The sequence below is a fragment of the Pantoea endophytica genome, assembly GCF_002858935.1.
GTDB lineage: Bacteria > Pseudomonadota > Gammaproteobacteria > Enterobacterales > Enterobacteriaceae > Pantoea > Pantoea leporis.
This window is the reverse complement of record NZ_PJRT01000010.1, coordinates 171,368-226,700: the sequence shown is the minus strand read 5'-3', so window position 1 is coordinate 226,700 and position 55,333 is coordinate 171,368. Positions and strand designations below refer to the sequence as shown.

Genomic DNA, 55,333 nt, shown 5'->3' with positions numbered 1-55,333 from the left:
CCGCCATCATTTCCATGCGATTGTTGGTGGTGAGGCGATAGCCTGTACTGAACTCTTTTTCATGCGCGCCATATCGTAAAATGGCGCCATAACCGCCGGGACCGGGATTGCCCAGGCAAGATCCATCGGTGAATATTTCTACCTGTTTACGCATCTCTGGTAGACTTCCTTCTGACAAAACGCCAAGTCTGACATAAAACGAGTCCTATGAGCACTGCAAATAACCGCCAGATCGTCCTCGATACTGAAACCACCGGCATGAACATGATCGGTGTGCATTATGAAGGACATCGCATCATTGAAATTGGTGCGGTTGAGGTGATCAACCGTCGCCTGACCGGCAACAACTTCCATATGTATCTGAAGCCCGATCGGCTGGTGGATCCGGAAGCGTTCGGCGTTCACGGTATCGCCGATGAATTCCTCGCTGATAAGCCGATATTTGCGGATATCGCCGACGAATTCCTTGATTACATCCGTGGCGCAGAGCTGGTGATCCATAACGCATCGTTCGATATCGGCTTTATGGATTATGAATTCGGCATGCTGAAGCGGGATATCGGCAAAACCGAAACCTTCTGCCAGATCACCGATAGCCTGGCGATGGCGCGTAAGATGTATCCCGGCAAGCGCAACAGCCTCGATGCATTGTGCAACCGTTATGAAATCGACAACAGCAAGCGTACGCTGCACGGCGCACTGCTCGATGCCGAGATTCTGGCCGAAGTATTCCTGATGATGACCGGCGGTCAAACCTCGCTGGCATTTTCTCTGGACGGCGAGCAGAACAATCAGGGCGGCGCGGAGAACATTCAGCGCATTGTGCGTCCGAGTTCAGGTCTGCGCGTGGTCAGCGCCAGCGATGAAGAGATTGCTGCGCACGAAGGTCGTCTGGATTTGGTGCAGAAGAAGGGTGGTAGCTGCTTGTGGCGCGTGTAAAACGGCTGATTTTGCGTGCAAAATCGACGTTAAGCTGAAAAAAACGTCAAACGAAACATTCCCACAGAAAAAGCGTTGACGGGTGTGAAAGCTGCTATTAATATGCGCCTCGTTCTCGACGGGGAACAAAGCGCGGAGCGGTAGTTCAGTTGGTTAGAATACCTGCCTGTCACGCAGGGGGTCGCGGGTTCGAGCCCCGTCCGTTCCGCCAATCTATTTAAAGAAGCCGATGCAGAAATGCATCGGCTTTTTGCTTTTTCTAAATGGTGTCGTTTCCCTCATCCCCCGCCTTCTCTCGCAAGCGGGCGAAGGATGGAATGAGGGCCAGCGCGCACGCAACTTAATCCTTCTGTACCGCCACCGTCGCGCGATACGCCGCCACCGACTCTTCGCGGTCAGCGCGCGCCAGCCAGCGATAGCAGCCCGCACCCAACGCCACGCCGATAAACCAGCTAAAGTTCGCCACCGCATGCAGTGAAGGAATAAAGCTGATCACCAGACAAATGCCCACCGACGGCAGCAGCGCGGCAATCGCTTTCGGGTTGAAGCCGCCGCGATACCAGTAACGTCCTTTCGGCGTGTCATCAAACAGGTCATCCACGTAGACTTTGCTGCGTTTAATCAGATAGAAATCGGCCACCAGGATGCCAAACAGCGGCCCAATAAACGAGCCCAGCACATCCAGCGTGTAGTGAATCAGTTCTGGCGACTGGAACAGGTTCCACGGCGTCAGTAACACTGAACCGACTGCGGCAATCATGCCACCGGTGCGGAAGCTGATTTTCTGCGGTGAGCAGTTCGAGAAGTCGAATGCCGGCGAAACAAAGTTCGCCACGATATTAATGCCGATGGTAGCGATAATCATGGTCAGCAGGCCAATCGCCACCGCCACGTCGTTACCCACCATGCTGACAGTTTCAATCGGATCGGTGATCATTCTGCCGAACAGCGATTGCGTACCGGAGACAATCACCACGGTGACAATCGAGAACAGCAGGAAGTTGAACGGTAAGCCCCAGCGGTTGCCGCGACGAATTTCGCCCATGCTTTTGCCGTAACGCGAGAAGTCACCAAAATTCAGCAGCGGACCGGAGAAGTAGGAGACCACCAGCGCGGTGGCGGTAATCATCTGCCAGGTTTGCTCGCCGGTGCTCAACTGCTTGCTGGCCAGCGTGAAGGAGATGCCGTCGAAACCGGTTTTGTATACAATCCAGCCCGCCAGCGCCACCATCACCACGTACACCGCCGGACCGGCGACATCAATAAAGCGTTTAATCGCGCTCATGCCGTGCCAGAACACCATCGCCTGCAGTAACCACATCACCCCGAAACAACACCAACCCAGCTGTGATAAGCCGAGCCAGCTGCTTTGCGTCATGCTGCTCAGGGTGGGGAAGAACTTCAGCAGCACCAGCATCAGCGCGTTAGCCGCCAGATAAGTCTGGATGCCGTACCACGCAAAAGCGATCAGCCCGCGAATAATCGCCGGGATGTTAGCGCCAAACACGCCAAACGCCTGACGCGAAATCACTGCGTACGGTACGCCCGCCATCAGGCTCGGTTTGGCCACCAGATTGGCGCACAGCTGCACAATGCAGATGCCCACTAACAAGCACAGCAGCACCTGCCAGCTCGCCAGCCCGAGGGTAAAGAAGCTGGCGGCCACCACGTAGCCGCCCATGCTGTGCACGTCCGACATCCAGAACGAAAAGATGTTGTACCACGACCAATTCTGATCGCGCGTTGGCGCCAGATCGTCATTACACAGACGTGGACTGTATTGTGCGTTGGCTTCAGAGGCCACCGCAGAGGTCACTTCAGTATGTTTTGGCATGAAACCTGCTCCTCTCTACATCATGGAAAAATAATCACAGCGTGAAACGGTATTGCAGGATCCAGGCCAGAAATGATTTCTTGTATACAAAAAAATAATTTCACGTATACGATGTGCAGCACACAGTCACTTACCGGAGCAGGTAATGAAGAGTGAAACAGGCCAGAAAACGGCTGCCGATCTGAACGATCGCGATGAACCTATCTATCAGGCGCTGCTTACCGCCATCGTTGAGCATCAACTGCCGCCGGGCAGTAAATTGCCGGAAGAAGCCTTATCGGATGTCTTCGGCGTGAGCCGCACCGGCATTCGTAAGGTGCTGCAACGCCTCGCCGCGGTGCAAATGATCACTTTGTCGCCCAGGCGTGGTGCACAGGTGGCGACGCCGGGCGTGGATGAAGCCCGCGACATCTTCGCCACCCGCAGTTTATTAGAGTGCGCCAATCTGCCGGCGGTGCTGAGCCACGTGCAGGCACCGCACTTAGCGGCACTCGGCGTGCTGATTGAAGAAGAGCAGCAGGCACATGATCAGCATGATGGTGCCGCGGCGATTCGTCTCTCCGCCGCGTTCCATATTCAGCTGCAGGCGATCTCCGGTAACGCAGTGCTCACCGATATGGTGACGCGCCTGACGCAGCGTTCGTCGCTGGTGATTGCCGCTTACGGTGCACCGTGGCAGCGCGGCTGCCGATGCGATCATCACGATCGGCTGGTGGATCTGCTGCGGCAAAAAGATCTGCCGGGGTTGACGGCGGCGCTGCAGCATCACTTCGAACACATTGTTGCCAGCCTGCACTTTGAGCGCAGCGGCGAAACCTTGCCTGATTTCACCCGGTTATTTGCCGGTAACAAAGGAGCGGCATCATGAGCCTGATTCAGGTCATCAATCCCAACACCAGCTTAGCGATGACGGAAACCATGGGTACTGCCGCGCGCGCCGTCGCCGCGCCGGGCACCGAGATTCTGGCGGTGTGCCCGACTCACGGCGTCGAGTCGATTGAAGGTCATTTTGATGAGGCCATCGCGGCGATTGGTGTGCTGGAGCAGGTGAAACGCGGCAAAGAGCAGGGCGTGAGCGGCCATATCATTGCCTGCTTCGGCGATCCGGGATTGCTGGCGGCGCGTGAACTGGCAAGCGGCCCGGTAATTGGCATTGCGGAAGCGGCCATGCACACCGCCACGCTGGTGGCGACGCGCTTTTCGATTGTCACCACCTTGCCGCGCACGCTGGTGATTGCGCGCCATCTGCTGCAGCAATATGGCTTCACACACCATTGTGCCGCGCTGCACGCCATCGATCTGCCGGTGCTGGCGCTGGAAGACGGCAGCGGCGTGGCGCAGGAGAAAGTGCGTCAGCGCTGCATGCAGGCCAAACGCGAAGATGGCAGCGGCGCGATTGTGCTGGGCTGTGGCGGTATGGCTACGCTGGCGCAGGATCTCACCAAAGAACTGGGCATGCCGGTAATCGACGGGGTCAGCGCTGCGGTAAAAATGGTGGAGTCGCTGGTGGCGCTAGGCTTTGGTACCAGCAAGCATGGCGATCTCGATTATCCACGCGAAAAACCGCTCAGCGGAGCCTTTCAGCACCTAAACTAACCACTGGTTGAGCGACAGGAACTTACAGAATGAATGATGTATCTGGAAAGAAAGAGTACAGCTTCAACAAAAACTATCCCCGCGATCTGATCGGCTACGCTGGCAACCCGCCGCATGCGCAGTGGCCGGGCAAAGCGCGCGTCGCGGTGCAGTTTGTCCTTAATTACGAAGAGGGCGCCGAGAACAACGTGTTGCATGGCGACGCCGGTTCCGAGCAGTTTCTTTCCGATATCATTGGCGCGGCCAGCTACGCCGATCGCCATATGTCGATGGATTCGCTGTATGAATACGGCTCGCGCGCCGGTTTCTGGCGCATCCACAATGAGTTTCAAAAGCGCGGTTTGCCGCTAACGGTGTTTGGCGTGGCGATGGCGCTGGCGCGTCATCCGGACATCGTTGTGGCGATCAAAGCGGCGGATTACGACGTAGTGAGCCACGGCTGGCGCTGGATTCACTATCAGGCGATGGATGCCAAAACCGAGCGCCAGCACATGCAGCAGGCGGTGGACGTGTTAACCGACCTGTTTGGCAAAGCGCCAACCGGCTGGTACACCGGCCGCGACAGCCCAAACACCCGACGCTTGGTGGTCGAGCAGGGCGGCTTTAGCTATGACAGCGACTATTACGGCGACGATTTACCGTTCTGGACGCAGGTCACCTGTCAGGACGGCACGGTTAAACCGCATCTGGTCATCCCTTACACGCTGGAGTGCAACGATATGCGCTTCGCCTCGCCGCAGGGCTTCAACACGGCGGAGCAGTTCTTTACCTATTTGCGCGACACCTTTGATGTGCTGTACGAAGAGGGCGAAACGGCACCGAAGATGATGTCGATTGGCATGCACTGTCGTTTATTGGGACGTCCGGGGAAATTCCGTGGCTTGCAGCGCTTCCTTGATCACATTCAGCAGCATGAGGATGTGTGGGTGTGTACGCGGCAGCAAATCGCCGATCACTGGATCGCGACGCATCCGGCACCGAGCGCTTAGCCCCTCATCCCAACCTTCTCCCGCCAGCGGGAGAAGGAGCCGCTCCGGCCCCGGTTTAACAAATCACTCCACCTAATTATTCCCTCGCCCGCATGCAATAGCCCAATCATTCCCACTCCCGCATGCGGTAGCCCAATCATTCCCTCTCCCGCGTGCGGGAGAGGGTTAGGGTGAGGGGAAAAACAACTCAACTCATCAAACTCACCTGCGCCGCGACAATCCGCCAGCCGCACGGTAATCGCACCCACGTCTGCTGCTGGCGTCCGATCTTCTCTACGCCTTCACGCGTAAACTCCGTACTGCACACCGCATAGTCATCGCCAAAAGTGGTGATCACCGTATTACGTAACTCGCGATCCAACCCTTTCGACGGACGCGCCGCGCGAAAAGCGCGGATCTCATCAATGCCATACAAATTCTCACCCGCGCCCAAACGCACGGTGCGTTTGTCGTGCCAGAACAGCTCATCCAACACCTCCACATCATTGCCGATCAGCGCTTGCTCATAGCGGTAAAAGGCGGCGGTGACTTCGGCGAGAATTGCCGGGCGATCGATATGTTCAGGTGTCATCTTCAGGCATCCATTAATGTGGTTTGTGGCAGCGTCAGCCCTTGCTGTTGCAGCGCCCAGGCGGCGCGCAGTGCCAGATGTTCTTTAAACGGCGCAGCGATCAGCTGCAAGCCTATCGGCAAGCCGCTGGCGGTTTGCAGCGGCACGGTACAGACCGGTAAGCCGAGGAACGAAATCGGCTGGGTTAGCATGCCCATGCTGGCGCGCGTCGGCAAATGCTGGCCGTTGATATGAATGGTTTCCTGGCCGATGGTGGTGGCGGTGCAGGGCGTGGCGGGCGCAATCAGCACGTCAAACTGCTCAAACAGCGGCAGCACCTGCTGCTGGAAGTGGCGGCGGAAACGCTGGGCCTGCACGTACCACGCCGAAGGCAGCATTGCACCGGCCAGCAGGCGCTCACGCGAGTTGGGCTCGAACTGCTCCGGCTGCGTGCGCAGCATCGGCAAGTAGTGATTGCCGCCTTCTGCGGCGGTCATGATAAAGGCCGCCGAGCGTGCGATCTCCGCATTCGGCAAGGTCACTTCGTCGATTGCCTGCAGCGCTTTAGCTGCCACCGCCACGGCGGCACGCGCTTCATCGCTGCACCAGGTTGAGAAGAACCCGCCGAGTACCGCGCTGCGCATGCCTTCTGCGCCCTTGCTGAGCCCTGCGCTAGCTGGCGAGACGGGCTGCGCGGCCTGGAAGGCATCGCTGGCATCGGCACCTTGCAAGGTGTCGTACACCAGGCTCAAATCTTCAACCGAACGGGCAAACGGGCCGATGTGATCGAGGCTGGCGACAAACGGATGGCTGCCGCTGCGCGACAGGCGGCCAAAGGTCGGCTTCAGGCCAAAGATACCGCACAGTGAAGCGGGCACGCGGATCGAGCCGTTAGTGTCGGTACCGAGCGAGAAGTGCACCAAACCCGCAGCCACCGCCGCCGCTGAACCGCCGGACGATCCGCCCGCCACGCGGGTTAAATCGCGCGGGTTGCGCGTTGCGCCGTAATGGGTGTTTTCCGTGGTAAAACCATAAGCATAGGCATCCATATTCAGCATGCCGGAGAGCAGCGCGCCAGACTGGCGCAGTTTGCTCACCGCCCACGCATCCTCGCGCGCCGCCGCGCGTGCGCTGAACAGGCTGGCACCGGCTAAGGTGCTGTGTCCGGCGACATCAAACAGGTTTTTCACCGCGTAAGGAATGCCGGCTAACGGCGGCAAGGCTTCACCGCGCTGGCGCTGCAGATCGATCTGATCGGCTTCGCGCAGCATGCGCTGGCTGGTGACTTCGGTCCAGGCGTTGATCGCCTTATGCTGTTCAATCGCCGCCAGCGTGTTTTGCGCGATATCGCGGGCGCTGATCTCGCCCTGACTCAGCGCCTGTTGCAGGGCGTTAATCGATAATGACGACAGTTTCATGGATGAAACACTCCCGCCACTTCCAGACGATCGTCGAGCGGCAGCGCCATCAGCGGCTCGGCCATGGCGGCGATGCGGTTGAACTGCGTCAGCAGCTCGGCGCGGCGCGCATCATCCAGCTCCAGCGCCAGAATCTGCTCCATTTGGGCAATATAGGTGGCCCAATCCGGTTGTGAACTCATCAATAATCTCCGTTAGAAACCGGCGGCGCTGCCGTTGCTGCGCGGATCGAACGCGCCTTCCAGCATGCCGTTGTTGTGTCTGACGATCGCGCCCGCATGGCCGACCACTTCACTGAAATCGGGTAGCAGTTCAACCTCATGGCCGAGCGCACGCAGCTGCTGCACCGTTTCCGGTGCGATGCGCGCTTCGAGCTTGAGCGAATCGGATGATTGTCCCCACGTACGACCCAGCAGCCAGCGCGGCGCGCTCACCGCCTGCTGTAGCGGATGTCCCTGAATCACGTGACGGGTGAAAATCGCCGCCTGGGTTTGCGGTTGGCCGTCGCCGCCCATCGAACCGTATACCATGGTGCGGCCATCTTTGAGACGCGCGGCGGCGGGATTGAGGGTGTGGAACGGCTGTTTGCCCGGCTGCAGCGCCAGCAGATGATCGGGTTGCAGGCTGAAGGCGGCACCCCGGTTTTGCCAGGTGATGCCGGTGCCGGGCAGCACCACGCCACTGCCGAATTCGTGATAAACGCTCTGGATAAACGAAACCGCCAATCCGCTGCTGTCCATCACGCCCATCCACACGGTATCGCCCGGCCCGCGCCCGGTGCCCCACGCAGCGGCTTGTTGATCGTCCACCTGCGCCGCCAGCGTGCTGAGGTGTTCCTCATCCAGCAGACGCTGCACATCAATGTCGATGTGGCGCGGATCGGTGATGTGCTTGTCACGCAGCGCAAAGGCTTTTTTAGTGGCTTCGACGATGCGGTGCACGGTTTGCGCTTCATCGGCGTCAGCCATATTCAGCCGATCGGTAATGCCGAGGATCGCCAGCGACACCAAACCCTGCGTTGGCGGCGTCATGTTCCAGATATCGCCTTCACTGTGTGCCAGGTGCAGCGGCGTGCAGCGCCGGGCTTGATGCGTCTGCAAATCCTCCAGCGTGATCGGCATCCCCAGCGCAGTCATTTCGCGCGCCAGATGGTGCGCCAGTTCACCGCGATAGAAACTTTCCAGACCGTGATCGCACAGCATGCTCAGCGTATTCGCCAGCGCCGGCTGGGTGAAGCGACTGCCGGCAAGCGGTACGCTGCCGTCCGGTAAAAAGGTGGCGGCAAAACCAGGTTGATGCTGCAACTCGTGCTGTTTGGCGGCGGTGGCGGCGGCTTGCGAGGCGGTGACCGGAATGCCGTCGGCGGCATAGCGAATTGCATCGCGCAGCAGGCGGGTTAACGGCAGCGGCGTCGCGCCAAGTTCCTGCGCCAGCGTTAACGCTTCCTGCCAGCCGCTGACGGTACCCGCCACGGTTAAGGCGGCTTTGGGGCCGCGATGCGGAATCTGCGTTTCGCCATGGTAGAAATCAAGATGTGCCAGCGAACCGGCTGCGCCGCTGGCGTCAATGGCGATGGGATCGCCGTTTGGCGTCACCACCAGCCAGAAGCCGTCGCCGCCCAAACCGTTCATGTGCGGGTAAACCACGGCGATGGTGGCAGCGGCGGCCACCATCGCTTCCAGCGCATTGCCGCCTTCGCGCAGCACCGCTAACGCGCTTTCGCTGGCGAGATGGTGCGGCGTAACGGCCATGCCTAACGGCGCCATGTTGCTCTGTATCATAAAGAACTCTTTTTCTGGGTACGTGGTTAATGGGAAGCAAGAGCTGTTCCAGTTTTGAACGGACATCAATCTGGATCGATTTATGCTAGCTTGTGATGAAACGAAAGTTACAGGACCGATGATGAAACAACTTGATGAACGCCTTCGTAGTCACTATCCGCAACTGTCGCCGCAGGAGCAGCGCATTGCCGACTTCGTGTTTGACCATTTTGATGACCTGATCAGCTATAACAGCGCCGAGCTGGCGCGGCTGAGCGGTGTGTCGAAGGCCACGGTCAGCCGTTTATTCAAGCGTCTCGGTTACGAGAAATATAAGGACATGCGCGACGAGCTGCGCATCCTGCGCCAGAGCGGCATGCCGCTCACCGACAACCGCGATGCGGTGCAGGGCAACACCTTGCTGTCGCGCCACTATAAGCAGGAGATGGCCAACCTGACGCAGTGGGTCAACAGCATCGATCCACAGCAGTTTGGCGAGGTGATTAGCGCGCTGGGCGCGGCAAAACGGGTATTTATCATCGGCATGCGTAACGCCTATCCGGTGGCGCTGCACCTGCGTCAGCAACTGATGCAGGCGCGTCCGCAGGTGCATGTGCTGCCGCAGCCGGGCCAGACGTTGGGCGAAGAGCTGGTGGATATCACGCCCGACGATATCGTGGTGGTGATGGCGTTTCGCCGCCGTCCACGCATCATTCGCCCGCTGATGCAGCAGCTGCAGCAGAGCAACATTCCGGTGCTGGCGCTGTGTGAGCCGCAGGCGCAGGGCATTATCACGCTGGCGCGCTGGCAGCTTTGCGCGCCGCTCGACAGCGTTTCCGCTTTTGATAGCTACGCCTCCGCCATGAGTCTGATTAACCTGCTGGCGAATGCGTTGCTGCATGAAATGTTGTCGCAGGGCCGTCAGCGCATCCATCAAATTGCCGATCTTTATCAGCATCTCGACGAGCTGGAACACCGTTAACGGGCGCCATTATGGTGCATTGCACTAATTTTGATCGTTAATTCCAACGGGCGCGATGCCCGTTTTTGCTGCCTTCAACGCGGTAAATCCCCGTTTTTTCCCCTTTCTTCTCCCGGCACTGCGGTTGGCACATTAGTTGCAGAATGATTCATCAAGAATCTTTTGTTTCACGTAAACTCACCGGGGTGCATAATGAAAAAAGTATTATTAGCGGTAGCGGGCGCGGCATTGCTGATGGCGCAGATCGGGAGTGCGATGGCCGATCAGCTGCAGGATATCCAAAAGCGCGGCGTGATCCGCGTAGCGGTTCCGCAGGACTTCCCGCCGTTCGGTTCTGTAGGTACAGACCTGCAACCGCAGGGCTACGATATCGACATGGCGAAGTATCTCGCCAAACAGATGAAACTGAAGTTGCAGCTGGTGCCCGTTTCCAGTGCCAACCGCGTGCCGTATCTGCAGACCGATAAAGTCGATCTGGTGATCTCCAGTATGGGTAAAAACGCCGAGCGTGAAAAAGTGATCGATTTCACCCGCGCTTACGCGCCGTTCTTCCTCGGCGTATTTGGTCCGAAAGGCGAAACGCTGAAAGATGCGGCAGCGCTGAGCGGCAAATCGATCGGCGTCACGCGCGGTGCAGTGGAAGATATGGTGTTAAGCGATATCGCCCCGAAAGAGGCGCAGGTGAAGCGTTATGAAGATAACAACACCACGCTGTCGGCCTACCTTTCCGGACAAGTGCAGTACGTTGCGACGGGCAACCTGGTAGTGGCGGCGATTGCGCGCCAGAACGCCGAAAAAGCGCCGGTTGCCCAGTTTATGCTGAAAGATTCACCGTGCTACATCGGCCTGAAAAAAGATGAGCCAGCGCTGAAAGAGAAAGTGAATGCGCTGATTGAGCAGGGAATCAAAGACGGCACGCTGAACAAGCTGTCGGAAGAGTGGCTGAAAGCGCCGCTGCCAGCGAACCTCGGCGCATAAAGTATGGCGCAACTTAACTTCGCCGATCTCTGGCCGCACTGGCCAGAGTTGCTGGCCGGACTGTGGGTCACGATTCAGATCACCGTGCTCGCCACCGTGGGCGGTGTCAGCCTCGGTATTCTCGGCGCGGCGCTGCGCAGCGGCAAACCGAGCTGGGCGAGCCGCATCTGGGGCCTGTACGTCGAGCTGATTCGTAATACGCCGTTTGTGGTCCAGCTGTTTTTCATCGTCTTTGGGTTGCCCAATCTGGGTCTGAAACTGACGGCGGGTGAAGCCGCGCTGCTGGCGATGTTGATTAACCTTGGCGCGTACAGCACCGAAATTATTCGCGCCGGCATTCAGGTGACGCCGCGCGGGCAGTGGGAAGCGGGGCGCGTGCTGGGATTGACCCGCACGCAAACTTTTATCCGCGTGGTGCTGCCGCCGTCACTGCAGCGTATTTATCCGGCGCTGGTCAGCCAATGCATCATTGTGATGCTCGGCTCGTCGGTGGTGTCGCAGGTGTCGTACGAAGAGTTGACCTTCGCCGCCAACCTGATTCAGTCGCGCACCTTTTTGAGTTTTGAAGTCTATTTCGTGACCACGCTGATCTATCTGGCGTTGTCGATTGCCATGCGCCAACTGCTGCTGGCGCTGGGACGTAAATGGTTGGGAGCGCAGCCGGCATGATGACGCAATTTACCGACTGGGACATCCTGCGCAACCTGCTGCTGGCAGCGCGCTGGACAATTTTACTTTCGCTGGTGGCGTTTTTTGGCGGCACGCTGGTGACCTTGCCGCTGCTGTTTATGCGCCTGCTGAAACGTAAATGGCCGATGCGCCTGGTGCGCGCCTACACCGAGCTGTTTCAGGGCACGCCGCTGCTGATGCAGCTGTTCCTCGCCTTCTTCGGCGTCGGCTTGTTCGGCATCGATGTCGCGCCCTGGACCGCCGCCTCGCTGGCCTTAACGCTCTACACCAGCGCGTTTCTGGTGGATATCTGGTACGGCAGTATTCGCGCCCTGCCAAAAGGGCAGTGGGAAGCGTCGCGCTGTCTCGGCCTGACCTTTGGTCAAACGCTGTTTCGCGTGGTCGCGCCGCAGGCGATTCGCATTGCCATCGCGCCTACGGTTGGGTTTGCCGTGCAGGTGATTAAAGGCACCGCGCTGGCCTCGATTATCGGTTTCGTCGAGCTGACCAAAGCCGGCACCATTTTGAATAACGTGACGTATGAGCCGTTCAAGGTGTTTGGCCTGGTAGCGCTCGGTTACTTCCTGATGTGTTATCCGCTGTCGCGTTACAGCCAGTACCTGGAGAAAAAATTCAATGCCGCTCATCACCATTAATCAGGTACAGAAGTACTACGGCGATAACCACGTCTTGAAAGGTGTCGATCTCGATGTCGATCACGGTGAAGTGATCTCGATTATCGGCCGCAGCGGATCGGGTAAAAGTACCCTGCTGCGCTGCATGAACGGGCTGGAAGGTTATCAGGAAGGCAGCATCAAACTCGGCGGTATGACAATTACCGACCGCGAATCGCAGGCGCGTGAAATTAGCCGTTCGGTCGGCATGGTGTTCCAGAACTTCAATCTGTTCCCGCACATGACGGCGCTGGAAAACGTGATGCTGGCGCCGCGCCGTGTGCTGAAGAAAAGTGAAGCCGAATGCCGTGCGCTGGCAACGCAGATGCTGGAGAAAGTCGGCCTCGGTGAGCGCATCAATTACTATCCGGCCAATTTGTCGGGCGGTCAGCAGCAGCGCGTGGCGATTGCCCGTGCGCTGGCGATGCAGCCCAAAGTTTTACTCTGTGATGAGATCACCTCCGCGCTCGATCCCGAGCTGGTGGGCGAAGTGCTGAAAGTGCTGGAGCAGCTGGCCGCCGAAGGCATGACGTTGATTCTTGTCACCCATGAAATGAACTTCGCCCGCGACGTGGGCGATCGCGTGGTCTTTATGCATCAGGGGCGCGTCTGGGAGCAGGGCGACAGCAAAACGCTGTTCGCCAATCCGCAAACCGCGGAGCTGAAGCAGTTTATCTCTACCGTGCGCCTCTAAGCTTTCTTTAAGGAATACAACATGGATATCAGCCAATTTTCGCAAATCAATCCGCCACAGCGTCTGTTGATGGGACCGGGCCCGATCAATGCCGATCCGCGCGTGCTGCGCGCCATGTCGAGCCAGCTGATCGGCCAGTACGATCCGGCGATGACGCACTACATGAACGAAGTGATGGCGCTGTACCGTGGCGTATTCCGCACTGAAAACCGCTGGACGATGCTGATCGACGGCACGTCACGCGCCGGTATCGAAGCGATCCTGCTGTCGGCGATCCGTCCGGGCGACAAAGTGCTGGTGCCGGTGTTTGGCCGTTTCGGTCATCTGCTGTGTGAAATTGCCCGCCGCTGCCGCGCGGAAGTGCACACCATTGAAGTGCCGTGGGGTGAAGTGTTTACGCCGGATCAGATCGAAGACGCGATCAAAAAAGTGCAGCCGCGCCTGCTGCTGACGGTGCAGGGCGATACGTCCACCACCATGCTGCAGCCGCTGGAAGCGCTGGGCGCGATTTGCCAGAAATATGGCGTGCTGTTCTACACCGATGCCACCGCGTCGCTCGGCGGTAACGCGCTGGAAACCGATGCGTGGGGCCTGGATGCGGTCTCAGCCGGGATGCAGAAGTGCCTTGGCGGTCCATCCGGTACGTCGCCAATCACGCTGAGCCCGCAGATGGAAGCGGTGATCCGCAAGCGCAAGTGCGTGGAAGAGGGCATCCGCACCGCCGATCATCAGGATGGCGACGACGAGATGATCTACTCCAACTATTTCGATCTCGGCATGATCATGGATTACTGGGGCCCGGAGCGCCTCAATCACCACACCGAAGCCACCACCGCGCTGTTTGGCGCGCGTGAATGTGCGCGTCTGATAATGGAAGAGGGGTTAGATAACGGCATCGCGCGCCACAAGCTGCACGGCGATGCGCTGCTGAATGGCATTCAGGGCATGGGCCTCGAAACCTTTGGCGATTTAAAACACAAAATGAATAACGTGCTCGGCGTGGTGATCCCGCAGGGCGTGAATGGCGATCAGGTGCGCAAGCTGGTGCTGGAAGATTTCGGTATCGAAATCGGCACTTCGTTTGGTCCGCTGCACGGCAAAGTGTGGCGCATCGGAACCATGGGCTACAACGCGCGTAAAGATTGCGTGATGCAAACCCTGAGCGCGCTGGAAGCGGTGCTGAATCATGTTGGCTTCCGCACCACGCAAGGCGCGGGGATGCAGGCGGCGTGGGATCTTTACGGGAGCCGCGCATGAATAAAAGCCTGATGACCGCCAGCGAGGCGCAGATCGCCGCCGCTCGCGTCATGGCGCGCTGTGATGCGCTGGCTGAGATCAGCGAAAGCGAAGATGGCCTGACGCGCGTTTATCTGTCGCCGGAGCAGCTGCGTGCCAACGCGCGCGTTGGCGAATGGATGCAGGCTGCGGGCATGACGACGTGGCAGGACGCGGTGGGCAACATTTGCGGTCGCTACGAAGCGGCGCAGGCGGGCGCGCAGGCGCTGCTGCTCGGTTCGCACCTGGATACGGTGCGCAATGCCGGTCGCTACGACGGCATGCTCGGCGTGTTAAGCGCCATTGAAACCGTGCAGTGGCTGCACGATCGGCAGCAGCGTTTGCCGCTGGCGATTGAGATTGTCGGCTTCGGCGACGAAGAGGGCACGCGCTTCGGCATTACGCTGCTCGGCAGCCGTGGTATTACCGGCAGCTGGCCGGAAAGCTGGGTGACGCACCCGGATGGCAACGGCATCACCGTGGCGGAAGCGATGCAGGATGTCGGTTTCGATGCGGCGAAGATTCACGACGCGGCGCGTCAGGTCAATGACATCGCCGCCTATCTGGAACTGCATATCGAGCAAGGTCCGTGTCTTGAGCAGGAAGATTTGGCGCTTGGCGTGGTCACGGCGATCAACGGCGCGCGTCGTCTGAACTGCAGTTTTATCGGTGAAGCGGGTCACGCGGGCACTGTGCCGATGACGCATCGCAAAGATGCGCTGGCCGCTGCCGCTGAATGGATGGTGTTTATTGAGCACACCACGCAAGAGCACGATCCGCAGCTGGTGGCGACCGTCGGCACGCTGAGCTGCTTGCCGGGCGCGGTCAACGTGATCCCCGGTGAAGTTCAGCTGTCGCTCGACGTGCGCGGTCCGCAGGATGAGCCGCTGGAGCGTTTACTCTCCACGCTGCTCACCCAGGCGCAGGCGATTGCGCTGCGTCGCGGCTTAACCTTCAGCGCCAACGAGTATTACCACATTGCCGCTACCGCCTGTGATGCGCGGTTGCAGCAGGCGCTGAGCCACGCGGTAGAAACCGTGCAAGGGCGCAGCCTGTCGCTGCCGAGCGGCGCGGGACATGATGCAATTGCTATCGCCGAGCGCTGGCCGGTGGGCATGCTGTTTGTGCGCAACCATCGCGGCATCAGCCATCATCCGGCGGAATCGGTACAAACCGCTGATGTGGCGCTGGGCGTGCAGGCGTATCTGCAAGCGGTTTGCGATATTGCGCGCGCTAAGGAATAAAGATGGATTTGGTCAACTTTAATCAGCTTTCACCTCAAGCTGCGCAGGCGGCGATTGCGCACTGCTTGGCGATTCCCGCCTGGCAGCAGGCGCTGGTGGCGGCGCGACCTTTTGCCGACGTTGCGGCTTTACAGGCCGAAGCCGATCGTTTGGCGCAGTTGTGGCAAGCCGCTGATCTTGAGCAGGCGCTGAGTGCCCATCCACGCATTGGCGACAACGTGGCGGGCGCGGACAAAGAGGCCACGCTGTCGCGCAGTGAGCAGTCGGCGATGCAGCAGGCGGACGGCGCGTTGCAATTGGCGATGCTGGCGGGCAATCAAACCTATGAGCAGCGCTTTGGCCGGGTGTTTCTGATTCGTGCCAAGGGGCGCAGCGGCGAAGAGATGCTGGCAGAATTGCAGCGTCGGCTTAACAATGATGCAGCGAGTGAACAGCGTGAAGCGCTGGCGCAGCTGCGTGAAATTACCCTGTTGCGGCTAAAGGAGAGCATCACATGAGCACCATTACGACGCATATTCTCGATACCGCGCTGGGCAAACCGGCGATTGGCGTGGCGGTTTCGCTCGAGCAAAATAGCCCGGAAGGCTGGCTGCCGCTGGTGGAAGGCAATACCGACAGCGACGGACGCATTAAAGACCTGACGCCCGAACCGCTGGCGCCAGGTCATTACCGTTTGACGGCGGAAATTGGCGACTACTTTGCTGCCGAAGGGCGCGATGCGCTCTACGTGAGTGCGCAGATTGATTTCGTGATTGGCGCCACAGGCAGCCATTATCATCTGCCGTTTCTCATCTCGCCGTGGTCGTGGTCGACTTATCGCGGCAGCTGATAATGTGCGCCACTTCACGCGCTGCGCTTGAAAGCCAGTAACTATCAAAACCTTCGGTTCATCCAAATATATTCCTGGCGAAAGTGCGGCTAATCTTAGTCGCATATTAGAAAGCAATATGAAGCCAATGGAGCCGATAAACATGAGCACGCACGACAATAACGATAATGCAGCAGCCGCAGGCAAGTGCCCCTTTCATCACGGGGCGTCTGAAGAGAAGAGTGTTCTGGCGCGCGGCGCCGGTGGCGGGACATCCAACCGCGACTGGTGGCCTAATATGTTACGCGTCGATCTGTTAAACCAGCACTCCAACCGTTCCAACCCGCTTAGTGACACCTTCAACTACCGCGACGAATTCAGCAAACTGGATTACTCCGCGTTAAAAGCCGATATCCGCGCACTTCTCACCGATTCGCAATCCTGGTGGCCAGCCGACTGGGGCAGCTATATTGGGCTGTTCATTCGCATGGCGTGGCACAGCGCGGGTACTTATCGCACCATCGATGGTCGTGGCGGTTCAGGTCGCGGTCAGCAGCGTTTTGCGCCGCTGAACTCATGGCCGGATAACGTCAGCCTCGATAAAGCGCGTCGCCTGTTGTGGCCGGTAAAACAGAAATATGGTCAAAAAATTTCCTGGGCCGATCTCTACATCCTGGCGGGTAACGTCTCGCTGGAAAACGCCGGCTTCCGCACCTTCGGCTTTGGTGCCGGTCGTGAAGACGTGTGGGAACCGGATATGGATGTGGATTGGGGCCACGAAACCGAATGGCTGGCGCATCGCCATCCAGAAACGCTGGCCAATGCACCGCTGGGCGCTACCGAAATGGGCCTGATCTACGTCAACCCGGAAGGCCCGGAAGCCAGCGGCGATCCAAAATCAGCGGCGCCGGCGATTCGTGCAACCTTCGGCAACATGGGCATGAACGATGAAGAGATCGTGGCGCTGATTGCTGGCGGTCATACTTTGGGTAAAACCCACGGCGCGGCAGAAGCCAGCCATGTTGGCGTTGATCCTGAAGAGTCACCGATTGAAGCGCAGGGCCTTGGCTGGACCAGCAGCTATGGCAGCGGCGTGGGTAAAGATGCCATTACTTCAGGTCTGGAAGTGGTGTGGACGCAAACTCCCACGCAGTGGAGCAACTACTTCTTCGAGAACCTGTTCAAATACGAATGGGTACAGACACGCAGCCCAGCGGGCGCCATCCAGTTTGAAGCGGTTGATGCCGAAGCAATTATCCCGGATCCGTTTGATCCGGAGAAAAAACGTAAACCGACCATGCTGGTAACCGATCTGACGCTGCGTTTCGATGAAGAGTTCGGCAAGATTTCGCGCCGCTTCCTCAACGATCCACAGGCGTTCAACGAAGCCTTTGCCCGCGCCTGGTTCAAACTGACGCATCGCGATATGGGACCAAAAGCGCGTTACATCGGTCCGGAAGTGCCGAAGGAAGATCTGCTGTGGCAGGATCCGTTACCGCAGGCGATTCATCAGCCAACGCCGGCTGATATCAGCGAGATTAAAGCGCGCATTGCGGCTTCAGGTCTGAGCGTCAGCCAGCTGGTTTCAGTGGCCTGGGCTTCAGCCTCCACCTTCCGTGGCGGTGACAAACGTGGCGGTGCCAACGGTGCGCGTCTGGCGTTAGCGCCGCAGAAAGATTGGGCGGTGAATGCCAGCGTAATCAATGATGTGCTGCCAATCCTGCAAAAGATTCAGCAGGAATCAGGCAAAGCATCGTTGGCCGATGTCATTGTACTGGCAGGTAGCGTAGGTATCGAACTGGCCGCTTCAGCCGCTGGCGTGGCAACGCAAGTGCCGTTTACGCCGGGCCGTGTGGATGCGCGTCAGGATCAAACCGACGTTGAGTCGTTCAACTTCCTGCAGCCGCTGGCCGATGGTTTCCGTAACTATCGCCGCAGCGCCAAAGGTTCTTCAACCGAAACGCTGCTGCTGGATAAAGCCCAACAGCTGACGCTGAGCGCGCCAGAATTGACGGTATTGCTCGGTGGCCTGCGCGTATTGGGCACCAACTTCGACGGCGGCCAGCACGGCGTATTTACCGATCGCGTTGGTGTGCTGAGCAATGATTTCTTTGTTAATCTGCTCGACATGCGTACCGCGTGGAAAGCCACCGATGAGAGCGAAGAGCTGTTTGAAGGTCGCGATCGTCTGAGCGGCGAAGTGAAGTTCACTGCGACACGTGCCGACTTAGTGTTTGGATCGAACGCTATCTTGCGCGCGCTGGCCGAGGTTTACGCCAGCAGCGATGCGAAGCAGAAGTTCGTGACCGACTTCGTTGCCGCATGGACAAAAGTGATGAATCTGGATCGCTTCGAGCTGTAAGCTTAAAAAGCCGCAGCGGATTTCTCTGCTGCGGCTTCCTCTTTTAATCTTCGCGAAACGCTTCGAAAGGCAGGTTAAAACGTTTAGCCAGCGCGGCTTTGTGTTTGTCTGTCAACGAACGTTCTCCTTTCAAAATTCGGTTTACATAAGAACGCTGACCAATTTCATTCACGAAGGATGACTGGTTGAGATTATGTTGATCCATCAACACCCGCATTAACGCGACACCGCCAGGTAATGCAGTGACACGCGCGTTGAACGCGGCAAACTCCGGCGCACTATCTTCATATTTCGCCACTTTATCGGTGAGCATTTCAATCAGCGGATGATCAGGTTGATGTTCAATCAGATACTCCACCAGTTCTAACGCCTGCTCATAATCAGCTTTCGCGTTACTTCCGCCCAGCAGCGGGACGGCTTTAATCAGATTGTTGCTGGCCTGGATGGCTTCGGCGATCATTCTTTGTTCTCCCGATAATGCTTTACCCATTTGTCATACTCGGCATGCGTTACAACGTGTTTAATGAAGATTCGTTGGGCTATAAAATCAGCAAAAAACATCACTCTGAGATTATTTCCACCCACGTTAATCACCCACCATTTCGCCCGGTATTTCATTCGGTCAAGACTTGGAAAAAAGGCTCTGAGCGCATCTGGATCGGCAAAATCGTTGCCATTTAAAGTTCGATAAGTTGCATCCAATGCTGCTGCATCATTTGGAAAACTCCGTGTCGCTTCTGTAAACACTTTCCTTGAGATAACGTGCATCATTCCCTCGACATGTTCCAACATGGAAACATGGTAGCGCAACAATGCCATGTTTCCAAGCAGGAAACAAAATTTTAGAGGGTTTTTAAGAGAGGGGAAAATGTGCCGCGCAGCGTCCACGCGGCAAAGAGGTTACTTCAGCGTATACCCATCCGCATCGCGCCAAGCCGGGAAGCGTTCGCGGTAGGCTTGCAGCTCCTCCAGCGAAAGCTCCGCATCAAGACGTGCGCGCGCAAAGGGCTCTCCACTCGCCAGAATCTCACCCAGCGGCGAAATAATCCGGCTGTCACCACTGTATTGATGCTGATTGCCATCGCTGCCGACGCGGTTACAACCGGCGATATAAGCCTGGTTTTCAATTGCACGGGCTAACAGCAGCGATTGCCAGTGCAGCGCACGCGGTGCCGGCCAGTTGGCGACATACAGCGCCAAATCGTAATCGTTGTGGTTACGCGAAAAAACCGGGAAGCGCAGGTCGTAGCAAATTTGCGGCAGAATCCGCCAGCCGCGCCACTCAAATACTTCACGTGTTTCACCCGCCACATAGTGCTGATGTTCATTGGCCATGCGGAACAAGTGACGTTTGTCGTACTGATGCAGCGTGCCGTCTGGCTCGACCAGCAAGAAGCGGTTCACCGCGCCTTTTTCCGTCTGGATTGCCGCGCTGCCGCCGACTAACGCATTGCTGGTTTGCGCGTGCGCGTGCAGCCACGCCACGACGTCATCCTGCGGCAGCGAACTTTCGGCAGCTTCCATAGCAAAACCGGTAGTGAACATTTCCGGCAGCAGAATGATGTCGCGGCCTGCAATGCCTTTCAGCACGCCATCGAAATGACGCAGGTTAGCCGCGCCATCCATCCAGCTCAGGGTTTCCTGCAGAACGGTAATTTTCAAAGCTGACATAAGCGCTCCGCAGCGGCGTCGAGCGTCGCTTCCTGTTTGGCAAAGCACAGGCGAATCAGCTTGTGCGGGAAAGGTTCGGCGCAGAACACCGACAGCGGAATCGCCGCCACGCCGACTTCTTTGGTCAGCAGCTGGCAGAAGCTCACGTCATCCAGATCGGAAATGGCGCTGTAATCGACCAGCAGGAAGTAAGTGCCTTCGCACGGCAGCAGCTTGAAACGGCTGGCGGAGAGCGCCTGGATAAAGCGATCGCGGCGCGCGCGGTAGAACTCCGGCAGTTCGCGATAGTGCTCAGGCGCCTGACGCAGCATGTCGGCAATCGCCAGTTGTGCCGGCGTATTCACCGAGAAGGTCAGATATTGATGCACCTTGCGGATTTCAGCGCTGATCGCCGCCGGGGCAATGCAATAACCCACTTTCCAGCCGGTCATGTGGAAGGTTTTACCAAAAGATGACACCGCGATGGATCGCTGACGTAGTTCAGCATGCGCTAACACGCTGGCGTGGCCCTCTTCAGTGAAACAGATGTGCTCATACACTTCGTCGCTCAGCACATAGATTTCCTGCTCCGCAATCGCCTGCCACAGCTCGGCATAATCGCTTTTGCGCCACACGGTGGCGGACGGATTATGCGGCGTGTTCAGGATCACTAAGCGGGTTTTGCTGCTCAACAGGCCGCGGAATTCGCGCCAGTCAACGCGGAAACCCGGCGGCTGCAGGGCGATGCGTTTTAACACGCCGCCCGCCAGTTGCACCGCAGGCGCGTAGCTGTCGTAGCTTGGGTCAAAGCAGATCACTTCATCACCTTGACGCACCAGCGCGGTGATCGCAGCGTACAACGCTTCTGTCGCGCCCGTCGTCACGGTGATATCGCTGTTGACGTCAGGCGTGTGGCCGTAAAGCGCGGCGGTTTTCTCAACAATCGCCTCACGCAGTGGCAGTACGCCGATCATCGGTGCATATTGGTTGGCGCCCTGACTCACGTGATGCGCCAGGCGCTCCTGCAAATAGCGCGGACCGTCAAAATCGGGGAAGCCTTGCGACAGGTTGATGGCGTTGTGCTGCTGAGCTAACGCACTCATTTGCGTAAAGATGGTAGTGCCGAGCGCCGGTAATTTGCTCTCGGGGATCAGGTTGTGCTGCGTCATTGTTTTGTGGCCTTAAGCGCGAATGTCGTTGCGGAGAAACCCTGCGTTGCTGCCACTATAAACAGGATGTTAATATTTGGCAATCGAGACGCTTAGACGTCTAAACTAACCTGCGGAGTCGGTATATCGCTATGACGGATTTTCTTCCACTGGAACATTTAGTGGCCGCCTGCCACTGGATTGGTGGCAAAGGCTGGGCACCTGCGACCGGCGGTAATATGTCGGTGCGGCAGGACGCGGAGTATTGTCTGCTGAGTGCGTCCGGCAAAGATAAAGGCAGCCTGACGCGCGATGATTTTATCCAGGTTGAAATCGCTACCAACGCCGTGCCATCGGGCCGCACGCCTTCGGCGGAAACCGGCCTGCATACCTTGATTTATCGCCTGTTTCCGCAGGCGGGTGCGGTGCTGCATACGCACACGGTCAACTCGACGGTGCTGTCGCGGGTGGAGAAGGGCGATGCGCTGCTGCTCAGTGGTTATGAGATGCAGAAAACGCTGGCCGGACAGCAGACGCATCTGAACACCATCGCCATTCCCTTGTTCGATAACGATCAGGACATGACGGCGCTGGCGCAGCGTATTGAAGCTTTTGCCGCCGCTACGCCGCTGCAATATGGTTTTCTGCTGCGCGGCCACGGTTTGACCTGCTGGGGCAAGGACGTGAACGAAGCGCGTCGCCATCTGGAAGGTCTGGAATTCCTTTTTGAATGTGAACTGCAACGTCGCCTGCTGGAGGCCAAATGATCCGCGCCATTGTTACCGATATTGAAGGCACCACCAGCGATATCCAGTTTGTGCATCAGGTATTGTTTCCTTATGCGCGTCAGCGTTTAGCGGCGTACGTGCGGGAAAATCATACCGATGAAAACGTCGCCGCCGCACTCAACGCGGTGCGTGCAGAGTCCGCTGCGCCTCAGGCCACGCTGGAGGAGCTGATTACCACACTCAAGAATTATATCGATGAGGATCGCAAATCACCGGGCCTCAAAGCCCTGCAGGGCATGATTTGGCGCGCCGGCTACGTTGAAGGCCAGTTCACCGGCCACCTCTATCCCGACGTGCTGCCGGCTTTTGCGCGCTGGCAGCAGCAGGGGATTGGTCTGTATGTTTATTCCTCGGGATCGGTGGCCGCGCAAAAACTGTTATTTGGCTACAGCGATGAAGGTGATTTAACCTCGCTGTTCAGCGGCTATTTTGATACCGGCGTCGGCGCGAAACGTGAAGCGCAATCGTATCGCAGTATCGCCGAAAAAATCGGCCTTGCGCCTGCGTCATTGCTGTTCCTGTCGGATATTCATCAGGAGCTGGATGCGGCAGCGGATGCGGGCTGGCATACCGTGCAGTTAATTCGTGGCGCGGCGGATAACGCCAGTCGTCATCACCAGGTCAACGATTTTTCCCAGATTAAACCGGAGTCGATTTAACATGAGTGCATTGACCATTTTTACCGATACCGAAGCCCAGCAACCGGTGTGGCACAGCACCGATGCCGAGGCGATTCGCGAGCGTCTTAACGCGAAAAACGTGCGCTTTGAACGCTGGGAAGCCGATCGCGATTTGGGTGCGGATCCTGATGCAGAGACGGTGATTAACGCCTATCAACATGCGATTGATCGTCTGGTGGCCGAGAAGGGCTATCAGAGCTGGGATGTGCTGAGCATGCGTGCGGATAATCCGCAGAAAGAGGTACTGCGCACCAAGTTCCTTAATGAACATACGCATAGCGAAGATGAAGTACGCTTCTTTGTTGAAGGTTCAGGGCTGTTCTGTCTGCATCTGGAGGGCGAGGTGTATCAGATTTTGTGTGAGAAGAATGATCTGATCTCAGTGCCCGCTGGCACGGCGCACTGGTTTGATATGGGTTCTGAGCCGCACTTTACCGCGATCCGCATTTTCGATAATCAGGAAGGCTGGGTCGCGAATTTCACCGGCGATAAGATTGCTGATGCGTATCCGCGTTTGGCGTGATTTTTTGCCCTCATCCCGGCCCTCTCCCGCAAGCGGGCGAGGGAGAAAACCAAGCGTGCAGATTTGCTCGATCGGTTCCCTCTCCCAGTTGTGGGAGAGGGTTAGGGTGAGGGGAAAATTGCGCCTATTTACGGCAAAAATATCCCTTCCTCTACCTGCGCAGGCGTCACCACACCGGTATCCAGCACCCAACCGCTAATCAACGCCGCTGGCGTCACATCAAAGGCCGGATTATAGACTGCCGCACTTTCCGGTGCCCACTGCACGCTACCAAAACTGCCTGCAACGCCGGTCACTTCGCTGGCGGCGCGCTGCTCGATAGGGATGGCGTCGCCGTTTGGACATTGACTATCCAGCGTGGTGTGCGGTGCGGCGACGTAGAACGGAATACCGTGATAGTGCGCCAGCACGGCCAAGCTATAGGTGCCAATCTTGTTAGCGACATCACCATTCGCTGCGATACGATCCGCGCCGACCCAAATAGCATCGACCACGCCGCGCGCCATTAGACTGGCGGCCATCGAGTCGGTAATCAGCTGATAAGGAATGTTTAGCTCACCCAGCTCCCACGCGGTTAAACGGCCACCTTGCAGCAGCGGTCGCGTCTCATCCACCCAGACATTTTTCACCAAACCTTGCTGGTGGGCATAAGCGATAACGCCGAGCGCCGTGCCGACGCCGGCCGTCGCCAGCCCACCGGTATTGCAGTGCGTCAGCAGCTGGCTGCCCGGTTTTACCAGCGTGCTGCCGGCGCGGGCGATGTGGTCACACAGTTGCTTATCTTCGGCCACCAGACGCAGTGCTTCGCGGCTCAGCGCCGTGACGAAATCACTTTCGGCCAACGCAGTTTTCATGCGATCAAGGTTATTCATCAGGTTCACCGCCGTTGGGCGCGCCGCGCGCAGCACCTCAAGCGCCGTCACTAATTCTGCGCGCGCTGCGCCTTGCTCACCCAGCAGCGCCAGCAGCAAACTGGCTGAGAGGCCAATCAGCGGCGCACCGCGCACGCGCAAGGCATGAATGTGCTCGACCAACTCTGTAACGCTGTGCGCGGGCAGCCAGTTCTGTTGTTGTGGCAGCGCCTGCTGGTCAAGGATCCACAGTTGATTATCGCGGACCTCAAGGCTGGTGGTACGAAGTGTTTGCATGGTGTGAAATCCCTGTTGCGTTAATGCTGGCTATTGTGCCAACATGCGTAACGGATGTATAGACGTCTGAACGGCTTATTACTATCGATAATCGAGGAACAGGCAATGTCGCAATACCGTACGTTCAATGCTGCCGATGCTGTGGAATATGCTCAACAATTTGGCGGCGTGGACGATCCGTCAGCGCTGGTGAGCGCCGAGGAGATCGGGGATGGCAATCTCAACCTGGTGTTTAAAATTTTCGATAATCAAGGCCGCAGCCGCGTGGTGGTAAAACAGGCGCTACCCTATGTGCGTTGTGTCGGTGAATCCTGGCCACTCACGCTGGATCGTGCGCGTCTCGAAGCGCAGACGTTGATTGAGCACTACAAACATTGCCCGCAGCACACCGTCAACGTCACTCATTACGATGCCGAATTGGCGGTGATGGTGATGGAGGATCTCTCCAGTCATCGTATCTGGCGGAGCGAATTGGTGAAGGGCGCGTATTATCCGCAGGCCGGTCGTCAGGTTGGCGAATATCTGGCGCAGACGCTGTTCCATACCTCCGATTTCTTCCTGCATCCGCATAAGAAAAAAGCCGAAGTGGCGCGTTTCATTAATCCGGAAATGTGCGAAATCACCGAAGACTTATTCTTCAACGATCCGTTTATTGACCATGAGCGCAACAAATATCCTGCGGCGCTGGAATCGCTGGTGGTCAGCCTGCGCAGCGACGATGCGCTAAAAATCGCCGTGGCCGGTCTCAAACACCGTTTCTTCGCCGATGCGGAAGCCTTGCTGCATGGCGATGTACACAGCGGTTCCATCTTTGTCGCCGATGGCAGCCTGAAAGTGATTGATGCGGAGTTTGGTTACTTTGGGCCGATAGGTTTTGATGTCGGCAGCGCGATAGGCAACTTGCTGATCAACTACTGCTGCCTGCCGGGCTTGCTGGCGCCGCGTGAGGCGGCAGAAGGGCGTGAACGTCGTCTGAGTGACGTGCAGGATATTTGTAATCAGTTTGCCAGCCGCTTCCTGGAATTGGCGAAAGAGAAAACCCGCGATGTGGCGCTGGCCTATCCCGGTTACGCCGAATCTTTCCTGCGCAAAGTGTGGCGCGATACCTTGGGTTATTGCGGTACCGAGTTGATCCGTCGCACGGTGGGGATGTCTCACGTTGCGGATTTCAAACAGATTGAAGATGAAACCATGCGCACCGAGTGCATTCGCAGCTGTATCACGTTGGGACGCACGCTGATTCTGGCTGCCGATCATGTTGCTGATGTGGATGCGCTGATTGCGCGGATTCGTCAGGCGGGTTAATGCTGGTGTCGGGAAATCAAGCAGGGGCTGCAGAATAACCGGCTGACGCTGCGCAGCAAAAAACCAGATAGTCAAACTGCGGGGCGACGGGAGCGGTCATTCCCGAGAGTGGAGAAAGAGAGGCCCTGGAAGTACCCGACAGCCAAAAGAAAAAATGCCAGTCAGGCTTAACTGACTGGCATTAGCCCCGTTTCCGGGGCTTTTTTTATTTCACGTTTAAGCTGGATTTTTTAGCTTCATAACGATGTGTTCAACACCCGGCTCATTCGGTAACAGCTGAAGGGACGATTCAATGACAGTAATTTTCCCTGCGTTGATGTCATCCAGGCGGCCACGCACAATCTTATCGGTGTGAACGTTTAAGTCGATGCTAAAAACATCAGCGCTTGCGATCATTTTGTCACGTTCAGACTGTGGCAAGGCATAAAATTCTTCGAAGTTCTTTGGAAAAGCTTTATTTGCTGAGTGAAAGTTAATTACTAACGGATTACGCAGAAGGACGTTCGTTCCATGCGTCCGTGTACTGGATATTACCATCCACAATACGCCAGGTGATTTTTTCATACTGCAGACTGACGCTTTCCGTGTGGTTCAGCTTGTCATTGCCCGACAGTTTTGTGTTGGCCACGCCGCAGTTAACGCCGGTGACTTTCACGTTTTCCATCAGCACGGTGTAATAGCACACCTCTTGGCCCGCATCGCTGATGTTGTAGAAACGAATTTCGGCGCTTTTCAGCGTCTGGCCGGTGGCCGCTGCTTTATAGAGATAAGGCGTTGAGCTATCCACCTCTTTCTCGATCATCATTGATGAATGCTGGCGCGTGCCGGTTATTTTGCCGTTAGCGGTGTCTACCGGCAGGTTAATACCGTGGCTCAGGCCGATAATTTCAATGCTGCCTTCACGTTCGTGAACATCGACAGAACCTCTAATATCCGCGCCACCATCGTCTTTAAGCCACATATACGGAGGAATTGGCATTTATTTGCTCCTTATTTTTTTGATTAACTTCATTGTTAAAATGTAAATAACAACCGTGATGGGAATCACTGTGCATACGGACATGTAGAAATAGATGTCGTAAAAACGATCCGCTCCAATCTCTTCATTCCCGTAGATCATTTGGCCGATTTTCAAGGCTAATTGTTCGTTAAACCATAACTCTGGCGGGCCCAGAGTACGGGCGACAACGAGCATCAGCGCGAGAAAAAAAGCGACTTTGGCCGCTTTACGGGCAAGTGTTTGAATAACCACCGGCAACCACCTCAATGTATCCGCGCGCCATTAAATTTTTCATGCAAGGAACCGGGATCGACGCTGTTCTCAGAAGGGCATTACGAATTAGCGCATAGTCTGAATTAAGGTGGAGAGTTATACATCCTTCAGATACGCGGCCGGGATGGAGGCGAAATAATCCGCGTTTGACGTCATTAATCCACGTTTCATCATCAATGCTCAGATCGTCACGATATAAAGCAAACCATTCGTCGCGATCAAATTCAGCACCGTTAAAAACGCGGTTATATAAATCCTGTGACTTTGCCTTAGCCCATGACAGCAGGCCACCCCTCCCACGCTCAACAATCCAGTATTTACCCGGTGGGATAGGCCCAACGTTTGGGACGGCCATACATGCAGGAATATTTCTGTAGGCACCTTTCCCGGAAAACGCCATGAAGACGCCCACGCCATACAGATTCAACGGCACGAAATCTGCGCCGTTCAAAATCATCTTACCGATAATTGGCATCGTTAATCCCTAACCTTTAATCCATGTAGTCACTGATGTTTACGTTACATCCCTCAGATTGTCCGGACCAGAAATAATTAGAGTTGGTAATCAATAAAGCTTTTACGATCACGCTTTGCTATTGGCGTTGTTAAAACAACAACGAGAGATAGAGAATCTCAACGAACAACCCCCCCTTTCGCGCAAGACGTGCGACACAAACAGGATATTCGTTATGTCGCAGACGCTGACCGATCAGGATTTTAAGAACGCCGCCACCAAACTCAGCTGCAGTGAAGCCGCCGTGCGCGCCGTCGCCGAAGTAATGAGCTCCGGTATCGGGAAATCAAGCAGGGGCTGCAGAATAACCGGCTGACGCTGCGAAGCAAAAAACCAGATAGTCAAACTGCGGGGCGACGGGAGAGGTCATTCCCGAGAGTGAAGAAAGAGAGGCCCTGGAAGTACCCGACAGCCAAAAGAAAAAATGCCAGTCAGGCTTAACTGACTGGCATTACTCCATGCGGAGGCTTTTGTGTTTTAAGCGGCTTCACTGGCCCGCGGGTTGGATTTCGTCTGCGGCTTTGGCACCGCCAGCGCTTCCGGCGCGAAATCATCGACGTTAATCGCTTTCAGGCGGCTGGCTTCCGCACGGATCAAGACCTGCGCTTCGCTCTCATCAATCCAGCCCGCTTTCAGGCCCTCTTGTGCCAGCGCATCCAGTCGGGTAAATGACAGATGCTTTTTCTGCTGCTTGCATAAACGATCGTGAATCACTTCGGCGGCCATCACATCCTGCAGCGCCTGCTCCAGCTGACCTGCAGGATTATGTGCGCTTGGTGCCAGATATTGGCCGCGGCCCAAACGGGTACGGGTCGCAGAAGGCAGCTGCAGCAGTTTCGCCAGCTTGTGGTCCAGTTTATCTGACGGTGCCGGGCAGTGATGACCACCGGCGAAAATCACCAGTCGCAGCGCACCGGCCACCATGCGGTTCGGGAAGTTACGCAGCAAATCATCCATCGCCACTTCGGCCTGATGCAGCGCATCCTGCACGCCCCAATGTACCAGCGGCAAATCGGCTTCGTTGCGGCCTTCATCGTCATAGCGCTTCAGGGTGGCGGAGGCCAGATACATCTGGCTCAGCACATCGCCGAGACGCGCCGAGATACGTTCACGACGTTTCAGGCTGCCGCCCAGCACCGCCATCGATACATCTGACAGCAGCGCGAGGTTGGCGCTCAAACGGTTAAGGTGTTGATAGTAGCGGCGCGTGGCGTCGCGGGTTGGTGTGGCGCTAGTGCGGCCGCCGGTTAAGCCCAGCCACAGGCTGCGTACTTTATTACTGCCTACGTGGCCAATATGGCTGAATAGCGCGCGGTCAAAGGTCACCAAATCGTTTTTCGCTGCGGCGTTCATCTCTTCCAGCACCCACGGATGGCAGCGGATCGCGCCCTGGCCGAAGATGATCATGCTGCGCGTCAGGATGTTAGCACCTTCCACGGTGATGGCGATCGGTGCGCCCTGATAAGCCCGCGCCAGGAAGTTGTTTTCGCCCAGCATAATGCCTTTACCGCCAGCGATATCCATCGCGTCGATAATCGCGCGCTGACCGCGATGGGTGCAGTGATACTTCACAATCGCCGATAGCACCGCAGGTTTTTCACCGAGCATAATGCCGCTAGTGATTAGCGTTGCGGCAGCATCCATCACGTAGGCGTTACCAGCAATGCGTGCCAGCGGCTCTTCGATCCCTTCCATCTTGCCGATAGAGACTTTGAACTGACGGCGGATGTGCGCATAGGCACCGGTCGCCAGTGCAATGCTTTTCAGGCTGCCGGTTGAGTTCGAAGGCAGCGTGATGCCGCGACCGACTGAAAGACACTCCACCAGCATGCGCCAGCCCTGGCCGGCCATGGATGGGCCGCCGATGATGTAGTCGATGGGTACGAAAATGTCTTTACCGCGCGTCGGACCGTTCTGGAACGGCACGTTAAGCGGGAAGTGACGTTGACCAATCTCTACGCCAGGCGTGTGCGTTGGGATCAGTGCGCAAGTGATGCCAAGCTCTGTAGTCTCGCCCAGCAGATGATCCGGATCGGAGAGTTTGAACGCCAGGCCTAACACGGTGGCAATCGGTGCCAGCGTGATATAGCGCTTGTTCCAGGTAAGACGCATGCCCAGCACTTGCTGACCTTGCCACTCGCCCATGCACACCACGCCGGTATCGGGAATCGCGCCGGCATCCGAACCCGCTTCCGGGCTGGTCAGGGCAAAGCACGGGATCTCATCACCGCGCGCCAGACGCGGCAGGTAATGATCTTTCTGCTCATCAGTACCGTAATGTTGCAGCAGTTCGCCGGGGCCGAGTGAGTTCGGTACGCCAACGGTGATCGCCAGAATGCCGGAGACGCCCGCCAGTTTCTGCAGCACGCGCGCCTGCGCATAGGCGGAGAATTCCAGGCCGCCATACTCTTTCTTAATGATCATGGCGAAGAAGCGATGCTGTTTCAGATACGCCCACAACTCCGGCGGCAGATCGGCCATTTCATGGGTGATTTCGAAGTCGTTCGCCATGCGGCACGCTTCTTCGACCGGACCATCGATAAAGGCCTGCTCCTCTTCGGTCAGGCGCGGCTGCGGATAGTTGTGCAGCTTCTGCCAGTCCGGTTTGCCGCGGAACAGGTCGCCTTCCCACCATGTGGTGCCGGCGTCGATCGCCTCTTTTTCGGTGCGCGACATCGGCGGCATCACTTTCTGGAAGCTGTGCAGCGCCGGTTTCGAGAACAGGCTGCGACGCATGACCGGCAGGTTAAATGGCAGCAGAATAATCGCCAGCGGCAGCAGCATCCATGGCGTCCATAAGTCAGCGGCCGCCAGTGCGCCGGTCCACAGCAGCAGAATTACGCTGCTCAGCTGAAGCGAAATTTGGTGGTAGAACAACACGCTAAGCAGGATTAGCGTCGCAACGATTGAGGCAACCAACATAATGAACCACTCCATAAGTAGTAAGAGGTCTGACCTGTTATGGATGTAGGTTTAGAATATGGGGCAAAATTTATCAATCTGTTTACATCGCAATTACAACACATCTCACAAATTCGTTGCACGATGCGCAACAACTGCCAAACTTCCTCGAGACGCCGCGCTTTTCCTTAAGGCAGGCGCTTTGCGGCTTAGCCCCATTCCGTTAAACTTGCCGGGTCAATCTTTCCTCTAAAGGACATCTCTATGTATCAGGACATTATTCGCTCAGAACTCAATGAAGCAGCCGATACGCTCAACACGTTCCTGAGTGACGAAGCCAACATTCACGCCATTCAGCGCGCCGCAGTTCTGCTGGCCGATAGCTTTAAAGCGGGCGGCAAGGTGCTCTCCTGCGGTAACGGCGGCTCGCACTGCGATGCGATGCATTTTGCTGAAGAGCTGACTGGACGCTACCGTGAAAACCGTCCTGGCTACCCGGCGATTGCCATTTCTGATGTCAGCCATCTCTCGTGCGTCAGTAACGATTTTGGTTATGACTATGTGTTCTCACGCTATATCGAAGCGGTAGGCCGTGAAGGCGATGTGCTGCTGGGTCTTTCTACGTCCGGTAACTCTGCCAACATCATTAAAGCAGTGGAAGCTGCGCGCGCGAAAGGCATGAAAGTGATTACTCTGACCGGCAAAGATGGCGGCAAGATGGCAGGTTCGGCGGATATCGAAATTCGTGTGCCGCACTTTGGCTATGCCGACCGCATTCAGGAGATCCACATCAAAGTGATCCATATTCTGATGCTGTTGATTGAAAAAGAGATGGTTAAGTCATGATGCGTTCCTCTCGCCGCGCGCGAGAGGATCTAACTTAAGGCGGTTGCTATGTGCGAATTGCTCGGGATGAGCGCCAATGTCCCCACGGACATCTGTTTCAGTTTTACCGGTCTGGTGCAGCGTGGCGGTGGAACCGGGCCGCACAAAGATGGTTGGGGCATCACGTTCTACGAAGGAAAAGGGTGCCGCACCTTCAAAGATCCGCAGCCGAGCTTTAACTCGCCGATAGCCCGTTTGGTGCAGGAATACCCGATCAAATCGCATTCGGTGGTGGCGCATATCCGCCAGGCGAATCGCGGTGAGGTGTCGCTGGAAAATACCCATCCGTTCACGCGTGAGCTGTGGGGCCGCAACTGGACCTACGCACACAATGGTCAGCTCAAAGGTTATCGTCAGCTGGATACCGGGCCATTTCGTCCGATTGGTGAAACCGACAGCGAGAAAGCATTTTGCTGGATGCTGCACAAACTGACCGAGCGCTATCCACGCACGCCGGGCAACTGGCCAGCGGTGTTCCGCTACATTGCCGAGCTGGCAGCAGAAATGCGTGAGAAGGGCGTGTTCAACATGCTGTTATCGGATGGGCGCTATCTGATGGCGTTCTGTTCGACCAATCTCTACTGGATTACGCGCCGGGCGCCGTTTGGCAAAGCGACGTTGCTCGATCAGGATGTGGAAATTGATTTTCAGCAGCAGACGACGCCGCAAGATGTGGTAACGGTGATTGCTACGCAACCGCTGACGGGCAATGAAACCTGGCACCGGATAGTGCCAGGCGAGTGGGCACTATTTTGCCTGGGTGAGCGCCAGGAATGATTTCGAGGCAGCATCCGGTGTAGCGATCACCGGCGTGCTGTTCACCGCATATTGGCCGGTGGCCGTCACGTTCACGGTAGGCGGCACACGGTACTTAGCGAAGTACGCATAGCCCGGCTGCAGTTCACGCCAGAAGTTAATGTACGTCGAGTATTTATGACGCTGCATATTGCTGTCTGTCATGCGGAACGGATAGATATTGACCTGAATCTCCTGCTGACCATTACGTAGCGCGGCGTTGGTGTAGGCGAAGATCTCATCCATCGATGCATCCGTCATTGCGTAGCAGCCCACTGACACGCAATCTCCGTGAATCATTAAATAGTTACCGTTATAGCCTTTAGCGCGATCATACTGATTGGGAAAACCGGTATTAATAGCGCGATAAAAACGGCTATCCGGTTTTAACTGGTTCAGCTTAACGTTATAAAAGCCTTCCGGACTTTTGAAATCGCCCTGACGACGTTTAGGTCCTAAACCGCCAGAGAAATTACAGATGCGATAGCTGTCCAGCAGACGATATTCATTCCCGATTTTGCCGTACAGTTCCAGCGTACGCTCTTCCTTGAAAATCTGAATAAAAACGGGGGTTCCAATTAGTTGTTTCTTTAACTCTTTGCTCACCGGAGCCAGCGGTTGCGTAGGCTCGGGGTTCATTGCCCAGCTAAGGAGCGGCATAAGAATCATCGCAAGCGTTAATGCGATTCTGCCCATTCTGTAGATACCTTGATGTGGAGAGAGACGATGACGCTGTGCGTCCGGGTGTTGCATTATCGGAAATATCCGCTATCGCAGCGCAACATTAACATTGTCTGGCTTTTAATCAAGCCAGTGTCCGAGAAAATGGCGCGTTCCTAAAAGGAATACGACCACTAATTTGTAAACTTTAATCTCGCTCTCAACAAATATTGCCGATATTTTTCGCTGCTGTATACTTATCCAGTATCTGGGAGGGCGTATGCGCAAAATTATTCATGTCGATATGGACTGCTTTTATGCAGCGGTTGAGATGCGCGACGATCCCTCTTTACGTGATATTCCGATCGCCATTGGCGGCAGCCGCGTGCAACGTGGCGTGATCAGCACCGCGAACTATCCGGCACGTAAATATGGCGTGCGCAGCGCGATGCCGACCGGCATGGCGCTGAAACTCTGCCCGCATTTGCGGCTGCTGCCTGGCCGCTTTGATGCCTATAAAGAAGCCTCCCGCCAGATCCGCGACATCTTCTCACGTTACACCTCGCTGATTGAACCGCTGTCGCTGGATGAAGCCTATCTGGATGTGACCGACAGCCTGCACTGCCATGGCTCGGCGACATTAATGGCGCAGGCGATTCGCGCCGATATCCTGCGTGAAACCGGGTTGACCGCTTCCGCCGGCATCGCGCCGATCAAGTTTCTCGCCAAGATCGCTTCCGATCTCAACAAACCCAACGGGCAATATGTGATTACGCCCGACGCGATGTCTGATTTTCTACTGACGCTGCCGCTCAGTAAAATTCCTGGCGTGGGTAAAGTGGCGACTAAAAAGCTGGAAGAGATGGGCTTGCGCACCTGCGCGGATGTGCAGCGCGCCGATCTGGCGCTGCTGCTTAAACGCTTTGGCAAGTTTGGCCGCATCTTGTGGGAACGCAGCAACGGCGTGGATGAGCGCAATGTGGTGGTTGAGCGCGAACGCAAATCGCTCGGCGTTGAACGTACGCTGATGGAAGATATTCACAGCTGGGAGCAGTGTCTGGAGATTATTGATTTTCTCTATGCGGAGTTGGATCGCCGCTTAACCGCCATCAAGCCGGATAAGCAGATCGCCCGGCAAGGCGTGAAACTGAAGTTCAATGATTTCCAGCAAACCACGCAGGAGCACGTTTGGCCGGTGCTAAATAAAGACGACATGATCGCGGTGGCGCGTCAGGCGTGGGATGAACGCAGAGCAGGGCGCGGCGTACGGCTGGTGGGATTGCATGTCACGATGGTGGATCCGCAGTTGGAGCGGCAGTTGGTGTTGGGGTTGTGAGATTGTGCGCGCTGCCCCTCATCCCGGCCTTCTCCCGCCAGCGGGAGAAGGAGTAAAACAAACCGCGCCTATCGGTTCCCTCTCCCGCCAGCATGAAAGCGAGAAGACAACGCCGATCGGTTCCCTCTCCCACATGTGGGAGAGGGTTAGGGTGAGGGAAAACTACTTCTTACCGTACTTCGCTTCCAGCGTTGCAAACCATGGCGCGATGAAATCGTTATTTTCGCCCCAGCCTGGAATGATCTTATTCAGCGACGCCACGTTGACCGCGCCTTGCTGGCTGTTCAACTGCTGCTGAGAAATCGATGACGCTTTAAACTCGTAAGTCGCCGGTGTGGTTTCGCCTGCAATCTTGTTCGCCACCAAACGCATATTCACTGCGCCAATGGTTTTCGGATCCACCGCCACGGTTTGTACCCACGGGCTGTTTTTCTCGTGCATCAACTGCAGATCCTGATTGGATACGTCGATGCTATACAGTTTGATCTCGGTACGACCATTCTCCTGCAGGGCTTTATACGCGCCCTGGCTGAAGGCATCCCACGAACCCCAGATCGCATCGATCTTGCCTTTCGGGTATTTCGCCAGAATCGCGCCAATCTTGTTGGCGGTATCGCCCTGTACATCAGATGAAACCGCGCCAATCGACTCCAGCTGATGAATGCCCGGATTCTCTTTCAGCAGCTTCTCATACACCACCTGACGACGATCCATCGCCGGGAAACCGGCCACCCACAGCTTGACGATATTCGCCTTGCCGTTGAAGTCTTTGATTAAGCTGCCGAGTGATTCCTGCGCCAGCGAAGCATCATTCTGCGCCGTCACGGTGACGCCCTCTACCGGCGTATTAACCGGCGTATCAAACACCGACAGCTTGATGCCCGCTGCGGCAATACGCTGCACCAGCGCCGTGGAGTAGGGATCTTTACCGTGCGACAGGATAATGCCGTCATATTTCTGGCTAATCGCCTGGTTAACGAAATCCTGGAAGCGCGCATCGTCGCCATTGCTGAGGAAAGTGCTGACCTTAAAGCCCAGCTGGCGGCCTTGCTGAATCGCACCGGCGACAAACTGCGTGGTGTTATCGTCCGAACCCAGGTTGCGGATGATGGCGATGCGTACCGGGCCTTCATGGTTAGCGATAACCTCAGGCACTGCGGCATCGGCGAAGGCGGCGCTGGCGTTGAGCAGGCTAACCGCCAGCAGCGAAAGGGTAATTTTTTTCATTATGATCTCTTTCTGATTAAACGCGCCTTAACGGCGCTGGATGTAAGTCATCGCCAGCGCCAGCGCCAGTACCAGACCTTTAATAATGTCCATCGCGTAATAGGGCACCGACAACATCACCAGCCCGTTCTGCAACACACCAAGAATGATGGCGCCCACCAAGGTACCCAGCGCATTCGGTTTGCCCGAACCGGCCAGCGAGAAGCCGATCCACGCTGCGGCAACGGCATCCATCAGATAACCGCCGCCGGCATTCACCTGCGAAGAGCCGATGCGTGATGCCAGCAAAATGCCGCCCAAGCCAGCCAGCAGCGAGGCCAGCACATACGCCAGCACGCGATAGCGCGTGGTACGAATACCGGAGAGACGCGCCGCTTCAGGATTGCCGCCCAGCGCATACATACGACGGCCATGCTTGGTCAGCGACAGCGCCAGCTGCGCCACAATGGTGACCACCAGCATGATAATCACGATAGTCGGCACCTGGCCGAGTAGACCAAAGGCGGCAGGAATGGTGCCTTCGGCCATGTCGCCGCTCGGCAGCACCATATTCTCGGTAATGGAACCACCAAAGCTGTAGGTCATCGCCACGCCCTGAATCACAAACAGGGTGGCGAGGGTGGCGAGCATGTCGGGAATACGTAGCACCACAATCAGGAAGCTGTTGAACAAGCCAACCAGCGTACACAGCAGTAGCGTGATAATGATGGCTTCGGTGGTGCCAAAGCCGTGCCAGACGAATAGCGAAATCACCAGCGCATTGGCCAGCGAAGCGGTGGATCCCACCGACAGGTCAAAGCCGCCAATGGTCAGCGAAATCGACACGCCAATCGCAATCACCGTGACGATGGCAATCGAGCGCAGGATGTTAATGATGTTGGTCGGTTCGAGGAAGCTGTCCGAAGCGAGACCAAATGCGGCAATCAAAATCACCACGGTCAGCAACATGCCCCACTTATAGAGGAAATCAAACAGCTGATGGCGCAGAGAAGGCTGCGAGTTTAGGGATAGTTCTTTGCTGCTCACGCAGGTGTTCCTCCGGTGGAATAAAGCAAAAGTGCCTCTTCTGTGGCGGTGTTGCCCTCCATCTCTGCCACAATGCGCCCATCCCAGAGCACACAAATGCGGTCGCACAGACCGACCAATTCAGAAAACTCGCCCGAGGCATAAATGATGCCTTTGCCCTCACGCGCTAAGCCATCGATCAACGTGAACAGATCGGTTTTGGCTTTGATATCGACGCCTTTCGTCGGCTCATCAAAAATCAGCACATCGGCGTTGTTGCGTAGCCACTTGCCAATCGCCACTTTCTGCTGGTTGCCGCCCGACAAACGACGCAGGATTTGCCCCGGTCCGGTGGTGCGCACATTCAGGCGCTGAATCACCGCTTCCGCCCAACGCCACGCCTGGCGATGACCAAACAGGCTCCAGCGCGAGAAGCTGTTATCGGCGCTGATGCTCAGATTCATGCTCACCGGTTCATCGATGAAAATGCCCTCTTTGCGGCGCTCTTCCGGCACCAGCGCCATGCGGTTTTCTACTGAATCATGCGGTGAACGCGGTCGCCACGGTTTGCCGTGCAGTTCGCCCTTTGTCACACGGCTTTTGCTGGCACCAAAAAGCGCTTTGCACAGCTCGGTTTTACCGGCTCCCGCCAGACCGGCAATGCCCAGAATTTCCCCTTTATGCAGACGCAGCGAAATATCCTGCAGTAGCCGATCGTCGTGTAAGCCTTCCACCGACAGCAGCAGCGGCTGAGTCGCAAGGGCGCGACGCGGCGGAAAAACATCATCCAGCCGATGTCCCAGCATTTTTTCCACGATCTGCTCACCGCTTAGCGCCGCCATCGGACTGCTTTCAATCAGACGACCATCGCGCAGCACCGTTAAGCGGTCGCAAATCGCTTTCAGTTCGTGAATGCGGTGCGAGATAAATACCACGCCAATGCCGCTGGACTGCAAGCGGCGCACCACGGTAAACAGGCGCTCGCTCTCATGCTGATCGAGCGGGGCGGTGGGTTCATCCAGGATCAGAAAGCGGCAGTGATGGGACAGGGCGCGCGCCAGCAGGATTTGCTGCTTCTCTGCCAGCGAGCAGCGCTCCACCAAACGGTTGACGTCGATGTTCACTTCCAGCTGCGCCAGTAACGTACGCGCCTGGCGGCGAATCTCGCGCCAGCTGTAGACGTGACCCGGTTCGGCTAAACGATCGAGCAGAATGTTTTCGGCCACGCTGAGCTGTGGCACCAGCGCCACATCCACTTCCTGCTGCACCAGATGAATGCCGAGCTTTTTGGCATCGCGCGGTGAGCGAATAGTGACCGGCGCATCATCCAGCAGAATCTCACCGCTGTAATGATCGTGTGCGCCAGCCAGCACCGCCATCAGCGTAGATTTTCCGGCGCCGTTAGCGCCCGTCAACGCATGCACCGAGCCGCCTTCAGTCAGAAAATCCACCTGCGCGAGCGCGGCGAAACCGCCAAAGGCAATGGAGATATTACGCATCTCCAGGCGGTTGATCGCACTCATTGAGCCGGGCCTTTAATTAGTTGAGTTGGGGGCATTTTTTCCTGAACCATCACTCTCGGCAACGAACGAAAGGGCATAAGCTAGCACGAAATCTTATTAGCCATCCAGACATCTGGACGTTATGGCGGCTAAATCTGGTTTGATGGAAAGATTTGGGTTAACCGAGAGGTGTAATCGTATTTATTCAGCGGGATGTGCTGTTTGTAGATGTGCGCAATAAATTGCGCCGCTACGGTATTTACAGCGTTTTATTTCCACACCTTTCACACGTCACTTTTGTAGCGGCGCAATTTATTGCGCAATCCTTCGCAGGCATAAAAAAACCCGACCGAAGTCGGGTTCATCGCGAAAGCGCAATCTTACGCTTTTTCTGGCACCACGCTGAGCAGCGCGGTCAGCAGTTTCCAGTACAGACCCACGCTTTCGATGTGAACCTGCTCATCCGGCGAATGCGGGCCGGTGATGGTTGGGCCAATCGACACCATATCCATATTTGGATACGGCTTCTTGAACAGACCACACTCCAGACCGGCGTGAATCACCTGAATGTTCGGCGTTTTACCAAACAGCGCTTCATAAGTTTTGCGCGTTAGCGCCATCACCGGTGAATCGGCATCAGGCTGCCAGCCCGGATAGCCGCCTTTAGGTGCGCTTTTCGCCCCGGCCAGATCGGCCAGCGAGGTCAGCACTTCAACCACCCAATCTTTACCGGTATCGATCAGTGAACGAATCAGGCAGATGATTTCGGCATTGTCCTGATCCATCGTAACCACGCCGACGTTCAGCGAGGTTTCCACCACGCCTTTCGCCACGTCAGAGTTACGAATCACGCCGTTTGGCGTAGCGTTTAGCAAATTAAGGAAACGATCGCGGCTGTCAGCGTTCAGCGCCTGGCCTTGATGCGCCAGCGACTCGGTGACCACGGCGATGTTCTTCTCTTTAATGCCCAACTCGTTCAGCAGCGTCGCCTGGAAATGTGCCGCAGCAGATTTCAGTGCATCAACCTTGTGGCTGTCGATCGCCAACGTAGCAAAAGCTTCACGCGGGATAGCGTTACGCAGCGTACCGCCGGTGAATTCAATCAGACGGACATCGAGTTCACGCGCGTGCAGCGCCAGAAAGCGTGCCAGCAGTTTGTTGGCGTTGCCGAGACCATGATGAATGTCGGCTCCGGAGTGGCCGCCTTTCAGGCCTTTCAGCGTGAGCTTCAGGGTTTCATAGCCCGCAGGAATCGCTTCACGCGTCAGCGGCAGGGTGGTGATGAAGTCGATACCACCAGCGCAACCCATGTAGATCTCACCTTCCTCTTCCGAGTCGGTGTTGATCAGAATGTCGGCCTGCAGCCAGTTCGGCTGTAAACCAAAGGCGCCGTCCATACCGGACTCTTCGGTCATGGTCAGCAGCACTTCCAGCGGACCGTGGATCAGGCTGTTGTCAGCCAGCACCGCCAGCGCAGACGCCATACCAATGCCGTTATCCGCGCCCAGCGTGGTGCCGCGCGCTTTCACCCATTCGCCATCAACATACGGCTGAATCGGATCTTTGGTGAAGTCGTGCACCGTGTCATTGTTCTTCTGCGGCACCATATCGAGGTGCGCCTGCAGCGCCACCGGCGTGCGTTTTTCCATACCGGCGGTAGCGGGTTTACGAATCAGGATGTTGCCAACCTGATCGCGCTCAACCCACAAACCTTGCTCTTTTGCCCAGCCGACAACGTGTTCGGCCAGTGCTTCTTCGTGGTAAGAAGGGTGCGGAATGGAACAGATTTTGGCAAAAATATCCCACAGCGGTTGGGGTGAAAGTTGCGACAATTCAGACACCATGCATCTCCTGTGTCAGCGTGGCGGACATACCGCACGCACGCGGGTTTCCAGTAAAAATCGTCGTCAGAAGATCTGACGTGATGGGCCTGAGAATATCACTGTTTCTCGCCGGGTGCGTAATCAGCCGCGCTAAAAACCTGCAACCAGTAAGACAGATGCTGGTTTTTAAGGCGTCAGATCCTTATAATCTCGCGCAACCTTTTCCCCCTTGCATATTTTTTAAGCCAAGTTTCTTGGCCGGGATTCCTTTATATGAGCGAAAAATACGTCGTAACCTGGGACATGTTGCAAATCCATGCCCGTAAACTGGCCCAGCGCCTGCTTCCTGTGGAACAGTGGAAAGGTATCATCGCGGTGAGCCGTGGTGGTCTGGTTCCGGCATCGCTGCTGGCGCGTGAACTCGGTATTCGCTACGTCGATACCGTGTGCATCTCCAGCTACGATCACGATCATCAGCGCGAAATGAAAGTGCTGAAGCGTGCCGAAGGCGACGGTGAAGGCTTCATCGTGATTGATGACCTGGTGGATACCGGCGGCACCGCGCAGGCGATCCGCGACATGTATCCTAAAGCGCGTTTCTGCACCATCTTCGCTAAGCCAGCTGGTCGTGCGCTGGTGGACGACTATATTGTCGATATCCCGCAGAACACCTGGATCGAGCAGCCCTGGGACATGGGCGTGGTCTACATCCCGCCAATCGTCAAAAGCTAATTGATGCATCGCAAACAACGCCCGGTTATGCCGGGCGTTGTGCTTTCTGCGCCTCGCGCGCGTATGGCGGGTGCAGTACACTCTTAGCCATCGCCACGTTGTTGGCAGGAGAATAGCTGAGATGTCTGATAAAAACCTGAGCGAAGAACTGTTCAAACCGCGTTTTAAACACCCGGAAACCTCCTCATTAGTGCATCGCCAGCATCATGCCGCCGTGCAGGTGCATAACGCCCTCGAAGGGGATACGCAGCGCGGCTGGTATCGCATGCTGAACAAGCTGCTGTGGACGTGGCGCGGTCTGTCGCCGCAGGAGATCAGCGAAGTGCTGGCGCGTATCGCGGTGAGCGAGTTCGAACGCACCAATGAAGCCTTGCTCGATACCGTGATTGGTTATCGCGGTGGCAACTGGAATTATGAGTGGTCGAAGCAGGCGGCGATCTGGCAGCAGCGCGCGTTAGAGAGCGAAAACCATGACGATGCAGGTCAGCATTGGCTGCACGCCGCCAATCTGTTCAGCCTCGCGGCTTACCCTTACATCAAAGGCGACGAGCTGGCCGATCAGGCGCAGGTGCTGGCCAATCGCGCCTACGAAGAGGCCACGCAGCGTCTGCCGGGCGAACTAAAATCCCTGACTTTCCCGATGAGCGGCGGCAGTCCGGTGACGGGGTTCCTGCATATGCCGGCGCAGGCTGAAGCGCCGTATCCCACCGTGCTGCTGTGCGGCGGCCTTGATTCGCTGCAGAGCGATCACTATCGCCTGTTCCACGACTATCTCGCGCCGCGCGGCATCGCCATGCTGACGCTGGATATGCCATCGGTAGGCTTCAGCAGCAAATGGCTGCTTAATCAGGACACCAGCCAGGTGCATCAGCAGGTGCTGCGTGAACTGAGCAATGTGCCATGGATCGATCACACCCGCGTGGCGCTGCTGGGCTACCGCTTCGGAGCCAACGTGGCGACACGTCTGGCCTATCTGGAAGTGCCGCGAGTACGCGCTGTAGCGACGCTGGGAGCCATGGTGCACAGCGTGTTTGTGGATGCGCAACAGCAGCAACAGCTGCCGGATATGTACATGGATATGCTGGCGAGCCGTCTCGGTATGTCCTCAACTTCCGACAGCAATCTGCGCACGGAACTCAACCGCTACTCGCTGAAAGTGCAAGGCTTACTCGGCCGCCGCACGCCAACGCCGATGCTGGCGGCTTACTGGCCGGATGATATTTTCGGTCCGGAAGCAGACGCGCAGTTGATCGCCAACTCCTCGTCGCAGGGCAAGACGCTGGCGATTTCCGTCAAGCCGGTTTTTGCCAGTTTTGACAAAGCGCTCAATCAAATTTGTGACTGGCTGGAAAAACAGTTGAAAGGCTAACTGGCGAAATCTCTGAACTCTGCTACTACTTATATCCGGGATTTTCCATTTTTATGTTAATGGAAAGCTGGAAGTGCAATTTAAAGGGTTAAGGGAAAAGAGATGACATTACCGAGTGGTCACCCCCGTAGTCGCCTGCTTAAGCGCTTCACCGAATTGGGGCCGTATATCCGTGAAGGCAAATGTGAAGAGACACGCTTCTTCTTCGATTGCCTGGCAGCGTGTGTCAACGTCAAGCCTGCACCTGAGCTGCGTGAGTTTTGGGGCTGGTGGATGACGCTGGAAGCCTATGAAGATCACTTCACATACGAATATCATTTTGGCCTGTTTGATAAAGCGGGTGATTGGGGCGCTGCGACCATCAAAGGCAAAGAGAACAATGCCAAAGTGGAAAGCACGCTGCGTAATTTCCATGAGCGTCTGAAAGCGATGCTGCTGGAACAGAAACTCGATCTGCGCCCGGCGGAAGGCTTTAAAGAAGAGCCAGTGAAACTGAGCGCCTGATAGACTTTTAAGGGTTTAAAAAGGAAAGAGCCGGTGATGAGCCGGCTCTTTTTTTATAGACACAACGAGGGTACAGCTCAATCAGAATTGGTAAGTTAAGCCAACGGCCACAACGTCATCGTTGTTCAGGTTCAGCTTGTTGTTGTCATCCAACTGGTTGATTTTGTAATCCACAAAGGTCGACATGTTTTTGTTGAAGTAGTAAGTCATGCCCACGTCGATGTATTTAACCAGATCCTCGTCACCGATCCCTTCGATGTCTTTGCCTTTGGTCTGGATATAGCCGAGGGACGGACGCAGGCCGAAGTCGAACTGATACTGCGCTACCACTTCAAAGTTCTGCGCTTTGTTAGCAAAACCGCGGGTGCCGATTGGCGTCATGTTGCGGGTTTCGGTGTAGATAGAAGCCAGGTAGATGCTGTTCGCATCATACTTGATACCGGCGCCCCATGATTCCGCTTTATCACCGCTACCCAGCGCCTGCAGCTGCTGCTGGTTAGTACGGTCTGAAGAGGTGATGGCCGACATCAGGCTGATACCGGTGTCAGCAATGGTGTAACCCAGTGACGCACCGTAACCGTCGCCGTTCTGACGAGAAGTATCGGTGATGCTGCCACGGGCGTTAGCGCTGGTGGCGTCGTTTTTGCCCTGATATTGCAGCGCGAAGCGCAGGCCATCAACCAGGCCAAAGAAGTTGCTGTTGCGGTAAGTGGCTACGCCAGTTGCACGCGCAGTCATGAAGTTATCGGTACGCGCGGTACCGTCACCGCCGAACTCTGGGAATACGTCAGTCCAGGCCTCGACGTCATACAACACGCCATAGTTACGACCGTAGTCGAATGAACCGTATTGGCCGAATTTCAGACCAGCAAAGCCCAGACGGGTTTTGTTGCCTGCGTTGGCATCAGAACCTTCAGAATTATTCGCGTTGTACTGATATTCCCACTGACCGTAACCGGTCATAAGGTCATTAATCTGCGTCTGGCCTTTGAAACCGATACGCACGTAAGATTTGTCACCGTCGCTTGACGCGTTATCGCTGAAGTAGTGTTCAGCTTTAACACGGCCGTAGAAGTCCAGTTTATTACCGTCTTTGTTATACACTTCTGCGGCGTTTGCGGTGGAAGCCAGCGCCAGCGCTGATACAACTAATGCCAGTGTGCTCTTCTTCATTTTGCTATCAATCCCAATGAGTAAAATTTGTTGTACCCGTGAAAGGTTTTGTAAAACACCGACTTTTTACCGGTTGGTGATGAACGTTTTATGACAGTTTTTCGGCTTTCTTGTTAATCGCGAACTTTTGGTCTACCGCATTGTCAGGGGATTTTTGTGCTTTTCCCCTTGCTGTTGTTGGCTTCCTTGCTCACTCCTGATAAAACGTCCCTTCGCAGATTTTTTTCTTACATGGCAGGAAAAACATGAGTGGCAGTCAGACCCTTGTGGTCAAGTTGGGTACTAGCGTCCTCACCGGCGGTTCACGTCGGTTGAATCGGGCGCACATGGTGGAGTTGGTTCGTCAGTGTGCGCAGTTGCACGCCGCGGGCCATCGCATTGTTATCGTTACCTCTGGCGCCATTGCCGCCGGACGCGAACACCTTGGTTACCCCGAACTGCCGCCTACCATCGCCTCAAAGCAGCTGTTGGCTGCGGTGGGGCAGAGCCGTTTGATCCAGCTGTGGGAACAACTGTTTTCGATTTATGGCATTCACATCGGGCAGATGCTGCTGACGCGCGCTGATATGGAAGACCGTGAACGTTTCCTTTATGCGCGTGACATGCTGCGCGCGCTGCTCGACAACCACATCGTGCCGGTGATTAACGAGAACGATGCGGTGGCCACCGCTGAAATTAAAGTGGGCGACAACGACAATCTGTCGGCGCTGGCGGCGATGCTGGGCGGCGCGGATAAACTGCTGCTGCTGACCGATCAGCAAGGTTTGTTCACCGCCGATCCGCGTACCAATCCGGAAGCGGAGTTGATCAGCGACGTGCACCAGATCGATGATGCGTTACGCACCCTCGCGGGCGGCAGCGTGTCGGGCCTGGGAACCGGCGGCATGGCGACCAAGCTGCAGGCGGCGGACGTCGCTTGTCGCGCGGGGATCGATGTGATCATCGCCGCCGGCAGTCGTCCGGATGTGATTAGCGATGTGCTGTATGGCAAACCGGTCGGTACGCGTTTCCACGCGCAGCAGTCGCCACTGGAAAACCGCAAGCGCTGGATCTTTGGCGCACCGCCGGCGGGCGAAATCACCATCGATGATGGTGCGCTGGCCGCGATGCTGGAGCGCGGCAGTTCGCTATTGCCAAAAGGCATCCGTGACGTGCAGGGCAACTTCTCGCGCGGTGAAGTGATCCGCATTCGCAACCTGCAAGGGCGCGATATCGCCCACGGCGTCACGCGCTATAACAGCGATGCCATGCGCATGATTGCCGGTCATCACAGCCAGGAAATCGGCGAGATCCTCGGTTACGAATATGGCCCGGTAGCGGTGCACCGCGACGATATGATCGTCAGTTAAGGAGCAGATAATGTTAGAAGAGATGGGTAAAGCGGCGCGCGCTGCGTCGTACAAACTGGCAGAACTCTCCACCGAACAAAAAAATCAGGTGCTGCTCACCATCGCCGATCGTCTGGAAGCGGAAAGCGCGGACATCCTGGCGGCGAACGAGCAGGATTTGGCGGATGCACGCCAAAATGGCATGAGCGAAGCGCTGCTCGATCGCCTGACACTCAACCCGCAGCGTCTGAAAGGCATTGCCGATGATGTGCGTCAGGTGTGTCGCCTGGCCGATCCGGTGGGGCAATTGATGGATGGCGGCCAGCTTGATAGCGGCCTGCGCATTGAACGTCGTCGCGTGCCGCTGGGTGTGGTTGGCGTGATTTATGAAGCGCGTCCTAATGTCACTGTTGATGTGGCATCGCTGTGCCTGAAAACCGGCAACGCGGCGATTCTGCGCGGCGGCAAAGAGACTTATCGCACCAACGCCGCCACCGTGCGCGTGATCCAAAATGCGCTGACCCAGCACGGTTTACCAGCAGGCGCGGTGCAGGCGATTGAAAACCCGGATCGTGAACTGGTGAATCAGCTGCTGAAGCTCGATCGCTACGTCGATATGCTGATCCCACGCGGCGGAGCAGGTTTGCACAAGCTGTGCCGTGAAAACTCCACCATTCCGGTGATTACCGGCGGCATCGGCGTGTGCCATCTCTATCTCGATGAAACCATGGAGACCGAGGCCGCGCTGGAGGTGATCGTCAATGCCAAGAAGCAGCGGCCAAGCGCCTGCAACTCGCTGGAAACGCTGCTGATCCATCGCGATCAGGCGGACACATTCATTCCGGCATTCCTGCAACGTATGGCGCAAGAGAAGATTGCGCTGCACGCCGACGAAAATGTGCTGGCGCTGCTGCAAAACGGTGCTGCCGAGGTGGTGGCGGTGCAAGCGGAAAATTATGATGACGAATGGTTGTCCAACGATCTGAACGTCAAGCTGGTGTCGGATATTGATGAAGCCATCGCGCATATCCGTGAGCACGGCACGCAGCACTCTGATGGCATTCTGACGCGCAGCATTGGCAATGCCAATCGCTTCGTCAATCAGGTTGACTCATCGGCGGTATACGTTAATGCCAGCACACGCTTCACTGACGGCGGCCAGTTTGGCCTTGGCGCCGAAGTGGCGGTCAGTACGCAGAAGCTGCATGCGCGTGGTCCAATGGGACTTGAAGCGCTGACCACCTACAAATGGATAGGGTGGGGCGACGATACGCTACGTCGCTAATGTTCGCTCCTGCATGACAATGGGCACCGAAAACGGTGCCCATTTTTTTCGTTTTCGATCCAGTTATTCCAAGAGCTTTTTGATTTATTTCTGTCATCTATGGCGGGCTCGCGGCTTTTCACCCATTTTTTCCTTTAGATGCTGGTCTTATTGCTACAGAACAATCCTGAAAACCCCTGTCAGAACAAGCGATATGGCACTGAACACTGGTTTCGCCCTAACCGAAGGGGATAATGATTGTCCAGCTTCATTGATAAAAGCGGTTGGGTAGTAAACTGCCGGTAATATAAAATGAACTGGTAGCAAAAATGAAAATAACATTCAGTCTTTTACTGAAGGCAGATTATTAACTGATGGTTAAAAAAGAAAGTACGAGACAAGCATTCACTGCCAGGCTGATTGCCGCATGCGAAAGCGCGGGAATTGTCGGACATGGACGGAATAAACAGGTTGCGCTGGCTCTGCAAGAGAGGGGATGCAAGATCTCAACGCCGGGGGTATGGAAATGGTTTAACGGGCAATCGATCCCCGATGATAATAATTTACTGGCGCTCAGCCAGTTACTCGACGTGCGCGTGGAGTGGCTGCAATTTGGCATGGAAAAACCGGCCGCCTTGCTGACGCAGCGCAGTCTGGTGAACCCAAAACATCTGTTTCGCGTGGAGAGTCTGGATATTGGCCAGCACGGTGTGCGCAGCGGCTCTTCGCGCGATGAACTGGTGGAAACCATTCAAGCCATTGAATATGGGCTGGAAGAGGCGCGGGTGCTGTTTAACGGCCGCCCGGCAGAAAATATTCGCCTTATCGCGCTGAACAGCGATTCGATGGCCGGCACTTTTGCGCCGCGCGATCAGCTGTTTGTCGATATCAGCGTGCATCGCTTCGATGGCGATGGTATTTACCTGTTCACGCTTGACGATCAGCTCTATCTCAAACGCCTGCAACTTCAGCACAAAAAGGTCGCAGTGATCTCCGATAACAAGCGCTATGAAACCTGGTACCTCACGCTGGAAGAAGCCAGGACGCTGCAAGTGGTGGCACGGGTGATCATGAGCCAGGCGCGGGATTATCAAATCCTGGGCTGATCACAAAACGCCAGATTGCGGCAAAAAAATATTTTGGCTGAAATCATTAATTTAACTGACGGTAAATAAAAAATTAACCATTGGTGTTTGCCAATGCATTAGAACCTGTTAATAATTTGAGCATGGATGGACAACATACCTGCTCACGGATGAGCCCGCTCTTAAACAATTGAGGCGCTGCACAAGCGCGATACATACCATCCAAAGTTAGTGAACTTTGGGATGGGGTGGATACGCACTTTGCAGCGTTGTCAGTTGCCCTCTGATTTTCACTCTCCTCTACTTCACCCTGGCCGCGAAAGCAGCCGGGCGAGTTGACGTCGGGTATTTTCCAGAGGAATAACGAACGCGTCGGCCTCAGCCGAATTGCCGTGCCTGCCACCCCATCGCCAAAGACTCATTAACAGGAGGAGTTATGGCGATTATCCAGTACGGAAAGTCAGTATTTTCAGGCAATGCACGCACGCGCCGCCATCGGCGACGTCAGTCCCTCAGCCTTAAGCGCAGCATCGATAGCGCACTCGGCATCGAATACGAAAACGTCACCTTGCGCACCGCTGAACGCATCTGCCAGCGCCAGACGCTGTCGCGCGTTGACAGCGCCGTGCTAGCGCCCGTTCGTGTTCAGCAGACACAACCCAGCTTTGATAACTGCTGTCTGCCCCACGTCTATTTGTATGCCGTGCGTTAACCCTGCATCACTTTCCCCAGTTTTAAACGGAACGTTCCATTGTTGCTCACTGTTTAACCATTCTTGAGCGTTTCGCTTATATGAAAACGCGCTCAATGTCGTAAACGATCAGCAGGATTTATGTTTTTTGCCGTTTTGCGCAGCCATTTTCAGGCTGTTGCGCCCCGTCAAAGAGGAATTTCTATGAGCCAGATTATTGCCATCCTGAATTTCGAAGAGGGTTATCGCGAAGCGCCTTACCTCGACTCGCTGGGTTTCCCCACGGTCGCTGGCGGCATTCGCATCGGCCCCAAAGGGGCATCGCTTAGCAACTATATCTTCCAGGTGCCGCGTCCCGTCGGCGATGTGTGGAAGCAGTGCATTGTCGAGGGCAAGGTGCAGCAGATGCATCAGCGTGCGCTGGTGCAGCAGGCGCTGGCCAAATGCAATGAGGCGCGCAGCGATGTGCTGATCAGCATGGGATATCAGCTGGGGGTGGATGGGCTGGCGATGTTTCGCGGCATGCTCACCGCCATCACGCAGGGCGATTTCAACAGCGCGGCCAACGCCATGCTCGACAGCCTGTGGGCAAGACAAACGTCGGGTCGCGCACGGCGCCATGCCGAAGTGATGCGCAGCGGCACCTACGACATCTATCGGGGGCTGCTATGAATCTGAAACTGCTGATTTTTGTCACCGCGGTGCTGGCAGTGATTGTGGTGGTGTTGGTGATGCAGCGCTTCACCACGCTGGAGTTCGTGAAACATGCGCGGCTGTTATTCAAAACCTGGTCGGTATGGCTGGCGTCGCTCGGTTCGATGCTCAGCGCGTGGGTGCAATCATTTCCCACCGCTGCGCTTGATGCCTGGAACAGCATGCCGCCCGACGTGAAAGCGATTCTGCCGCACAACTATCTGGGGCTGATTGGCGCCTTTATGGTGGCGATGGGCGTGATTGCCCAATTCATCCGCCAGAAAGGCCTCAACCAGCAGAAAAATGCGATGGAGGAAAAAGTATGACATTGCTCATGACATTATTCGGCGCCAGCTGGCACTGGGTTGCCGCGCTGGCGGGCGTCATCGCTGCGCTGGTTGCCAGCTACTTCGGTGGCAAGAAAATCGGCAAGGTGCAGCAAGCATCCCAGGCCGCCGTCGAGCGCGCCGATAAAGCCGCGGCGCAAGCGGTAGCGGTTAACCAACAGCAGCAACTGCTGCGCGAGGAGGCCAAACGTGTGGAAGCCAGCAACCTTAATCTTGATGACGCTGCTGCTCGTGACAAGTTGCAGCAATCGAAGTACCACCAGCCCTGAATCTCCCGTCGTCATCGACTCAGCCTGCACCCTGTTTTCCCCGATTTACACCCACGGCAATGACGCCGAGCGCATGGACGTTCGCACCGTGCGCGCCATCAACAACCACAACGATCTTTGGAATCAGCACTGCGGCCAGCCGGCTCAGTAACGCTGCTCTCATGCATTTGCATTACCTACCCGAAAAGCCGAGGAGGCTATGATGATCGAAGTTAACTCTTATGCAGAACTGCGCACCACTGTACCGGCCAAAAACGGTGATTTGGCATTCTTACGTCGTTACAACGCGGACTCCACCTTCCACGGTGGCGGTGATTTTACCGGTTTTATCGGCACCACCACGGCGGTAGAAGATGGCGGTACGCTGGTGATCGGTAACGGTTTTTACTGGAAACGCGTGATTAACGATCCCACCGAAATCAACGTTTATCACTTCGGTGCCAAAGGCGACGGTTACGCCAACGATACCGAGGCGTTTAACCGTATGCTGGCGTGGACGCAAAGCTACTCAGGCAACATCACCGCATTACCGGTGCGTTTTCCAGGCGGTCGATTCCTGATTAGCCCCATCGACATCAGCGGTACCGAGCGCGCCTTCTTCGGTTTGCAGGGGGATGATGTTGAGCTGGGTTCGCTGCCGCGCACCACCATCATTTCCGACAAAAGCGCCAACACGGTGTTCAAGGTGAAGGCGCGTCGTACCTCAATCCGCGGTATTGCGTGGAACGGCCAGGCATCCGCCGATATCACCACCAACAAAAGCACCATCACTGCCGACATGTGCAGCAACGTGCAGCCGTTCTTCGAAAACACCTGTATCGAAGGCACCACCGTCAATATCTACTGTTTCCGCGCGCAGAATAACGGCGGTACGGTGATTAAAGTGCTGGATACCCTCGACAGTAAATTCGACCAGATTTACACCCTGTATACCTACGGACGCGTGTTTGATGTCGGCTGGTCAAACTCGCCAAAAGGCGCGTGGGATCACTCCACGGCGATTGAGCTGTGTAACTGTAACTTCCAGACCGGTTATGGCGACGCCACGCTTTACATGCCGCGCGTGACGCAGGGGATTATTCGCAACGTGTGGATTGAGCACACGCGTAATCCGGGCGATCTCTCCGACGGCGGCTGGACGGTGGATACGCTGAACATTGAGGATTGCGGTACGCCGTTGAATCTCAACAATGCGCGCGTGGTGATCCGTCAGCTCAATCTGCAATCCGGCGCAAAACTCAGCCTGGATGCGGCGGCTGGACGTTGGTTATCCACCTTTGAGTATGGCTACCGTCGCGACGAGAACTACGGCACCTTTATGACCGGATCGCTGCGCGCGGGCTACTTCAGCGGCTACAAAATTACTAATAACACCGATACCGATAACTGGTATCGCGTTGGGCAGCTGTTCTTCCCGAACGCTAACCAGCAGTGGGTAATGGAGTTTATTGGTAAAGCGGATGCCACTCAGCCAACGGGCACTGCCGGCTCACCGGTCAACGTGGCGGCGACCGGGAAAACCTGGGTCAATCTGCAGCGTCTGGAAACGGTGTGGGCTGATGCCTATCACATGGGACAACCTGCGGTGCTGGATATCCGCTACAGCCGCGTCGGCACTACCTATGCGGCGGTGTGGGTAAAACTGCGCGCCAACAGCGGTGACACCATGATGAACCTGAAATGCACCGGCCCTACGCGTTTCGATACCGGTTCCTGCTCGCTGTTCCAGCAGGACTTCTCGGTCGTGACCGATACCACCAAACTGGGCGGTTTCAAACCGGCGGCGCGTTTCGGGCTGCATAACGGTTTGGCCGGTATTGGCGCGAACGAGAAAGGGGTGCTGACCGTCGCGACGGCGGCCGGTACGCCGACCAACAAAACCGCGCCTACGGGCTTTGTGCTGGTCAACATTAACGGTGTCGATCGTAAACTTCCTTATTACGATTGAGGTCCAGCACCTGTTTGGCGAGGCCTTTGGCCTCGCCTTTTTTTGTTTGTGGGGAAAGAGCTCTGGCCATAAAAAAAGCACCGCTGTTTCCAGCGATGCTCTGATTAAAAGAGGCCGATTGCGCTATCAAAAACTGACTTTGACGCCCAGCGTGGCGCTGGAATCGCTGAAGCCTTTACCGCCAACCTGTTGCGCGATGCCGCCCCAGATGCCGACGTGCTGGCTCGGATTCACTTCCAGACCCAGTTTCACTTCGCCGATGTTGCGCGCACCCGCCTGCTCAATCTTCACGCCATCCAGTTTGCTGCCGAAGCGCTGCGTGTTATGCAGCCAGTTCACTTCAGCGTAAGGCTGCGCGGTGGCGGTGTGCATGGTTGCCCGAACGCCGGTGCGGGTTTGCACGTTATTTTTGCCGGTGGCGCTGACGCGGGTGCCGTTCTGCTCGGTATAATCGCCGGTTTTTACGCCCATCCACACCGCCTGCGCTTTCGGCTGCAGGCGATACTGCTGCTGCTCGCCGAAGGCGAAGCTGTAGCCGCCTTCCAGTGACGCTGTCATCCCCTTCGACTTGTAGCTTTCCTGACCGAGACCTTCACCTTTTACGCTGTTATTGAAGGTGTTGTAGGCCAGCCAGCTGTCGACAAAGGCGCCGCTGCGCGTCTGGCTGTCCTGCTGCCAGCCGGCATAGATACCGCCGCTGTAGCCGTTAACCTGGCCTTTGGCGCTGTAGCCGGTGGTTTTCGACAGCGTATTGCTTTTGGCGTTGCCGTAACCCGCCATCACGCCGAGGCTGAAACGGTCGCTGCCATTCAAACTCCATTGTGCGATGTCGCCACCCAGCTGCGCCATGTAGCTGTTGGTGATGCTTTTCAGCTGCGCGGTGCTGTCACTGAAGCGCCCGTGCGCGCCTTCGTTGCGCAGCCACAGCGTGGTTTTTTCCACTTTGCCGGTCAGCGCATCACGGTATTCTGTCACGCCCGGACGATCGGCTGCGCTCAGGGTAAACAGGTTGCTGGCCGCCGCAAGGTTAGCAATATAGCTGCCGACTTCCGGACGAGCACGCGGGGTACGTTTCGGTTGCGGCACCTCCGGTGCAATGACGGTACCCGTATCGCCGCCCTCGTCTTTGATGGGATCGACAGGCGTTGGATCAACGGGAATCGGATCGCTAACCAGGCGCCACTTACCGTTTTTATCCTGCACCAACGCATAATCCCACGCGCCGCCGACAATGCGGCCATCCTGCAGGAACTCACCGTTTTGCGTGCCCTCAACGCGAATCAACTCAATGCCCTCCAGCGTGGCAGCACCTTTACCGCCCGCATTGTGCACCTGAACTTTGGTGGTGCCGCTGGCGTTGCCGGCGATATGCAATTTATCGCTAGCCGCATCGTCACCCGCCAGCGCAAGGTTCATCACCAGCTTGGCGTTGTCAGCGTGGTAGTCGCCCTTAACGGTTAAGGTGTGGAAATCGCCTGCACCGTGATCGAAGATGATGGTGCTGTCTTTGGCCGTCAGGTTGTCCACGGTGGAAGTGCCGGTCATGTTCCACTGGCTGCTACCCGCTAAGCTGAGATCCTGCAAATCATGCGCGGCGCCCTGCCAGCGCGAACCGGAATCCAGGCTGACGCTGCTGGCCTGCGTTTTGCTGCGATCAATATTGGCATCGCCCTGAAGCTGAGAATAATTGCTGGCGTTAACCGCAATGCCGCGCACGTCTCCTCCTGCATCACCGCCATTCGGTGCAAACCCGCTTTCGAGCAGCGTTGTACCGGACAACAGGCTGTTGTCAAGATTCACCGTCGTTAAGGCTTGGTTATAAGCGACGATTGCAGGCCCATTATCTACCGTCAAGATTGTGTTATTGAGGTTGACTTCACCTTTAGTATATTCAGTCACAATTCCAGCGGCGTTATTTCCTTTGATATGTAAAAATGAATTATTAATGTTAGCCGTAGGGTCAGCGGAGCTTAAATAAGAGTTAGAGATGTTTATAGCAGTAACTAGTTTTTCTGGGTTATTAGTGTTATCCATTTCTGCAAAAACATTGTCAGCCGTTAATACGGAGCCACTTTCAACATAAAATGCAGTGCCACCGCTGTTACTGTTTATTTTTGATTTTTTTAAATTTGTTTTTCCACTATAATCTAAGTGTATTCCGTATCCACCACCCAGGATGTCAATATCTACATTTTCTGCTTCAACTTGCCCTGAATCATCGGCATAAAGACCAGCAGAAGCTCTATCAACGGCAATCAATTTACTGTTACGAACGGTTGCAAATCCTTTATTACGGGCAGTTATTGAGCCGCCATTATAAGCCCCGGAAGAAATTGTACTGTTATTGACATTTATCCGGGAGCCCTCATTTGTCGCCCAGGCTCCATTTCCTCTTGCATCAATCTGTATATTTTCAGCATTCAGGACGCCACCGTTTTTCGCAAACATGCCGGTGCTGTTTTTTCCTGTTGTAGTGATGCTCCCACCAAAAATATTCAGTTCCGAACCGGTATTGACCCACGCACCATAGGCACTGTCGCCCGTCGTAATATAGTGGCTATCGATGCTGGTCGTCTTTCCGCCGTTTTCAGCCAGTAATCCGTACGCCCCTTTATCCGTAACGGTGACATGACTGTTAGCCACATTTGCCACGGCTGAGCTGTAGCTATTGATGCCCTGACTGGTAGACACGACGGTCACGCCATCAACATTTACTACGCCACCGCTTTTGGCGAAAATACCGACGCTTTCTTTTCCGGTATTGGTAATGCTGCCACCGATAATGGTGAGTTCAGATCCCTTGTTTGCCCATGCGCCGTAAACGCTGCTGCCTGACGTGATGTAATGACTGTTGGTGCTGGTAACGTTACCGCCATTTTCAGCCAGCAGCGCGTAGGCTCCATTACCGTTCACGTTTACATTGCTGTCGGCAATGACAAGCTCGGTACCTGCACCCAAACCGTAAACGCCATAGGCGTTGGCCTGTACGCTCAGGTTCTTGGCCAAAATGTTGGATCTATCGGCGTAAACGCCCACGCCGGAAGTATTCAGGGTAATATCGCTAGCCATTAACTTGCCGCCATTGCCAGCCGCTAAACCATATCCTTGTGGACCTGTAGTGGTAATTGTACCACCCGTGACATCAATACTTGATCCGGCACCATTAACATAAACTCCATACGCTTTTTTACCGCTGGTCGTGAAGTTCACATTATTGCTGTGCGCGGTGGCGCCTTTTTCAATAAATAAGGCGTGCGCATTGTCTTCATTGGTGGCTACGTCCTTATCCTGAATATCAATAATATTGCCTGCGCCAGAAGCATATTCACCGTAAGCGGGGGCGGCCAGCGCTGGCTGGATAATCCCGACGCTGGAAATCGCCATGAAGGCCGTCGCCACGCAGCCTGCGGTGAGGCGACGTGCTGTGCTGGAGCGGGATGATTTCACTTTACCGCGTGCCAGCTCGGAGGTGACAACATAATTACCCTGGCTGTGGTTCCAGATAACCCGATAATTTTTATTCATTTTGACTCTCTGCCTGTAAAAATACATCACGCCGCAATAACACGATGATTCGCACGCGGGATGGTTAAGGGGTGGGGATATAACTTGATGGCAGAGAGAATATGAAAGATGCGGCAAAAAACCGGCTAAGACATGTCTTGAATAAAATAAGTACAGAAAGAATTTAATTATTGAGCGGCGTATTTAATAGCAGGAGGTGATGTGTCGCTGTTTATTCTGTTTTAAAAAATTTATTTTTAATGAGGATTATCAGTGAAGAAAGGAGGCGGCTGGCCGCCTCCTTAAACATCAGGATTTCGGGAAAATCCACACATGGTTTTCCGGCAATGCCAGATGGCAGTGCTGCGGATCGCGCACCTCGCTGCCATAAGCGCGAATGACAAAATCATCGCCCTGGGTGCGGAACAAATATTCCCAACGATCGCCCAGATACATGCTGGTGAGCAGCGGCAGTTCCAGCTGATTTTCGC

57 protein-coding genes, 1 tRNA gene and 3 pseudogenes (2 of these 61 cut by a window edge) are annotated in these 55,333 nt (G+C 56.0%); 36 read left to right on the top strand and 25 right to left on the bottom strand.

The window, feature by feature from the left end; all coding sequences use genetic code 11:
- A pseudogene (gene rnhA, locus PZBJ_RS11190) lies at positions 1-254 on the bottom strand (ribonuclease HI); it reaches 314 nt to the left of the window's first position.
- On the opposite strand from rnhA, the gene dnaQ reads away from it, so the two are divergent.
- Positions 208-939 carry a DNA polymerase III subunit epsilon gene (gene dnaQ / locus PZBJ_RS11185; RefSeq protein ID WP_101762551.1) on the top strand — a complete coding sequence of 244 codons (732 nt, stop codon included), beginning with the start codon at positions 208-210 and terminating at the stop codon, positions 937-939. The pseudogene rnhA and the gene dnaQ sit on opposite strands and share 47 nt — an antisense overlap.
- A gap of 134 nt (positions 940-1,073) precedes the next feature.
- A tRNA-Asp gene (locus tag PZBJ_RS11180) sits at positions 1,074-1,150 on the top strand.
- 129 nt (positions 1,151-1,279) lie between these two features.
- Here PZBJ_RS11180 and PZBJ_RS11175 read toward each other — a convergent pair.
- Positions 1,280-2,773, bottom strand: a complete 1,494-nt coding sequence (locus PZBJ_RS11175) for an NCS1 family nucleobase:cation symporter-1 (protein ID WP_101762550.1) — start codon at positions 2,771-2,773, stop codon at positions 1,280-1,282.
- A gap of 145 nt (positions 2,774-2,918) precedes the next feature.
- On the opposite strand from PZBJ_RS11175, the gene PZBJ_RS11170 reads away from it, so the two are divergent.
- From PZBJ_RS11170 to puuE, 3 genes are read left to right on the top strand one after another with little or no spacing between them, the layout of a single operon-like run.
- Complete coding sequence (locus tag PZBJ_RS11170) at positions 2,919-3,641, top strand: GntR family transcriptional regulator (RefSeq protein ID WP_101762549.1); 723 nt, start codon at positions 2,919-2,921, stop codon at positions 3,639-3,641.
- On the top strand, positions 3,638-4,369 hold the full coding sequence (gene hpxA, locus PZBJ_RS11165; protein WP_101762548.1) for an allantoin racemase: 732 nt from the start codon (positions 3,638-3,640) through the stop codon (positions 4,367-4,369). Before PZBJ_RS11170 ends, hpxA begins: the two co-directional genes overlap by 4 nt.
- Before the next feature lie 29 nt (positions 4,370-4,398).
- Positions 4,399-5,358, top strand: coding sequence for an allantoinase PuuE (gene puuE / locus PZBJ_RS11160; RefSeq protein ID WP_101762547.1), 960 nt, complete (start codon positions 4,399-4,401; stop codon positions 5,356-5,358).
- A gap of 187 nt (positions 5,359-5,545) precedes the next feature.
- Here the strand turns inward: puuE and hpxZ are convergent, their stop codons facing one another.
- Genes hpxZ through PZBJ_RS11140 form a run of 4 tightly spaced genes read right to left on the bottom strand, consistent with a single transcriptional unit; the run spans position 5,546 to position 9,107 of the window.
- Entirely contained in the window at positions 5,546-5,929 is a 384-nt protein-coding gene (gene hpxZ / locus PZBJ_RS11155; protein WP_101762546.1) for an oxalurate catabolism protein HpxZ, read from the bottom strand.
- 2 nt (positions 5,930-5,931) lie between these two features.
- A complete protein-coding gene (locus PZBJ_RS11150; RefSeq protein ID WP_101762545.1) occupies positions 5,932-7,326 on the bottom strand; it encodes an AtzE family amidohydrolase in 1,395 nt (464 codons plus the stop codon).
- Positions 7,323-7,508 carry an oxalurate catabolism protein HpxX gene (gene hpxX / locus PZBJ_RS11145; RefSeq protein WP_061723592.1) on the bottom strand — a complete coding sequence of 62 codons (186 nt, stop codon included), beginning with the start codon at positions 7,506-7,508 and terminating at the stop codon, positions 7,323-7,325. Before hpxX ends, PZBJ_RS11150 begins: the two co-directional genes overlap by 4 nt.
- Before the next feature lie 12 nt (positions 7,509-7,520).
- Positions 7,521-9,107: a gamma-glutamyltransferase family protein gene (locus PZBJ_RS11140; RefSeq protein ID WP_101762544.1), complete on the bottom strand. Its 1,587-nt coding sequence runs from the start codon at positions 9,105-9,107 to the stop codon at positions 7,521-7,523.
- A gap of 121 nt (positions 9,108-9,228) precedes the next feature.
- On the opposite strand from PZBJ_RS11140, the gene hpxU reads away from it, so the two are divergent.
- The 10 genes from hpxU to katG all read left to right on the top strand — a co-directional run bounded on the left by hpxU (position 9,229) and on the right by katG (position 18,772).
- Positions 9,229-10,068: a MurR/RpiR family transcriptional regulator HpxU gene (hpxU, locus tag PZBJ_RS11135; RefSeq protein ID WP_101762543.1), complete on the top strand. Its 840-nt coding sequence runs from the start codon at positions 9,229-9,231 to the stop codon at positions 10,066-10,068.
- Between the two features lie 192 nt (positions 10,069-10,260).
- Positions 10,261-11,046: a transporter substrate-binding domain-containing protein gene (locus tag PZBJ_RS11130; RefSeq protein WP_101762542.1), complete on the top strand. Its 786-nt coding sequence runs from the start codon at positions 10,261-10,263 to the stop codon at positions 11,044-11,046.
- A gap of 3 nt (positions 11,047-11,049) precedes the next feature.
- The gene (locus PZBJ_RS11125) at positions 11,050-11,715 is read left to right on the top strand and encodes an amino acid ABC transporter permease (RefSeq protein WP_061717544.1); all 666 of its coding nucleotides are present in this window, start codon (positions 11,050-11,052) and stop codon (positions 11,713-11,715) included.
- Positions 11,715-12,371 (top strand): amino acid ABC transporter permease, encoded by a 657-nt coding sequence (locus PZBJ_RS11120; protein WP_097097590.1) that lies wholly within the window; start codon positions 11,715-11,717, stop codon positions 12,369-12,371. The genes PZBJ_RS11125 and PZBJ_RS11120 overlap by 1 nt, the downstream gene beginning before the upstream one ends.
- The gene (locus tag PZBJ_RS11115; protein WP_101762541.1) at positions 12,352-13,083 is read left to right on the top strand and encodes an amino acid ABC transporter ATP-binding protein; all 732 of its coding nucleotides are present in this window, start codon (positions 12,352-12,354) and stop codon (positions 13,081-13,083) included. The genes PZBJ_RS11120 and PZBJ_RS11115 overlap by 20 nt, the downstream gene beginning before the upstream one ends.
- Before the next feature lie 21 nt (positions 13,084-13,104).
- Entirely contained in the window at positions 13,105-14,340 is a 1,236-nt protein-coding gene (locus PZBJ_RS11110) for a pyridoxal-phosphate-dependent aminotransferase family protein (RefSeq protein WP_101762540.1), read from the top strand.
- A complete protein-coding gene (gene hpxK / locus PZBJ_RS11105; protein ID WP_101762539.1) occupies positions 14,337-15,602 on the top strand; it encodes an allantoate amidohydrolase in 1,266 nt (421 codons plus the stop codon). The genes PZBJ_RS11110 and hpxK overlap by 4 nt, the downstream gene beginning before the upstream one ends.
- 2 nt (positions 15,603-15,604) lie before the next feature.
- Positions 15,605-16,099: a 2-oxo-4-hydroxy-4-carboxy-5-ureidoimidazoline decarboxylase gene (gene uraD, locus PZBJ_RS11100; protein WP_101762538.1), complete on the top strand. Its 495-nt coding sequence runs from the start codon at positions 15,605-15,607 to the stop codon at positions 16,097-16,099.
- Positions 16,096-16,431, top strand: coding sequence for a hydroxyisourate hydrolase (gene uraH, locus PZBJ_RS11095; RefSeq protein WP_101762537.1), 336 nt, complete (start codon positions 16,096-16,098; stop codon positions 16,429-16,431). Before uraD ends, uraH begins: the two co-directional genes overlap by 4 nt.
- A gap of 142 nt (positions 16,432-16,573) precedes the next feature.
- Positions 16,574-18,772 (top strand): catalase/peroxidase HPI, encoded by a 2,199-nt coding sequence (gene katG, locus PZBJ_RS11090; RefSeq protein WP_101762536.1) that lies wholly within the window; start codon positions 16,574-16,576, stop codon positions 18,770-18,772.
- Positions 18,773-18,815: 43 nt separating this feature from the next.
- Here katG and PZBJ_RS11085 read toward each other — a convergent pair whose 3' ends face one another.
- From PZBJ_RS11085 to PZBJ_RS11070, 4 genes are all read right to left on the bottom strand, one after another.
- Positions 18,816-19,232 (bottom strand): helix-turn-helix domain-containing protein, encoded by a 417-nt coding sequence (locus PZBJ_RS11085; protein ID WP_101762535.1) that lies wholly within the window; start codon positions 19,230-19,232, stop codon positions 18,816-18,818.
- Positions 19,229-19,540, bottom strand: coding sequence for a type II toxin-antitoxin system HigB family toxin (locus PZBJ_RS11080; RefSeq protein ID WP_101762563.1), 312 nt, complete (start codon positions 19,538-19,540; stop codon positions 19,229-19,231). The genes PZBJ_RS11085 and PZBJ_RS11080 overlap by 4 nt, the downstream gene beginning before the upstream one ends.
- 132 nt (positions 19,541-19,672) lie before the next feature.
- Complete coding sequence (locus tag PZBJ_RS11075) at positions 19,673-20,443, bottom strand: amidohydrolase (protein ID WP_101762534.1); 771 nt, start codon at positions 20,441-20,443, stop codon at positions 19,673-19,675.
- Complete coding sequence (locus tag PZBJ_RS11070) at positions 20,431-21,591, bottom strand: pyridoxal phosphate-dependent aminotransferase (RefSeq protein ID WP_101762533.1); 1,161 nt, start codon at positions 21,589-21,591, stop codon at positions 20,431-20,433. The genes PZBJ_RS11075 and PZBJ_RS11070 overlap by 13 nt, the downstream gene beginning before the upstream one ends.
- 131 nt (positions 21,592-21,722) lie before the next feature.
- Between PZBJ_RS11070 and PZBJ_RS11065 the strand changes: the two genes are divergently transcribed.
- From PZBJ_RS11065 to PZBJ_RS11055, 3 genes are read left to right on the top strand one after another with little or no spacing between them, the layout of a single operon-like run.
- Positions 21,723-22,337, top strand: coding sequence for a methylthioribulose 1-phosphate dehydratase (locus PZBJ_RS11065; protein ID WP_101762532.1), 615 nt, complete (start codon positions 21,723-21,725; stop codon positions 22,335-22,337).
- On the top strand, positions 22,334-23,017 hold the full coding sequence (mtnC, locus tag PZBJ_RS11060; RefSeq protein ID WP_101762531.1) for an acireductone synthase: 684 nt from the start codon (positions 22,334-22,336) through the stop codon (positions 23,015-23,017). The genes PZBJ_RS11065 and mtnC overlap by 4 nt, the downstream gene beginning before the upstream one ends.
- Position 23,018: 1 nt before the next feature.
- Positions 23,019-23,561: a 1,2-dihydroxy-3-keto-5-methylthiopentene dioxygenase gene (locus tag PZBJ_RS11055; RefSeq protein ID WP_101762530.1), complete on the top strand. Its 543-nt coding sequence runs from the start codon at positions 23,019-23,021 to the stop codon at positions 23,559-23,561.
- Between the two features lie 128 nt (positions 23,562-23,689).
- Here PZBJ_RS11055 and mtnA read toward each other — a convergent pair whose 3' ends face one another.
- Entirely contained in the window at positions 23,690-24,709 is a 1,020-nt protein-coding gene (mtnA, locus tag PZBJ_RS11050; protein WP_101762529.1) for an S-methyl-5-thioribose-1-phosphate isomerase, read from the bottom strand.
- Between the two features lie 105 nt (positions 24,710-24,814).
- On the opposite strand from mtnA, the gene mtnK reads away from it, so the two are divergent.
- Positions 24,815-26,014 carry an S-methyl-5-thioribose kinase gene (gene mtnK, locus PZBJ_RS11045; protein ID WP_101762528.1) on the top strand — a complete coding sequence of 400 codons (1,200 nt, stop codon included), beginning with the start codon at positions 24,815-24,817 and terminating at the stop codon, positions 26,012-26,014.
- An 84-nt stretch (positions 26,015-26,098) separates the two neighbouring features.
- A pseudogene (locus tag PZBJ_RS24520) lies at positions 26,099-26,185 on the top strand (hypothetical protein); the annotation flags it as partial.
- A gap of 45 nt (positions 26,186-26,230) precedes the next feature.
- On the opposite strand, the gene PZBJ_RS11040 reads toward PZBJ_RS24520, so the two are convergent.
- The 4 genes from PZBJ_RS11040 to PZBJ_RS11025 all read right to left on the bottom strand — a co-directional run bounded on the left by PZBJ_RS11040 (position 26,231) and on the right by PZBJ_RS11025 (position 27,762).
- Positions 26,231-26,434 (bottom strand): hypothetical protein, encoded by a 204-nt coding sequence (locus PZBJ_RS11040; RefSeq protein ID WP_101762527.1) that lies wholly within the window; start codon positions 26,432-26,434, stop codon positions 26,231-26,233.
- Positions 26,435-26,501: 67 nt separating this feature from the next.
- Positions 26,502-26,993, bottom strand: coding sequence for an Hcp family type VI secretion system effector (locus tag PZBJ_RS11035; protein ID WP_101762526.1), 492 nt, complete (start codon positions 26,991-26,993; stop codon positions 26,502-26,504).
- Complete coding sequence (locus PZBJ_RS11030; RefSeq protein WP_240632904.1) at positions 26,994-27,266, bottom strand: hypothetical protein; 273 nt, start codon at positions 27,264-27,266, stop codon at positions 26,994-26,996. It abuts the gene before it with no gap.
- The gene (locus PZBJ_RS11025; RefSeq protein ID WP_101762525.1) at positions 27,241-27,762 is read right to left on the bottom strand and encodes a DUF2778 domain-containing protein; all 522 of its coding nucleotides are present in this window, start codon (positions 27,760-27,762) and stop codon (positions 27,241-27,243) included. Before PZBJ_RS11025 ends, PZBJ_RS11030 begins: the two co-directional genes overlap by 26 nt.
- 214 nt (positions 27,763-27,976) lie before the next feature.
- On the opposite strand from PZBJ_RS11025, the gene PZBJ_RS24125 reads away from it, so the two are divergent.
- Both PZBJ_RS24125 and PZBJ_RS24365 read left to right on the top strand, forming a co-directional pair.
- On the top strand, positions 27,977-28,117 hold the full coding sequence (locus PZBJ_RS24125) for a hypothetical protein (RefSeq protein ID WP_158238605.1): 141 nt from the start codon (positions 27,977-27,979) through the stop codon (positions 28,115-28,117).
- Positions 28,069-28,242, top strand: a pseudogene (locus PZBJ_RS24365) (hypothetical protein); the annotation flags it as partial. The gene PZBJ_RS24125 and the pseudogene PZBJ_RS24365, both read left to right, overlap by 49 nt.
- A gap of 36 nt (positions 28,243-28,278) precedes the next feature.
- Here the strand turns inward: PZBJ_RS24365 and fadE are convergent.
- Positions 28,279-30,723 carry an acyl-CoA dehydrogenase FadE gene (gene fadE / locus PZBJ_RS11020; RefSeq protein WP_101762524.1) on the bottom strand — a complete coding sequence of 815 codons (2,445 nt, stop codon included), beginning with the start codon at positions 30,721-30,723 and terminating at the stop codon, positions 28,279-28,281.
- Positions 30,724-30,966: 243 nt separating this feature from the next.
- Here fadE and lpcA point away from each other — a divergent pair, with 243 nt between their 5' ends.
- Positions 30,967-31,548, top strand: coding sequence for a D-sedoheptulose 7-phosphate isomerase (lpcA, locus tag PZBJ_RS11015; protein ID WP_064740353.1), 582 nt, complete (start codon positions 30,967-30,969; stop codon positions 31,546-31,548).
- Between the two features lie 48 nt (positions 31,549-31,596).
- Entirely contained in the window at positions 31,597-32,364 is a 768-nt protein-coding gene (locus PZBJ_RS11010) for a class II glutamine amidotransferase (RefSeq protein ID WP_008108933.1), read from the top strand.
- On the opposite strand, the gene dpaA is transcribed toward PZBJ_RS11010, so the two are convergent.
- Positions 32,335-33,078 carry a peptidoglycan meso-diaminopimelic acid protein amidase gene (dpaA, locus tag PZBJ_RS11005; protein WP_101762523.1) on the bottom strand — a complete coding sequence of 248 codons (744 nt, stop codon included), beginning with the start codon at positions 33,076-33,078 and terminating at the stop codon, positions 32,335-32,337. The two genes, PZBJ_RS11010 and dpaA, sit on opposite strands and share 30 nt — an antisense overlap.
- 244 nt (positions 33,079-33,322) lie before the next feature.
- Here dpaA and dinB point away from each other — a divergent pair, with 244 nt between their 5' ends.
- The gene (dinB, locus tag PZBJ_RS11000) at positions 33,323-34,378 is read left to right on the top strand and encodes a DNA polymerase IV (RefSeq protein ID WP_101762522.1); all 1,056 of its coding nucleotides are present in this window, start codon (positions 33,323-33,325) and stop codon (positions 34,376-34,378) included.
- A gap of 162 nt (positions 34,379-34,540) precedes the next feature.
- On the opposite strand, the gene PZBJ_RS10995 is transcribed toward dinB, so the two are convergent.
- The 4 genes from PZBJ_RS10995 to pepD form a co-directional block, all read right to left on the bottom strand.
- Positions 34,541-35,605 (bottom strand): sugar ABC transporter substrate-binding protein, encoded by a 1,065-nt coding sequence (locus PZBJ_RS10995; protein WP_101762521.1) that lies wholly within the window; start codon positions 35,603-35,605, stop codon positions 34,541-34,543.
- A gap of 27 nt (positions 35,606-35,632) precedes the next feature.
- Positions 35,633-36,631 (bottom strand): ABC transporter permease, encoded by a 999-nt coding sequence (locus PZBJ_RS10990; RefSeq protein ID WP_101762520.1) that lies wholly within the window; start codon positions 36,629-36,631, stop codon positions 35,633-35,635.
- The gene (locus PZBJ_RS10985) at positions 36,628-38,133 is read right to left on the bottom strand and encodes a sugar ABC transporter ATP-binding protein (protein ID WP_101762519.1); all 1,506 of its coding nucleotides are present in this window, start codon (positions 38,131-38,133) and stop codon (positions 36,628-36,630) included. Before PZBJ_RS10985 ends, PZBJ_RS10990 begins: the two co-directional genes overlap by 4 nt.
- A 359-nt stretch (positions 38,134-38,492) precedes the next feature.
- Positions 38,493-39,953 carry a beta-Ala-His dipeptidase gene (pepD, locus tag PZBJ_RS10980; RefSeq protein ID WP_167391190.1) on the bottom strand — a complete coding sequence of 487 codons (1,461 nt, stop codon included), beginning with the start codon at positions 39,951-39,953 and terminating at the stop codon, positions 38,493-38,495.
- A gap of 255 nt (positions 39,954-40,208) precedes the next feature.
- On the opposite strand from pepD, the gene gpt reads away from it, so the two are divergent.
- The 3 genes from gpt to crl all read left to right on the top strand — a co-directional run bounded on the left by gpt (position 40,209) and on the right by crl (position 42,540).
- The gene (gene gpt, locus PZBJ_RS10975) at positions 40,209-40,667 is read left to right on the top strand and encodes a xanthine phosphoribosyltransferase (RefSeq protein WP_007887137.1); all 459 of its coding nucleotides are present in this window, start codon (positions 40,209-40,211) and stop codon (positions 40,665-40,667) included.
- 121 nt (positions 40,668-40,788) lie between these two features.
- The gene (frsA, locus tag PZBJ_RS10970; protein ID WP_101762517.1) at positions 40,789-42,036 is read left to right on the top strand and encodes an esterase FrsA; all 1,248 of its coding nucleotides are present in this window, start codon (positions 40,789-40,791) and stop codon (positions 42,034-42,036) included.
- Positions 42,037-42,138: 102 nt separating this feature from the next.
- Positions 42,139-42,540 (top strand): sigma factor-binding protein Crl, encoded by a 402-nt coding sequence (crl, locus tag PZBJ_RS10965; RefSeq protein ID WP_008108946.1) that lies wholly within the window; start codon positions 42,139-42,141, stop codon positions 42,538-42,540.
- An 81-nt stretch (positions 42,541-42,621) separates the two neighbouring features.
- Here crl and ompC read toward each other — a convergent pair whose 3' ends face one another.
- Positions 42,622-43,713 (bottom strand): porin OmpC, encoded by a 1,092-nt coding sequence (gene ompC / locus PZBJ_RS10960; RefSeq protein WP_101762516.1) that lies wholly within the window; start codon positions 43,711-43,713, stop codon positions 42,622-42,624.
- A 245-nt stretch (positions 43,714-43,958) separates the two neighbouring features.
- Between ompC and proB the strand changes: the two genes are divergently transcribed.
- From proB to PZBJ_RS10925, 7 genes are all read left to right on the top strand, one after another.
- Positions 43,959-45,062, top strand: a complete 1,104-nt coding sequence (gene proB, locus PZBJ_RS10955; RefSeq protein ID WP_101762515.1) for a glutamate 5-kinase — start codon at positions 43,959-43,961, stop codon at positions 45,060-45,062.
- Between the two features lie 10 nt (positions 45,063-45,072).
- Positions 45,073-46,326, top strand: a complete 1,254-nt coding sequence (gene proA / locus PZBJ_RS10950) for a glutamate-5-semialdehyde dehydrogenase (RefSeq protein WP_101762514.1) — start codon at positions 45,073-45,075, stop codon at positions 46,324-46,326.
- A 353-nt stretch (positions 46,327-46,679) separates the two neighbouring features.
- Complete coding sequence (locus PZBJ_RS10945) at positions 46,680-47,411, top strand: S24 family peptidase (protein ID WP_101762513.1); 732 nt, start codon at positions 46,680-46,682, stop codon at positions 47,409-47,411.
- Positions 47,412-47,826: 415 nt separating this feature from the next.
- Positions 47,827-48,102, top strand: coding sequence for a transcriptional antitermination N peptide (locus PZBJ_RS10940; protein ID WP_101762512.1), 276 nt, complete (start codon positions 47,827-47,829; stop codon positions 48,100-48,102).
- Positions 48,103-48,285: 183 nt separating this feature from the next.
- Positions 48,286-48,753, top strand: coding sequence for a lysozyme family protein (locus PZBJ_RS10935; RefSeq protein ID WP_101762511.1), 468 nt, complete (start codon positions 48,286-48,288; stop codon positions 48,751-48,753).
- On the top strand, positions 48,750-49,100 hold the full coding sequence (locus tag PZBJ_RS10930; RefSeq protein WP_101762510.1) for a DUF7940 domain-containing protein: 351 nt from the start codon (positions 48,750-48,752) through the stop codon (positions 49,098-49,100). Before PZBJ_RS10935 ends, PZBJ_RS10930 begins: the two co-directional genes overlap by 4 nt.
- A complete protein-coding gene (locus PZBJ_RS10925) occupies positions 49,097-49,390 on the top strand; it encodes a hypothetical protein (RefSeq protein ID WP_101762509.1) in 294 nt (97 codons plus the stop codon). The genes PZBJ_RS10930 and PZBJ_RS10925 overlap by 4 nt, the downstream gene beginning before the upstream one ends.
- Before the next feature lie 19 nt (positions 49,391-49,409).
- Here PZBJ_RS10925 and PZBJ_RS24120 read toward each other — a convergent pair whose 3' ends face one another.
- Positions 49,410-49,553 (bottom strand): hypothetical protein, encoded by a 144-nt coding sequence (locus PZBJ_RS24120; protein WP_158238604.1) that lies wholly within the window; start codon positions 49,551-49,553, stop codon positions 49,410-49,412.
- 39 nt (positions 49,554-49,592) lie between these two features.
- On the opposite strand from PZBJ_RS24120, the gene PZBJ_RS10915 reads away from it, so the two are divergent.
- On the top strand, positions 49,593-51,338 hold the full coding sequence (locus PZBJ_RS10915; RefSeq protein ID WP_101762507.1) for a putative phage tail protein: 1,746 nt from the start codon (positions 49,593-49,595) through the stop codon (positions 51,336-51,338).
- 126 nt (positions 51,339-51,464) lie between these two features.
- On the opposite strand, the gene PZBJ_RS10910 is transcribed toward PZBJ_RS10915, so the two are convergent.
- Together PZBJ_RS10910 and PZBJ_RS10905 are read right to left on the bottom strand one after the other, a co-directional pair.
- Positions 51,465-54,863: an autotransporter outer membrane beta-barrel domain-containing protein gene (locus tag PZBJ_RS10910; RefSeq protein WP_158238603.1), complete on the bottom strand. Its 3,399-nt coding sequence runs from the start codon at positions 54,861-54,863 to the stop codon at positions 51,465-51,467.
- A 288-nt stretch (positions 54,864-55,151) separates the two neighbouring features.
- A protein-coding gene (locus tag PZBJ_RS10905; protein ID WP_101762506.1) for an ABC transporter ATP-binding protein crosses the window boundary here: on the bottom strand, positions 55,152-55,333 show its final stretch. 889 nt of this gene lie beyond the right edge of the window; the window shows 182 of its 1,071 coding nt (coding positions 890-1,071); the start codon falls outside the window, past its right edge; it ends in the stop codon at positions 55,152-55,154.

Bases quoted from the DNA above. Each gene is read 5' to 3' on its own strand.
- PZBJ_RS11175 (WP_101762550.1), bottom strand. From the start codon at position 2,773: ATGCCAAAACATACTGAAGTGACCTCTGCGGTGGCCTCTGAAGCCAAC.
- dinB (WP_101762522.1), top strand. From the start codon at position 33,323: ATGCGCAAAATTATTCATGTCGATATGGACTGCTTTTATGCAGCGGTT.
- katG (WP_101762536.1), top strand. From the start codon at position 16,574: ATGAGCACGCACGACAATAACGATAATGCAGCAGCCGCAGGCAAGTGC.
- PZBJ_RS10985 (WP_101762519.1), bottom strand. From the start codon at position 38,133: ATGAGTGCGATCAACCGCCTGGAGATGCGTAATATCTCCATTGCCTTT.
- mtnA (WP_101762529.1), bottom strand. From the start codon at position 24,709: ATGCAAACACTTCGTACCACCAGCCTTGAGGTCCGCGATAATCAACTG.
- hpxX (WP_061723592.1), bottom strand. From the start codon at position 7,508: ATGAGTTCACAACCGGATTGGGCCACCTATATTGCCCAAATGGAGCAG.
- PZBJ_RS11065 (WP_101762532.1), top strand. From the start codon at position 21,723: ATGACGGATTTTCTTCCACTGGAACATTTAGTGGCCGCCTGCCACTGG.
- proB (WP_101762515.1), top strand. From the start codon at position 43,959: ATGAGTGGCAGTCAGACCCTTGTGGTCAAGTTGGGTACTAGCGTCCTC.
- hpxU (WP_101762543.1), top strand. From the start codon at position 9,229: ATGAAACAACTTGATGAACGCCTTCGTAGTCACTATCCGCAACTGTCG.
- uraH (WP_101762537.1), top strand. From the start codon at position 16,096: ATGAGCACCATTACGACGCATATTCTCGATACCGCGCTGGGCAAACCG.
- PZBJ_RS11055 (WP_101762530.1), top strand. From the start codon at position 23,019: ATGAGTGCATTGACCATTTTTACCGATACCGAAGCCCAGCAACCGGTG.
- PZBJ_RS10945 (WP_101762513.1), top strand. From the start codon at position 46,680: ATGGTTAAAAAAGAAAGTACGAGACAAGCATTCACTGCCAGGCTGATT.
- PZBJ_RS11110 (WP_101762540.1), top strand. From the start codon at position 13,105: ATGGATATCAGCCAATTTTCGCAAATCAATCCGCCACAGCGTCTGTTG.
- PZBJ_RS11085 (WP_101762535.1), bottom strand. From the start codon at position 19,232: ATGATCGCCGAAGCCATCCAGGCCAGCAACAATCTGATTAAAGCCGTC.
- PZBJ_RS10910 (WP_158238603.1), bottom strand. From the start codon at position 54,863: ATGAATAAAAATTATCGGGTTATCTGGAACCACAGCCAGGGTAATTAT.
- PZBJ_RS10915 (WP_101762507.1), top strand. From the start codon at position 49,593: ATGATCGAAGTTAACTCTTATGCAGAACTGCGCACCACTGTACCGGCC.
- PZBJ_RS11080 (WP_101762563.1), bottom strand. From the start codon at position 19,540: ATGCACGTTATCTCAAGGAAAGTGTTTACAGAAGCGACACGGAGTTTT.
- PZBJ_RS11125 (WP_061717544.1), top strand. From the start codon at position 11,050: ATGGCGCAACTTAACTTCGCCGATCTCTGGCCGCACTGGCCAGAGTTG.
- uraD (WP_101762538.1), top strand. From the start codon at position 15,605: ATGGATTTGGTCAACTTTAATCAGCTTTCACCTCAAGCTGCGCAGGCG.
- lpcA (WP_064740353.1), top strand. From the start codon at position 30,967: ATGTATCAGGACATTATTCGCTCAGAACTCAATGAAGCAGCCGATACG.
- proA (WP_101762514.1), top strand. From the start codon at position 45,073: ATGTTAGAAGAGATGGGTAAAGCGGCGCGCGCTGCGTCGTACAAACTG.
- PZBJ_RS11070 (WP_101762533.1), bottom strand. From the start codon at position 21,591: ATGACGCAGCACAACCTGATCCCCGAGAGCAAATTACCGGCGCTCGGC.
- PZBJ_RS11150 (WP_101762545.1), bottom strand. From the start codon at position 7,326: ATGAAACTGTCGTCATTATCGATTAACGCCCTGCAACAGGCGCTGAGT.
- PZBJ_RS11140 (WP_101762544.1), bottom strand. From the start codon at position 9,107: ATGATACAGAGCAACATGGCGCCGTTAGGCATGGCCGTTACGCCGCAC.
- PZBJ_RS11115 (WP_101762541.1), top strand. From the start codon at position 12,352: ATGCCGCTCATCACCATTAATCAGGTACAGAAGTACTACGGCGATAAC.
- dpaA (WP_101762523.1), bottom strand. From the start codon at position 33,078: ATGGGCAGAATCGCATTAACGCTTGCGATGATTCTTATGCCGCTCCTT.
- mtnK (WP_101762528.1), top strand. From the start codon at position 24,815: ATGTCGCAATACCGTACGTTCAATGCTGCCGATGCTGTGGAATATGCT.
- PZBJ_RS24120 (WP_158238604.1), bottom strand. From the start codon at position 49,553: ATGAGAGCAGCGTTACTGAGCCGGCTGGCCGCAGTGCTGATTCCAAAG.
- PZBJ_RS11025 (WP_101762525.1), bottom strand. From the start codon at position 27,762: ATGCCAATTATCGGTAAGATGATTTTGAACGGCGCAGATTTCGTGCCG.
- gpt (WP_007887137.1), top strand. From the start codon at position 40,209: ATGAGCGAAAAATACGTCGTAACCTGGGACATGTTGCAAATCCATGCC.
- PZBJ_RS11010 (WP_008108933.1), top strand. From the start codon at position 31,597: ATGTGCGAATTGCTCGGGATGAGCGCCAATGTCCCCACGGACATCTGT.
- hpxZ (WP_101762546.1), bottom strand. From the start codon at position 5,929: ATGACACCTGAACATATCGATCGCCCGGCAATTCTCGCCGAAGTCACC.
- PZBJ_RS11035 (WP_101762526.1), bottom strand. From the start codon at position 26,993: ATGCCAATTCCTCCGTATATGTGGCTTAAAGACGATGGTGGCGCGGAT.
- hpxK (WP_101762539.1), top strand. From the start codon at position 14,337: ATGAATAAAAGCCTGATGACCGCCAGCGAGGCGCAGATCGCCGCCGCT.
- fadE (WP_101762524.1), bottom strand. From the start codon at position 30,723: ATGTTGGTTGCCTCAATCGTTGCGACGCTAATCCTGCTTAGCGTGTTG.
- frsA (WP_101762517.1), top strand. From the start codon at position 40,789: ATGTCTGATAAAAACCTGAGCGAAGAACTGTTCAAACCGCGTTTTAAA.
- PZBJ_RS11130 (WP_101762542.1), top strand. From the start codon at position 10,261: ATGAAAAAAGTATTATTAGCGGTAGCGGGCGCGGCATTGCTGATGGCG.
- hpxA (WP_101762548.1), top strand. From the start codon at position 3,638: ATGAGCCTGATTCAGGTCATCAATCCCAACACCAGCTTAGCGATGACG.
- crl (WP_008108946.1), top strand. From the start codon at position 42,139: ATGACATTACCGAGTGGTCACCCCCGTAGTCGCCTGCTTAAGCGCTTC.
- PZBJ_RS10930 (WP_101762510.1), top strand. From the start codon at position 48,750: ATGAATCTGAAACTGCTGATTTTTGTCACCGCGGTGCTGGCAGTGATT.
- ompC (WP_101762516.1), bottom strand. From the start codon at position 43,713: ATGAAGAAGAGCACACTGGCATTAGTTGTATCAGCGCTGGCGCTGGCT.
- PZBJ_RS10925 (WP_101762509.1), top strand. From the start codon at position 49,097: ATGACATTGCTCATGACATTATTCGGCGCCAGCTGGCACTGGGTTGCC.
- PZBJ_RS11075 (WP_101762534.1), bottom strand. From the start codon at position 20,443: ATGTCAGCTTTGAAAATTACCGTTCTGCAGGAAACCCTGAGCTGGATG.
- PZBJ_RS11120 (WP_097097590.1), top strand. From the start codon at position 11,715: ATGACGCAATTTACCGACTGGGACATCCTGCGCAACCTGCTGCTGGCA.
- PZBJ_RS10995 (WP_101762521.1), bottom strand. From the start codon at position 35,605: ATGAAAAAAATTACCCTTTCGCTGCTGGCGGTTAGCCTGCTCAACGCC.
- PZBJ_RS24125 (WP_158238605.1), top strand. From the start codon at position 27,977: ATGTCGCAGACGCTGACCGATCAGGATTTTAAGAACGCCGCCACCAAA.
- puuE (WP_101762547.1), top strand. From the start codon at position 4,399: ATGAATGATGTATCTGGAAAGAAAGAGTACAGCTTCAACAAAAACTAT.
- PZBJ_RS10940 (WP_101762512.1), top strand. From the start codon at position 47,827: ATGGCGATTATCCAGTACGGAAAGTCAGTATTTTCAGGCAATGCACGC.
- PZBJ_RS10935 (WP_101762511.1), top strand. From the start codon at position 48,286: ATGAGCCAGATTATTGCCATCCTGAATTTCGAAGAGGGTTATCGCGAA.
- mtnC (WP_101762531.1), top strand. From the start codon at position 22,334: ATGATCCGCGCCATTGTTACCGATATTGAAGGCACCACCAGCGATATC.
- dnaQ (WP_101762551.1), top strand. From the start codon at position 208: ATGAGCACTGCAAATAACCGCCAGATCGTCCTCGATACTGAAACCACC.
- PZBJ_RS11170 (WP_101762549.1), top strand. From the start codon at position 2,919: ATGAAGAGTGAAACAGGCCAGAAAACGGCTGCCGATCTGAACGATCGC.